Here is a 57000-nt window from a genome sequence, read left to right as displayed (position 1 = left end):
CGGGGGCGCCGACAATCGGGTCTGCGGTGCCGGTGATGGCGACCGGCGCCGCGCCGGGAACCCGGACGCCGTTGTTCTCGAACCGGCGTACGGCACTGTCGTCGGCCCGGATGATCGAGTAGTCGTGAATATCGAGGCTGGTCTTGGCAAATGTGCCGATCCGCGGTCCGGTGCCGCCGCCGGGGAGCAGCGAGAACGCCTCCGAGGCCTCCGACGTGCCGGCTGCTGCCAGGTTGGGGTCGCAGTGCCCCGCCGTGATGTTCACCGGACGGCCCGAACCGTCGCTGCCGTTGAAACCGAGCGAGCAGCGCAGCCCGACGCCGCCGCCGAGCGAGCCGTACGCGTCGCCGCCCAGCAGGGAGTCGGCGGGAAGCGGCTCGGCGATGGGGGCGAGGTCGGTGGACGGCAGCGGAGCGGCCGTTGCAGGCGACTGCACGACGCGGGCACCCTTCAGGAAGTCCGGAAGCTGCAATCCGCCCACGTTGTCGGCGCGGAGCACGAGATCGTTGTTCACGATGTCGATGGCCACACCGCGCACGAGATCCGCGACGGCGGGCGGCTGGGTGTCCAGCCAGCCGTCGAGCGACTTCACCTGCGCCTGCAGGCTGCTCTCGCTCTGCGCCACATCCTTCACCTGGAAGCCGGCCTTCTCGGCGGCGGCGACGGCGGCATCCTTGTCGGCGCCGTCGGCGAGCCCGACGATCGGGGTGCCGGCGTTGTCGAGCCAGGTTCCGGCGAACGCGTCCGGGAACTGGGTGCGGGCGATCTTCGCGAACTCGGCCAGCTTCTGGCCCAGCTCGGAGTGCTCCAGGTACTGGTCCGGGCTCAGCGACAGATCGCGCTGAATCGCGTCGATCAGTTCCGCGGGCAGCTTGGCGGCCTGGCCGGACGCTCCGGGCTCGACCGGATCAGCCTGGGCGGCGGCAGTGACCGGACCGAGGAGCAGCAGCGCGGCGGAGCCGAACACGGCGGCACGACGTGCGATGGAGCTTCGCATGGGGGCCTTTCTTCGTTTGTTTGTTCGCAGTTGCCTCGCGGGCGCATACGAATACGACCCCCCGACAGGTAAGGCCGTACACAGTCGGAGTCGACTATATGGGTTCGCCCCGCCTATTCCCACCTGTAACACTCTCGGCGGACGACGCAGCAGGACAAAGCGGACAGGAGTTCCGAAATATCGCCGACGCCACGAACACGAATGCCCGGTGTCCAAGCGAACGGACACCGGGCATTCGGGGGTCAGCGGCGGAGAACTAGTCGGAAACGGTGCGCACGCGCATCCCGGATCCGACCGTGTCGACGATGTCGGCGATCGGGACACCCAGGCTGGCCGTGCCACCCTCCGGTGCCAGCACCAGGTTCGCCTCGGTGCAGTTGGGGGCGCCACTGGCATTGGAACCACTCGTGATACCCAGCGCGAGGGTTCCGGTGACGATGGCCCCGCCGCTGTCACCCGCGAGGGTGCAGGCCGTGCCCGCGAAACCGTTGATCGTGCGGCTCGAACCGTCGGAGACGAACAACTGCGTCTCGACGTGATCGGCGGCGACCACGCCACACGTGAACGACGACGTCTGACCCGACTTGCAGATCGGGGCGCCCACGACGGGGCGGGCGGTGCCGGTGATCTCCAGCGTGGTGCCGTTCGCACCGCGGACCGCGGGACGGTCCAGGCCGGCCTTGACGCCCGCCTCGTTGAGCTTGATCACCGAGTAGTCCAGCTTGTCGGCCGGATTGCCCACCGAGGACCGCGCGAACGTTCCGATCTGCTGGCTGTCGTCGACGTTCTGATGATTCGGGAGGAAGACCGGCGACGGCTCGCCCTCGGCGGGGTTGCAGTGTCCGGCACTGATGTTGACCGCCTGGCCGCTGTCGTCCACAGCGTTGAAGCCGAGCGAGCACACGGAGATCTCCGAGATCGGCGTCTTCGCCAGCTCACCCGCGGAGGTGATGTAGGTGTCACCGGCGAGGGGGCCCTTCTCGACCGGACCGCCGCCGCCGGGGCTCAGCATGACCTTGACGTTGGCGAGCAGCGTCGGCAGGTTCAGGGCCTGACCGGCGGGGCTGTTGACGACGTCGATGACGACGCGGTTGTCGAGTACGTCGATCGACGCGGAGTTGACCTGGGAGGCCACATCCTTCGGCAGTCCCGCGATCCAGCCGTTCACGTCGGAGAGGGTCTTCTCCAGGCCGTTCGCGGACACCGGAGCGATGCGGGTGGCGTACCCGGCCTTGGCCGCGGCGTCGGCTGCCTCGCTGGTGGTGACCGCGACGACGGGCTGGCCGTCGAGGCCGATCCAGGCGCCGGCGAAATCGTCGGGATGCTGCTCCCGGAAGTCCTGTGCGTAGCTACCCAGCTCCTGTGCCTTCGCGGCGCGGTCGAGGTACTCCTGCGGGCTGATCTTCAGATCGCGGGTGATGGCCTCGACCAGCTCGGCCGGCAACTTGTCGGCGCTCAGCTGAGTGGCGTCGGTCTGCGTAACAGGTTCGGCCTGGGCGGCAGTGGAGAACGGAAAGAGAAGAAGCATTGCCGAGGCGCCTACAACAGCGGCGCGGTGCGCCAGCACGTTACGCATGAAATCCCTTCTGCACGGAATCCGTTCACGGAGGGATTCCTTCTGGGGTGGGTATCAGCGCCCCACCTTAAGCTACGACCCGGTCGGCCCGCCGAGGAGGTGTGAGAGGAGCCTCACTCACCTGGGGTTATCAGCGCGGACCGCTGCTGCGGCGGCGGCGGTGTCGTCGTCGTCTTGATGATCGCCGCCGCGGACTCCGTCTCCGTCTCCGTGCTCGTGGTCGTCTCGGGAGGGGTCGTCGTCGTGGTGGTGGTGGTCGCCGCGGTCGTCGTCGTGGTCGTCTGCGGAACCGTGGTGATCGACGGGAGAGTGATCACCGGAGTCGACGTGGGCGGGGGCGGGGGCGGAGGCACGAACGGGGTGGTCGTCTCGACCGGCGCCGGCGGGGGAGCGACCGGGACCGGAATCCGCTCCTCCGTCGTCAGCGCAACCTCCTGCGTGCTCGCAGTCGGGAAGACGACGGATCCGACCGTGGTGGGCCGGGCGCTCGACGTCGTCACCGGCGCGGTCTGAGCGTCCTGTATCGACGGGACCTCGGTGCTGCCGTGGCCGGTCAGCGCGAACGCGAGCGTCCCACCCGCCAGTACCAGCGCGGCCGCCGCGACTCCCGCGATGATCAGCGGGCGACGGTTCGTGCGTGTGACGGGCGGAGTCGGCGCGCTCGCCGGAGCGGAGGCCTCGGTCGCGGCAGGCGGGAACGCATCGGAAGCGGCGGCGACCGCGGGCACCGCCGTGACCGCAGAGTACGCGGTGTGCAACGGGGCCTCGACGACGGGAATCGACTCGGTGTCCGCGCTCGTGTCCTCGTCGGTGAGCGCCAGCCCGGCCGCCAGCAGCGCCGCACCGTGCGCGGGGGACTCCGCCGACGCCGTCAGCGCCACCGACTCCGCGATCAGAGTCGCCTCACCGAGACCCATGTAGTCGAGCGATTCGCGCAGCTTCGTGACGATCTCGGGCGCCCAGCCCGACGGGTGGGTGGCGGTGACCTTCACCGTTCCGGTCAGACCGTCCGAGGCCTCCCGGAACAGGCAGAACATCGCGGTCGCGACGAGATCCTCCGCCCGGGTCAGCGAACCCGCGTACTCGATGCCCGCGGGTTCCCCGACGCGGGCGAGGAAGTCACGGACCGCGCCCGTCGATTCCGTCCCGGGGTCGCCGAGCTGTACCGTCCCGTCCGGGGCCGTGAACAGGACGGACGGATGTTCGATCGTCCTCACGTCGGTTCCGGACGCGGTCACCACCGCCGTGGAAACCGAATCGCCGACGGTGAGTCCGACTCCGGTGGTCATGGAAGATCCTTACTGGCACGGTTCGAGGGGTGCATCATCGCACCATGTGCACAGTGTGTCGCCCGCTGGAGGCGAATGGTTACATGCGGTGCCTGTGAGTACTTGTCGACCGCCCCCGCACTCAGCCCGGTCACACTGCATCACACTCGACCACCACCACCGGGGGCGGTGGTGCGCCCGTGCCTGTGAGTACTTGTCGACCGCCCGGTTAAGAAGTACTCACAGGCGGCGGAGACGCAGTTCCGTGGCCCATCGCCCGCAGCATCGACAGCAACTCCGACCGCGACCCGGCACCGAGGCGGCGCCGGATGCGGGCCACGTGGTGCTCGATCGTCTTGGCGGAGATGTAGAGACGTGACCCGATCTCCCGGTACGTCAGGCCCTGCACGAGCAGTTCGGCGACCTCGGCCTCGCGGTCGGTGAGTGATCCCGGCGTGCCGGGGCTCGACACGACCGTCGAGTCGGAGGCGGTGCCCGCGGACGTCGGCTGACGGAGGGCCCGCGCGACCTGGAGCAGCGCGGTCGCGACCTTCGTGTCCGAGGCGCGCAGCGCCGCGTCGCCCGCGAGGCGGGCACCGTCCCACGGCAGCCCGATCCGGTCGAGGGTGCGGGCAGCGTCCTCGACGGAGGCGGCGTCGATATCGCCCTGCAGCACGCGCAGCCAAGCGCGACCCGCGGTCGCGAGCCCCGACGCGTACGTGCTGACCTTGGCGGCCTCGCCGAGTGCGCGCGCGTGCGGCATCAGGTCTGCGGGACATTCGGCGAGGATCGACGCCTGCACGCCGTACCAGTGCAGCGCCGACCCCCACATCGCCGGTTCGCCGAGCGTCCGCAGCAACGACTGCGCGTCCTCGACGAGGTGGGTGATCCGGGCGGGTTCGCCGACGCGGATCGACGTCAGCCACAGTTCGCCGAGGGGCAGGAGGCTGAGCAGGTCCACGGAGTACTCCGCGAGGACGCCCTGCGCTCCCGACCAGGCCTGGAGGAGTGCGGCGTTGTCGCCGGTGCGCCGGGCCAGGCCCACCCGCAGGCCGTGGACGAACAACAGGTCGCGCTGCTGCATCGACGCGGCGTCGAGGTCGTCGAGCCGCGACTGCGCGGCGGTCAGGTCGCCGCGGACCATGGACGTCCAGGCGGTGAGGAGCTGGTGCCGGTTCGCGGTGACACTGCCGGGTCGGTCGGTTTCCCGTGCCCGGGTGAGGACGGCGTCCGCGTGGGCGAGTTCGCCGCAGTGGAGGGCGGCGAGGGCGGTGATCGCGGCGGGGGAGTCGGGCAGGATCCGGGGCCGGGACGCGCGGCCGGGCAGCGACAGTGCCCGGGTGAGGGAGTTCAGCGCCGCGTTCGCGGACGCGGTCACCGACTGCACGAGTCCCGTCGCGACGAGGGCGGCGCCGGCGGTGGCGGCGGTGGGCGGGGCGCCCGCGCTCGTCGCGAGGACGGCCTCGGCGTCGTCGAGGCGGCCCGCGACCACCAGGACCGAGGCGGCGAGGGAGGCGTCGGCGCCGGCGCGGTCGGCGCCGAGCCACGCGTACAGTTCGGCGCTGCGGTCGATCATCCCGCAGTAGGCGGCGCCGGCGGCCGAGATTCGGACGGCCGCAGCAAGTTCCGGACCGGCGACGGATTCGGATCGTTCGAGGACCGAATCGGCGAGGCCTACGGCGGTGTCGAGGTCGCCGTTCAGTGCGCAGGCCTCGGCGTATGCGACGACGGCGGTGTCGCCGAGACTGCCGACCCGGCCGGCGTCTGCGTACAGTGCGACGGCGGCGGCCGGTTCGGCGAGTTCGGCCTGAGCACAGAGGAATTGACTCAGTTCCGCGCTGGGTGTTCCGGTCGCGGCCACCGCTCGTGCGACGGGAAGCGTGAGCGTCCCGCCGTCGACGTGATGGGTGAGCAGCCGGCGGGCCAGCGTGTGCAGCCGGTTCTCGCCGACGATGGTCCTGAGATGTTTCCCGTCGGCGCGGACGAGGGTGTCGCGTCCGTCGACCCAGCCGTCCGCCCGGAGTGAGTCGATGGCGGCACGGGCACGATCGGGTTCGACGTCGAGAACCTGGGCGATCACGGACTCGTCGAGGTCGCTACCGAGCAGAACCAGTGCCAGCGTGGACAATTGCGGGCCGTCGAGCTCCGCGAGTTCCGTGGGGGGAAGCGGTGAGGGCAGCGTGGACACCGGCGCCCTATCCGCCGTTGCCGAGGACGCCGGGGACCAGACCGGTGACGCCGCCGACGACGCCGCCGACCGTGTCGCCCACTCCGGTGACGGTGTCGCCCACTGCGCCGGCGCCGCCGACGATGGTGTTGGCGATCGCGGCGCCGCCGTCCGTCTGCGGCACGCTCGGAGCGGGCGCAGGAGCAGGGGCCGGTGCGGGGGCCGGTGCAGGAGCCGGGGCGGGTGCGGGAGCCGCGGCCGCGGGGGCAGGAGCGGTGCCCGGCGCTGCCGCCGGCGGTGCGGCGACCGCCGGTGCCACGGTGCCCGGGGGGACGGTGCCGGGTGCGGCGACCGGGGTGACGACTCCGGCCGCGGTGCCGGGTGCGCCCGTCGCGGCTGCGACGCCCGCGGCGTCGGTGCCGGGAGTCTCGCCGCCGGTCGCGGCCGCCTCGGCCGGAAGACCGGACGTCGGGGCCGTGCCCGCCGACGTGCCGGACGACTGCGAGGTGGTGGAACCGGAGCTGGACGCCGGTGCGATGTCGAAGGCGGTGCCCAGCGACAGCCCGCCGGCGGCGAGGAGAGCGATGGCCGCGGCCGACGCGGTGATGATCCCGGCCTTCTTCTTGCGCGACATCCCGGTGGGGCCGGGCTCGGCGAGGGCGGGCGCGGGAGTGCGGGCGGCGAGGACCACGGTGTCGGCGTCCGTCGCGACGTCCGGGGTGACCGCGGATGCTGCCACGGCCGGCGCCGCGGTCGGTACGACCACCGGCATGCGTGCGACCGTCGGCGCGGCGGCGTGTCCCGCGACGGTGTCGGCGGCGATCAGGGCCGCACCCAGTGCGGCCGTCTGGGCGGGACGTTCGGCTGCGACGACGGGAACCCGCAACTCTGCGGACAGCAGTTCGGCGACCAGCGGGATCGAGGCGCTGCCCCCGGTGAGGACCACCTGCGTCACGTCGCTGGATTCGAGGCCGGCGGCGTGGATGCTCTCGCGCACCAGCGTCACCGATTCCAGCAGCGGTTCGCGGATGAGGTCTTCGAGTTCCGAGCGGACCAGCCGCACGTCGGTGGAGATGCCGGGCAGTGCGATGGCGATGGTGGCTTCGGTGTCGGACGACAGCGCTTCCTTCGCCGCGGTGCAGCGGGTCCGCAGCCTGGTCAGCGCGGCGACGGTGTCGGGGGCGAACGGATCGATGTCGCCGAACTCCTCGGCGACGTTGCCGAGGACGTACTGCATGGTGGCGTGGTCGAAGTGGGCGCCGCCGAAGTCCTCGGACCGCATCGGCTTGCCGAGCACCCCCGTCTCGGTGCCGTGCGCGTCCGAACGGAACAGGGTGATGTCGAGCGAGGTGCCGCCGAGGTCGTAGATCACGGTCAGGGCGTCGCCGAGTGCGCCGCGGGTCTGCTCGAGCCACGTCATCACCGCCTGCGCCTCCGACACGAGGGTGGCGCCGGCGACGCCGGCCTGCTCGAGCGCGTCGGCGAGGACCCCGACCGTGTACGGCGGCCAGACGGTCGGGTGGGTGACGACCGTGGTCGGGAGTCCGTGCCTGCCCGACGCGGCCTCGTGCACGATGCAGCTGACGGCCGTGGCCACGAGATCTTCACCGGAATACGTCGAGCCGTCGTCGGTGAGGATCCCGACCGGGTCGCCGACGCGGTTCGCGAAATCGGACACCGTCACCGCATCCGGTTCCCCGACGTCGTCGCCGAGTACCGGCGCCCGGTCGGGGGAGAGGTGCAGCACGCTCGCGCGGGACAGCACGGTGAGGTCGGTGGCATCCGTCACGGCCGCCCCGTCCGTGTCGACGGCGGCCACCGTATTGACCGAACCGACACCGATGCCGAGCGCTGCAGCCATGTTCCACTCCTGTGGTCCGGGCGGGCGTCACGCCGCCGCCTGTGTCAAACGGTCGATGCCGCCGTCGTATGTGACGGCCGAGGCCGTCGTGGTCACTCGAATTGTCGCGTGCGGTGGCCGTTTCGTTACGCCGACGTCGCTGGTCGACGGCAGTTACGGGGCCGATCCCCTAACGGCCCCCCATCCCCTAACGGGGAGGGCCCGACCCCCGGTGGGAGATCCCCGATACCGGGGACCCCGAGTGGGGGGCGCCGCCCCGTTGGGCTGGGGGCCGACGATCCATAACGTGTATTTCACTCGCCGTCACAGCAGTTGTGGTGGCCACCCGAACTCCCCGATCCACGAGCACAGGAGAGATTGCCATGGCTACCAACGCCGTCCTCGACTTCATCCTCGGCCTTCTTCGCGACGAGCAGGCGGCCGCGGCCTACTGCGCCAACCCGACCGATGCGCTGTGCGCCGCCGGCCTGCAGGGTGTGAGTCACGCCGACATCGTCGCCGTCGCTCCCCTGGTCGCGGAGTCGGGATTGTTCGCGGGCAGCGGAGCCGATCTGGCCGCGATCGTGGGCGCCGGTGCGAATGTCGTCCATGACGTCGCCGGCGGTATCGGCGCGGGTGTCGGTGGCGGCCTGGGCGGCGGCCTGGGTGCGGGCCTCGGTCTCGGCGGTGGCCTCGGCGGGGCCGTCGGTCTCGGTGCGGGCGCCGGCCTCGGCCTCGGCGCCGGCCTGGGCGGCGACTTCGACTTCGCCGGGGAACTGGCAGCTGGTTTGAGCGCCGCTCTCGGTGCGGCCCTGGAGATCGGCGGCGAGATCGGTGCACAGCTCGGCGCAGCACTGGGTGCTGCCCTCGACGCGGCCCTCTCCCTCACCGGTGGCCTCGACCTCGGCAGCGCCCTCGACATCGGCACCGTGGTCAGCGGCGCCCTCGGCGGCGCCCTCGGACTGGGTGCCGACGTGACCGCGCAGCTCGCCACCACTCTCACCGCGGCCATCACGGCACTGCCGGTGCTCAACGTGGCCGGTGGTCTCACCGGGATCCTCGCGCCCGCACTGTCGATCGGCGGCGACCTGGGCGCCGAGCTGGGTGCGGCACTCGGTGCCGCGCTCGGCAGCGTCGTGGACCTGGGTGGCAGCCTGGACGGCGACATCCTCACCGGCGTCGCCGGCGGCCTGGATCTCGGTGCCGTTCTCGGAACGACCCTCGGGAGCGTGCTCGGTGTCGACGCCGGTCTCGGTGGCGCACTGGGTGGTGCGCTCGACGCGGCCATCGGTGCCGGTGGCGGATTGGGTGCCACCCTCGACGGCCTGCTCGGCGGTGACCTGCTCGGTGACGTCGCCGGTTCGCTCGGCGGGGTGCTCGGTACCGACCTCGGTGCGGTCCTCGGTGGCGCGCTCGGTGGTGTTCTCGGTGCCGGCGGCGACCTGAGCGCCGACCTCGGTGGGGCGCTGGGCGCGACCCTCGGTTCGATCGCGGATCTGGGCGGCGGGCTGGACCTCGACGCGATCCTCGGTGCGGGCGGCAGCCTCGGCGGGGCGCTGGGCGGTCTGCTCGGTGGTGAACTCGGAGTGGGCGGCGACCTCACGGCCGGTCTGGGTACCGCGCTGGACGCCGTGCTCGGTGCCGGCGGCGGACTCGACCTCGGCGCGGTGCTCGGTACCGACGCCGGCCTGGGTGGCGCGTTGAGCGGCATCCTCGGTGGTGTTCTCGGTGCCGGCGGCGACGTCAGCGCCGACCTCGGCGGCGCGCTGGGCGGTCTGCTCGGCGGCGCCCTGGACCTGGACGGCGGCCTGGGCGGCGCCCTGTCCGGCGCACTCGACAGCGGACTGGGACTGGACGCCGCACTCGGCACGGTCCTCGGCGGCGCACTCGGCCTGGACGGTGGCCTGGCCACCGAACTGGGCACCACCCTCGACGCCGTGCTCGGCGCCGGCGGCGTGACGGACATCGACCTCGGCGGCCTGCTGGGCGGCGGCCTGGACCTCGGCGCCGGCCTCGGGCTGGGCGGCGACCTGGGCCTGGGCGGAGAACTGACGTCGGAGCTGACGACGGCGCTGAGCGGGGCCCTCGGCCTGGGCGGCGACGCCGGCGCGAACCTCGGAACCGTCCTGGGTGGCGCGTTGGAGAGCGGGCTCGGGCTGGGCGGTGTCCTCGACACCGGTGCCGATCTGGGCACCACGATCAGCAGTGCGCTCGGTGGCGTCCTCGGAGTCGACGGTGACGCGACCGCCGGTCTGGGTGCGGCGCTCGACGCGGTCCTCGGCGCGGACGGCGGGATCGACCTCGGCGGCGCGACCGACCTCGGTGGCCTGCTGGGCGGGGCGTTCGGTGCCGGCGGCGCGGCGGGCGCGGACCTCGGTGCTGCGCTCGGCGGAGTGCTCGGCGGCGCACTGGAAACCGGCGGCGCCCTCGACCTCGACAGCGTGCTCGGCGCGGAGGGCAGCATCGGAAGCACCCTGGGCACCGCTCTCGGCGGCGTCCTGGGAGCTGACGGTGGCCTCAGCGCGACCCTCGGTTCCGCACTGGAGACGGCACTGGAGGCCGGTGGCGGACTCGATCTCGACTCCGCTCTGGACGCAGACCTGGGCCTCGATGCCGCGGCCGGCGTGGGTGGCGCCCTGGACGGTGCGCTCGACGCGGGCACCGAACTCGCGGGTGGCCTGACGGGCGGCGTCGACGGCGCGCTCGGCGGACTGCTCGACGCCGGCAGTGAGCTGACGGGCAATGTGGGCGGGGCGGTCGGCGGCGGTGTCGCGGGCGGCGCCGACGCGGCGGCCGGCATCGGTGCCGGTGTCGCGGCAGGTGTCGGCGCGGTCGCCGACGCCGGGGCGGACCTGGGCGGCAGCCTCGGAACCAACCTGGTCGGCGGACTGGACACGGCCGGTGGCCTGGGCGCCGGTCTGACCAGCGGCCTCACCGGCGGTCTGGGTGGACTCCTCGACACCGGTGCGGGCCTCGGCTCGGCACTGACGGGCAGCGTCGGCGGTGCCGTCGACGCGGTCGGCGATGTCGGTGCCTCGGTCGGCGCGGTCGCCGATGCCGGTGCGAGCCTGGACGCAAATCTGGGCGGCGCCCTCGACACGGCGGCTGACCTGGGCGGCACCGTCGGTGGCGCTCTGGACACGGCCGCGAACGTCGGCGGAAGCCTCGGCGGCACGGTGGACGCGGCTGCCGGCCTCGGCGGCGGCGTCGCCGGTGGAATCGAAGGCGGCGTGGACAGCGCAGTGAACGCCACGGCCGGCCTGACCGGTGGCCTGGACGCCACCACCGACGCGGCCGCCGACCTCGGCGCCGGACTGTCGGGTGGTGTGGGCGGACTCGGATCGCTCGGCACCTCGGTCGGAGGCGCACTCGACGGTGCCGTCGACGGAGCGGTCGACGGGGGAGCTGCCGTCGGCGGCGCTCTCGACGGCGCAGCGTCCGCCGGTGGATCGGTCGCGGGTGGCGCTTCCGCCGGCGCGGACGCCACTGCGGATGCCACCACGGGCGGTTCCGCGGACCTCGGTGCGGTCGGCGGGATCGTGACCGACACCACCGGGTCGGTCGCAGGCGGCCTGGGGTCCACCCTGGGCGGCGCCGTCGACACCGGAGCCGACACCTGGTCGTCGATCGACGCGGACAACGCGTTCGGCGCCGACTCGGGCCTGCACGGTGCCACCGATGGCTCGCTGTTCGCCGACACCGACTCCTCGGTGGACCTCTCGCACGACGTCACGGGCGTGGTCGATCACCTCGAGCCGTGACGAGACGGCGGTTCCGGCATCCCCCAGACGGGGCGGCCGGAACCGCCGTACGATGTAACGAAATCAGCCCCGGACGCGTTATGCGTACGGGGCTGTTTCACACAGTCGGGTGTCGGGGTACCGAACAGGTGCCCGCACGAGGTCGGAAGAATTGCGGGTCAACGAAACTCATGGACAGTGCAGCCGCCCAGAAGAGTCCAGCCGGGTCGCAGTCGATGACGGCGCTGCTCACGCAGGCCCTGGGCGTGGCCGAGCGGTTCGGTCGCGGTGACCTCGCGAAGCGGCTCGATTCGGCCCGGACCCGGGTCCAGGACCCGCGGATGCGGATCGTGGTGGTCGGGCCGCTCAAGCAGGGCAAGAGCCAGTTCGTGAATTCCCTCCTCAACCTCACCGTGTGTTCGGTGGGGGACGACGAGACGACTGCGATCCCCACCGTCGTCCAGAACGCCGAGACCGCGTCGGCGGAACTCGTCCTCGCCGATCCCGGCGCCGACCCCATCCGCGTGCCCCTGCCCCTCGACGAGCTGAACGGCATCACCCCCGCCTCGCCGCGAGCCGAGGGCCGGGAGGTCCTGCGGGTCGAGGTCAACGTCCCGAGCCCGCTTCTCGCCGACGGGCTGGTCCTCGTCGACACGCCCGGCGTCGGTGGCGCAGGCAACCCGCACGCCGCGAGCACACTCGGGTTGATTCCGGCGTCAGACGCCGTGTTCGTCCTCTCCGACGCCAGCCAGGAATTCACCGAACCGGAGCTCGGGTTCATCCGTCAGGTCACGAGCCTGTGCCCGTCGGTGGCGTGCCTGATCAGCAAGACCGATCTGTACCCGCACTGGCGTGACATCGTCGGAGCCGACCGTGGGCACCTCTCGCGTGCCGGTCTCGACGTTCCCCTGATCCCGATTTCGTCGGTGCTGCGTTCGCACGCGCTGCGACTGCAGGACGAGGAACTCAACACCGAATCCGGTTTCGTCGAGCTGTACGCGTTCCTGCGCGACCGGGTGGTGGCCCGGGCCGAGGCGAACACCCGCCGGGCCGTGTCGCTGGACGTGTCGTCGGCGGCCGAGCATCTCACCCTGGGAATCGGTAGTGAGCTTGCCGCCCTGCGTGATCCGGCGAAGGGTGCCGCGGCGGTGGCCGAACTGCAGAAGGCGAAGGCCGCCGCCGAGGAACTCCACAAGAAGACTTCGCTGTGGCAGCAGACGCTCGGCGACGGCATCGCCGACCTCGCCGCGGACATCGACCACGACCTGCGGGACCGGTTGCGTCGCGTCACCCGGGAGGCGGAGGAAACCGTCGACGAGGGCGACCCCGGCAAGGACTGGGATGCGCTGGGACAGTGGCTCGAGCAGGAGTTCGCCACCGCGATCGGCGACAACTTCGTCTGGGCGCACGACCGCGCCCTGTGGCTGGCCGAGGTGGTCGCGCAGCATTTCGCCGAGACGGGCGCCGTCGAACTGCCGCACCTCGACGTCGCGAACGTGGACGGGGTGCTCGAACCGGTTGCCTCGCTCGCTGACCTCGAAGCGGGCCGCATCGGCATCACCCAGAAGGTCCTCGTCGGTATGCGGGGGTCGTACGGTGGCGTGCTCATGTTCGGCCTGATCACCACCATGATGGGCATGGCCCTGGTCAATCCGATCTCGATCGGCGCCGGCGTCCTCCTCGGCACCAAGGCGTACCGGGAGGACCGGGAGAGCCGGATCCTGAAGCGGCGGGCGGAGGCGAAGGCCGCGATCCGGCGTTTCGCCGACGACGCCAGCTTCCAGGTGGGCAAGGAGTCGAAGGACCGGCTCCGTTCGATCCAGCGGCTCCTGCGCGATCATTTCACCGCGATCGCGGAGCAGGCGCTGCGCTCGATCAACGACTCGTTGCGCGCGGCGCAGGAGGCGGCGAATCTCGAGTCCACCGAGCGGACCCGGCGGATCGCCCAGCTCGAGAAGGATCTGCACGTCGCGTCCGCCCTGAAACAGCAAGCGGCGCAACTCGTCGAAGGTGACGCGGGAGCGGTCACGGCATGAGCGCCGCTCCGTTGCACGACGCCCGCGAGCTGATCGCGTCCGCCCGCCGGCTGTACGCGGGAAGTCCCGAGATCCGGGATCAGCTGACCGAATGCGCGCGTCGCCTGGAACAGCCGTTGCGGGTGGCCCTGGCCGGTTCGCTGAAGGCGGGCAAGTCCACCCTGCTCAATTCCCTGGTGGGGCAGGACATCGCGCCCACCGACGCGACGGAGTGCACCCGGGTCGTCACGTGGTACCGCAGCGGCTCGACGCCCACCGTCACGGCGTGGTACCAGGCGGACCCGGGCACCGGCGCTCAGCGTTCCGCGAACGTGCCGGTGCTGCGCCGCGACGGGCATCTCACGTTCGACCTGGGCCACCTCACCGCCGATCAGGTGGACCGCCTGGACGTGGAGTGGCCGTCGTCCGCGCTTGCGCACACGACGATTATCGACACCCCCGGCACGTCCTCGCTGTCGCGGGACGTCTCGGCCCGCACGCTCGAGATGCTGACCCCCGACAACGAGGCGTCCGGCGCCGACGCCGTGGTCTACCTGCTGCGCACGCTCAACGCGACCGACGTCCAGTTCCTCGGTCAGATCGGCGACCACGTGGGCGACGAGTCGGGGCCGCTCGGTGTCGTCGGTGTGGTGTCGCGGGCCGACGAGGTGGGGGCGGGCCGCCTGGACGCCATGATGTCCGCGAAGGAGGTGGCGTCCCGGTTCGCGGGCGAACTCGAGCGGACCGGGCTGTGTCAGGCCGTCGTCCCCGTCGCGGGTCTGCTGGCGCTCGGTGCCCGCACGATGCGGCAGGCCGAGTTCACCGCGTTCCAGCATCTGGCCGAGGTCCCGGTGGACGATCTGAACCTGGCGATGCTGTCCGCCGACCGCTTCGCGCGTGCGGACAGCCCGCTGCCCGTGGACGCGCGGATGCGGGCCCAGCTCGCGGACCGCTTCGGGCTCTTCGGGATTCGGATGGCCGTCACGCTGATCCGGTTGGGCACCAAGGACTCGCCGACGTTGGCGGCCGAGCTGGTGGAACGCAGCGGACTCGACGAGTTGCGCCAGGTGATCGACATCCAGTTCGGTCAGCGGGCCGATCAGTTGAAGACGCACTCGGCCCTTGTGGCACTCAAGCGGGTACTCACGACACATCCCGTGCCGGGCGCGAGCGAGATCCTGCTGTCGGCCGAACGACTGCTCTCCGACGTGCACGGGTTCCAGGAGCTGCGGCTGCTCGGGCGGCTGCGGTCCACCGAGGTGGGACTGCCCGCCGACGACGTGGCCGAGTTGCAGCGCCTGATCGGCGGCTTCGGGATCCAGATCTGCGAACGACTCGGCACCGACGGCGACGACTCCGTCGAGTTGCAGCGGATGCGGGCACTCGCCGCGGTCCGGAAGTGGCGCGAACGGGCCCGGCATCCGCTGCTCGACCAGTTCACGGCGCGGGCCTGCACCGTGGCGGCCCGCAGCGCGGAGGGTGTGCTCGAGGAGCTGAACACGGTCCGCCTGTAAGACCGTCCGTGTCAGGTCGCGGACACGCCGGTGATCTCACCCTCCCGGAACGCGTTCACGAACAGCTGGTGATCCCTGCGGCTCACCTCGGCATATTTGATGCCGAATTCGACGATCTCGTCGACGAATTCGTCCAGCCTGCCGTCGAGGACACTGCGGACGGCGTCCTCGGTCTGAAACGTGACCAGCGTCTGGTCACTGTCCTCGTCGGAGACGCAGTGCACCTTCGCGGTCGCCCGGCCGAGATCCTCGAGCACCGGCGTGATGTCCTCCGGCTCGGTGAGATCGGACCAGTCCAGGTCCAGTTCGTACGGGGAGAGTTCGGCGACCACGAAACCGGTGCCGTCGATCTCCGTGTAGCCGAGCAGCGGATCCGTGTGAACCTGCAGGGCCCGCTGACTCACCGCGGTGCGATGACCTTCGTGCTCGAAGTAGCCGCGGACGGCGGGTTCGTCGACGATGCGGCTCGGTGCGGCGACGTTGCCCTGTTTGAGGGAGAGCACGATGTCGTTCTCGAGGGCCTGCGTTGTCCCTTCGATGAGCACGTTGTACGCGGGCAGGCCGGCGCTGCCGATCCCGAAGCCCTTCCGCCCCACCACGTCCTTGATGCTGTAGAACACCGGGCGGGCGGACCGCTTGCTGCGCGGGACCCTCTCGACGTACGTCTCGACTGCCTCGCAGACCGTTGCACGTTCCGCCTCCTCCAGTTCGCGGACCCCGCGGCCGCGGCGGAAGTGCCGGTCGTAGTCCTCGAGCACCGTGACCGATTCGAGCAGACTCACCCGCGTGGACAGGCGCGCGCTCAGCAGGAGATCGTGAATGGCACCGCGCGAATTGTCCAGGCGCAACGCATACGCCTCGTCCGCCTCTTCCCGCGCATACTGCAGGACCTGCTCGACGTAACTGCGCAGATACGTCTCGGCCAGCGCCCGGACGTCCTTGTCGGGGAGGGCCTTCTGCCAGCCCATCAGGGCCAGACTCGCGACGAAGCGACGAAGATCCCAGCTGAAGTGCCCCACGTACGCCTCGTCGAAATCGTTGACGTCGAAGACGAGGGTGCCTTCCGAGTTCATGTACGTGCCGAAATTCTCCAGGTGAAGATCGCCGTGAATCCACACCCGGCCGGTGCGCTCGTCCGCCCACGGATCGTCGAAGTTTCGCAGATCGTCGTAGAACAGGCAGGCGCTGCCGCGGTAGAAGGCGAACGGATCGGCGGCCATCTTCCGGAATTTCGTGCGAAACGCGCTCGGGTCCGCCTCCATCAGGTCGGCGAAGGTCTCGACGAGGACCTCCACGATCCGCCTCTGCCGCGCAGCATCGGTGTCGTCCACACCCGCCTCCTTACCGCGGCAGACCAGTCACGACCGCTTTGCACCACGGTACGTCCACGCTCCAGCGGGATTCCTAGATTTCGCTCCAGTGGTACGGGACGTTCAGAGTCGGTGGGCCGAGCCCGACGGCTCGGCGGATAGGAACTGCGGTGTGGGCAGGGCGGCGGATTCGGCCCGGCGGACGACGTTCTCGGCGACGGCGTCGACCCGGTCGGCGGGCACGAGGGCGATCGCGGAGCCGCCGAAGCCGCCCCCGGTCATCCGCGCACCCCAGGCGCCTGCCGCCAGCGCCGCGTCGACGGCGGAATCGAGTTCGACGGAACTGACCTCGTAGTCGTCCCGCAACGACGCGTGCGAACGGTTCAGGGCGTCGCCGGTGTCGGCGATCCGGCCGCGGTCGAGGAGTCCGGCGACCTCGGTGACACGCCGGATCTCGGTGAGCACGTGCCGGGCCCGGGCCGCGGCGGGGGAACCCAGCGCCGCGACGGCGGTATCGGCGTCGTCGACGTCGCGCAGGGTGGCGACGCCGAGGTCGGCGCAGGCCTTCTCGATGGCGGCGCGCCGGTTGCCGTACCGGCCGTCGACCAGCCGGTGCGGTGCGTTGGTGTCGATGACCACCAGCCGCGCGCCCGCGGAGTCGAAGTCGAGCGGGACGTGCCTGCTCGCGCCGTCCCGGCAGTCGAGAAGTACCGCGTGGCCGGGGCGGGCGAGCATCGCGACCGACTGGTCCATGCCGCCGGTGGACGCGCCGGCGATCTCGTTCTCCGCGAGGATGGACGCGGTGATCAGCGGCCGGCGGCCGGACTCGTCCGTGGGCAGTCCGGCGAGGTCGGCGACGGCGAGCGCGAACGCGCACTCGAGCGCGGCCGAACTCGACAGCCCGGAGCCGACCGGGACCGTCGAATGCACTGCCACGTCGAAACCCGTTCCAGCCGTGAGATGCCCGGACCGGCGCAGCGCCCACACCACCCCGGCGACGTACGCGGCCCAGCCGGACGGATGGCCCGGGCCGACACCTGCGAGCGAACCCTGCCAGGACTCGTCCGTGTGCGTGGACACGGCGCGCAGGATCCCGTCGCCGCGCGCTCGGACGGCGACCACGGTGACGTAGGGGAGGGCGAACGGCAGCACCAGCCCGCCGGCGTAGTCGACGTGCTCGCCGATGAGGTTGACCCGGCCGGGCGCCGCCCAGACGCCGTCCGCGGCGCCACCGAACGTGCTGCGGAACAACGACTCCGCGGTGCCGCCGACGGCATGGACGTCGACGGGGGCCACCCACTGCGCCGCATTCACGACGCCACCTCCCGCAGCCGGTCGGCGATGCGCTCGGGCGTGGTGTCGTTGACCCACGCCCCCATCCCGGATTCGGAGCCGGCCAGGTACTTCATCCGGCCGGGCGATCGCATCATCGAGAACAGTTGCAGGTGCAGCCGCCCCAGCGGGCGGTCCTCGCCGACGGGCGCCTGGTGCCAGGCCGCGATGTAGGGCACGGCGTCGACACCGTCGAAGAAGCGCTCGACCCGCCGCAGCAGTTCGAGATACACCTCCGCGAGTTCGTCGCGCTCGTCGTCGGTCAGTTCGGCGAGGTCACGGGTGTCGCGGTGCGGTGCGAGATGCACCTCCAGCGGCCAGCGCGAGGCGGCCGGAACGTAGGCGGTCCAGTGTTCGCCCGCCAGGACCACCCGCCGGCCGGAGCGGCGTTCGGCGTCGAGGACGTCGGCGAGCAGCAGTCGCCCGGTGCTCTCGAAGTGCTCGCGGGACCGCCGGATCAGCGCGTCCGTGCGCGGCGGCAGATACGGGTAGGCGTAGATCTGCCCGTGCGGATGGGTGAGGGTGACACCGATTTCCTTGCCCCGGTTCTCGAAGCAGAACACCTGCCGCACCCCCGGCAACGCCGACAGTTCGGCGGTTCGGTCGGCCCAGACGTCGACGACGGTGCGGACCCGGTCGACGCTCAGGGTGGAGAATGCGGCATCCGGGTTGCTGGTGAAGCACACCACCTCGCACCGGCCCGCTCCCGGCGCCAGTGGCCACAGCGCCTCACCGTCGACGCAGTCCGGGAGGTCCTGCTCGGCGGCGGCCGTCGCGAGCGACGGGAAGCGGTTCTCGAACACCACCACGTCGTAGTCGCCGGCCGGAATCTCCGTGGGCGCCTTGCCCGGCCGGCTCGGCGCGAGCGGCGACGCGTCCGGCGGCGGCAGGAACGTGCGGTCCATCCGCTGCGCGGCGATGACCACCCACTCCCCGGTGAGCACGTCGAAACGCATCTGCGACTGCGACACCGCGGGTGGCAGCGGACGCGAATCCACCAGTTCCCGGGTGGCACCGCCCGACACGTACGGCTCGGAGTCGTCGAAGTAGAGGAGTTCGCGGCCGTCCGCGAGAGTCGTCCGAGTCTTGCGGATCCGGAGCCGGGAGACGGTCACCCGCGCAGACGATCGGTGAGGGGGTTCGTCGCCCGCGATGTTCGCTGAGTCCATATCTCATTCTGTCGACTGTCGATCGAAAGTCAACACAAGTGCGCGTCTGTGCAAATCTGCGGCCGTTGCCAAGAAATGGCGATGAAAGATCTCGTCTCGGGCGGTGGACCGTCGCCTGAGCTGATTTCTTGTCGTACTCGTATGCGACACTGCGACAGTGCATTTGCGATACAAGTTCCGGATCTATCCGACCCCCGCTCAACAGCTCTCGCTGGCGCGGGCGTTCGGATGCGCACGTGTGGTGTTCAACGATGCGTTGTGTGCCCGCATCGATGCACGGGAATCCGGCTTGCCGTATCCGACCGACGGGCAACTGTCGCGGCGGATCATCACCGAGGCGAAGAAGACACCCGAACGCGCGTGGCTGTCCGAGGTGTCCTCCGTGGTGCTGCAACAGGCATTGGCAGACTTGAATGCCGCATATCGCAATTTCTTTGCGAGTCTCAGTGGGAAGAGGAAGGGCCGAAAGTTCAAGCCGCCGAGGTTCCGGTCGCGCAAAGATAACCGGCAGTCCATCCGGTTCACGCGTAGCGCCGGATTCAAGATCTCCGACGGTCGGAAACTGTCGCTACCGAAGATCGGCAAGATCGAGATCAGGTTGTCTCGGGAGCTGCCCGCAGAGCCGTCGTCGGTGACGATCATCAAGGACGCCTCGGATCGGTACTTCGCATCCTTCGTGGTGCAGACCGTCGGTGAACCCCTGACGGCGGTGGATTCGGAAGTTGGTATCGACCTTGGATTGACCGCGTTTGCGGTGCTCTCGGACGGCACAGTCATCGAGAACCCCCGACTGCTCCGTCGCGCACAACACAGAATCGCCAAGGCCCAGCGAGCGGCGGCCAGGAAACAGAAGGGATCCAACAATCGGCGAAAGACGGTGCGTAGGGTCGCGAGGTTGCACACCAGGATTGCCGATGCACGCAGGGACTTTCGTCATCAGGCTTCAACGCGCATCATCCGCGAGAACCAAGCGGTATACGTAGAGAACCTGGCTGTGAACGGTCTCGCTCGCACGCGGTTGGCAAAATCAGTCCACGACGCCGGCTGGTCAGCATTCGTCTCGATGCTCGAGTACAAGGCGATCCGTCACGAACGCACATTCCATCGAGTCGATCGGTGGTTTCCCTCTACGAAGATGTGTTCGACGTGTGGAACGGTCGGCGAAAGTCTGCCATTGAACGTGCGCGATTGGACGTGTATACGTGGTTCTGTCCACGACCGGGACCACAATGCGGCCAAGAATATCCTCGCGGCGGGACGCGCCGAGAGTCTAAACGCTTGTGGAGCGCGGGTAAGTCCGGCAGCGATGCCGGCACAGCGCGGCGAAGCAGGAACCCGTCGAGACAGCCGACAGGCTGTGGTAGCGAATCCCGGCCCTCGGGTCGCGGAGGACGTCAAAACGACTTTTTCTGGGCAGCAGCACAGCGCGGAGACTGAGCGGAGTGCAACCGTGGTCACGTGACCGAGTTCGGCCCCGGCCCCGGGGTGGGGAACGCTCACCCTGGGGTAGGTGGCCCAGCACCCCGGTTGAGCGGCACGATAGTTCTCACCAGTCGGCGAAAGTTGAACCGCAGGAGGTACGTCAACACCCCAGACCGCCACTGCCGAGACGAGAACGTCTCACCGGAACCCGGACCCGGTGAGGCGTTCTCGTCTGTTCCGGTCAGAACTCCATGCCGGCGTCGGCGCCCATCTGCATGGTGGTGTTTCCGCCGTCGAGCGATTCCCGGATGATGTCGGCGTGACCGGAGTGGTGGCCGGTCTCCCGGATGATGTGGAGCAGGGTGCGGCGGATCGTCCACCACTGCCGCTCGGGTGCCCAGGGGGCGGTCGGCAGGGGGATCAGCACGTCGAGGTCGTCGAGGCCGGCGACGGCGGTCTCCGTCGCGCGGGCCACCTCGGCGTACTCGGCCAGCAGTCCCTCGAGAGTCTCGTCGTCGCGCATGTAGTACTTCTCCATCGCCCACTCCATGTCGAACTCCGCGTTCTCGTCGGGTTCGAGAATGGTTTCGACCCAGTGCTTTTCCGTGTGCAGAACGTGCTTGATCAGTCCGCCGAGCGTCAGGTCGCTGACGGTGGAGCGTTGCCGTGCCTGTGCGTCGTCGATGCCGCGGACGGTGATCAACAGGGTGGCGCGTTGCTCCTGCAGGATCTGGAGGATGTCGGCGCGCTCACCGGTGGCCGTGGACTGCTGTGAAGTGGTCATGAGAAGAACGATAGAAGTGATTGAGGTCAGAAACGGTCCTTATTAGAAGGCCATTCTTCAGGGTTCTCCCGGCCCGCCGCCTCGCCCGATGTGACATCCGTTCAGTCGGATTGCACCGGTGTGACATTGGGCGCCGCTAGGGCGTCGAGTCTCGGCGACTCCGGTGCAGCCACGCGGACACGCCGGGGGCGAACAGGGCGAGTACCCCCACCGCGACCAGGGCGCTGTAGGCGAGCGGCGCCCACTGCAGCACTCCCGCGGTCGCGTCGCCGGCATCGGACAGCAGGGTCCACAGGCCCACCCCGCCGGCAACGCTGAGGGCGCCGACGACGGCGAGGGTGATCTGGCCCGCCGGCTTGCGGGCACGCAGGAGCTGGATCCCGATCAGTCCGAGAAGGATCAGGACGACCGCGATGGCGCCGCAGCCGATCAACGTCAGATTCACCGTGTCGGTGATGTCCGTCGCGGAGTCGCCGGGGTTGTCCGCGGCCACCGACGCCTCGAGGGCGTCGCGCACCGCGCCGAGGTCGAGGGCGATGGCCCCCGCGATTCCGGCGAGGACGACGAACGACCCCACCCATGCGGACAGTGACACCGTGACGGCCTTCGGGGTCGTATCGGTCGGGGCGGCGCGCAGCGGGGTGACCGCGAACTCCGGACGCGGCGGTACGGGTCGCGGCGCTGCCGGCCGGCCTGGCGGCTGTTCGGGTGTCGTCACGCTGCGATCCTATCGAGCGACCGACCCCCGGCGGGCAGACCCGCTCGGGGCCGTGTCCGAAGAAAAGTTCGGGCGCCGGGAACAAATCTCCGCACCCCTCCGTTGAGCCCTACGACAAGATTGAGCGTGCAAGACTCAAGTTCGAATTGACTCGCGACGGTGTCGGAGTGCAAACTTGAGCGGAGGGCGCTCACCAAGCGCCAACATCGCAGTTCAGTCAGAAATAGCCTGCCCACAGGACTGCAAAACGAAAGTGAGGAACACTATGGCTCGTGCCGTCGGTATCGACCTCGGTACAACGAACTCGGTCGTGTCTGTGCTGGAAGGCGGCGAGCCCGTAGTGGTCGCCAACGCCGAAGGTTCACGCACCACCCCGTCGATCGTCGCCTTCGCCAAGAACGGTGAGGTGCTGGTCGGCCAGCCCGCGAAGAACCAGGCGGTCACCAACGTCGACCGCACCATCCGCTCCGTCAAGCGCCACATCGGCACCGACTGGAGCGTGGAGATCGACGGCAAGAAGTACACGCCGCAGGAGATCAGCGCGCGCACGCTCATGAAGCTGAAGCGCGACGCCGAGGCATACCTGGGTGAGGACATCACGGACGCGGTGATCACCGTCCCCGCGTACTTCGAGGACGCGCAGCGTCAGGCCACGAAGGAAGCCGGCCAGATCGCCGGCCTCAATGTCCTGCGCATCGTCAACGAGCCCACCGCGGCCGCGCTGGCCTACGGCCTCGACAAGGGCGACAAGGAACAGACCATCCTGGTCTTCGACCTCGGTGGCGGCACGTTCGACGTCTCCCTGCTGGAAATCGGCGACGGCGTCGTCGAAGTCCGGGCCACGTCCGGCGACAACCACCTCGGTGGTGACGACTGGGACGAGCGGATCGTCACGTGGCTCGTCGACAAGTTCAAGGCTCAGAACGGCATCGACCTGACCAAGGACAAGATGGCCCTCCAGCGTCTCCGTGAGGCTGCCGAGAAGGCCAAGATCGAACTGAGCTCCTCGCAGAGCACGTCGATCAACCTGCCCTACATCACCGTGGACGCGGACAAGAACCCGCTGTTCCTCGACGAGCAGTTGTCCCGCAGCGAGTTCCAGAAGATCACGTCCGATCTCCTCGACCGCACCCGCGCGCCGTTCCAGGCCGTGATCAAGGACAGCGGCATCGCCGTCAAGGACATCGACCACGTCGTGCTCGTCGGTGGTTCCACCCGCATGCCCGCCGTCTCCGATCTGGTGCGCGAGCTGACCGGTGGCCGCGAGCCCAACAAGGGCGTCAACCCGGACGAGGTCGTCGCCGTCGGCGCCGCCCTGCAGGCCGGCGTCCTCAAGGGCGAGGTCAAGGACGTGCTGCTCCTCGACGTCACCCCGCTGTCCCTCGGCATCGAGACCAAGGGTGGCGTAATGACCAAGCTCATCGAGCGCAACACCACCATCCCGACCAAGCGTTCCGAGACCTTCACCACGGCCGACGACAACCAGCCGTCGGTGCAGATCCAGGTGTTCCAGGGTGAGCGCGAGATCGCCTCGCACAACAAGCTCCTCGGCTCGTTCGAGCTGGCCGACCTGCCGCCCGCCCCGCGTGGCGTGCCGCAGATCGAGGTCACGTTCGACATCGACGCCAACGGCATCGTGCACGTGACCGCGAAGGACAAGGGCACGGGCAAGGAGAACACGATCAAGATCCAGGACGGCTCCGGTCTGTCCAAGGAAGAGATCGAGCGCATGGTCAAGGACGCCGAGGCGCACGCCGAGGAAGACAAGGCCCGCCGTGAGGAGGCCGAGGTCCGCAACCAGGCCGAGTCGCTGGTGCACCAGACCGAGAAGTTCATCAAGGACAGCGAGGACAAGGTCCCCGCTGACGTCAAGGAGAAGGTCGAGGCGGCCATCAAGGAAGCCAACGACGCTCTCGCCGGCACCGACATCGCCGCCGTCAAGGCTGCGGTCGAGAAGCTGGCCACCGAGTCGCAGGCCCTCGGCCAGGCGATCTACGAGGCCAGTGCCGCCGAAGAGGCCGCCAACACCGACGGTTCCGGCGCAAGCGGTGCCGACGACGTCGTCGACGCCGAGGTCGTGGACGAGCCGTCCGACTCGGAGAAGAAGTGACGTCCGACAACACCGAGCAGGAACCGGTCACTTTCGTGGACAAGCGGAAGATCGACCCCGAGACCGGTCAGACCCGGGACGCGGAGCCGGTAGTGGAGTCCCTCGCGGGCGCCGCTGCCGCTCCGCAGCCCGACTCGGTGGACGAAGGGGCGCAGCCGGAGACGGACGAGTTGGCGGAGCGCACCGCGGACCTGCAGCGACTGCAGGCCGAGTACGCCAACTATCGTCGCCGCGTCCAGCGCGACAAGCAGTCCGACATCGCGAACGCCAAGGCGTCCGTCGTCGGTGAGCTCATCGCGGTGCTGGACGACCTCGACCGCGCACGCAGCCACGGCGACCTCGACTCGGGGCCGCTGAAAGGTGTGGCGGACAAGCTCACCGGCACCCTCACCTCGCTTGGCCTGAGCGAGTTCGGTGCCGAGGGTGACGCATTCGATCCGGCGCTGCACGAGGCAGTGCAGCACGAGGGCGAGGGTTCCGACCCCGTTCTCGGCACGGTGATGCGAAAGGGCTACAAATTCGGTGATCGCGTCCTGCGGCATGCGATGGTAGCTGTGATCGATCGCACCGGCGACGCCGATGCGAACACCTCCGACGAGGCGGCGACGTCCGCCCGGTCGGAACAAGAGTAAGAGCGAGAGGAGGAGACGCCCAGTGAGCCAGCGGGAGTGGATCGAAAAGGACTTCTACAAGGAGCTGGGCGTCTCGTCCCACGCGTCCGCGGACGAGATCAAGAAGGCGTATCGCAAGCTCGCCCGCGACCTCCATCCCGACGCGAACCCCGGCGACACCAAGGCCGAGGAACGGTTCAAGTCCGTCAGCGAAGCCCACGCCGTGCTGTCCGATCCTGCCAAGCGCAAGGAGTACGACGAGGCGCGGCGCCTGTTTGCCAGCGGTGGGTTCGGTCAGGGCGGCGGCGGATTCAACCCCGGAGCCGGCGGTTTCGGTCAGGGCGGATTCGACATCAACGACCTGTTCGGTGGTGGCGGAGCGGCGGCCGGTGACGGCGGTATCGGCGACATCTTCGGCGGCCTGTTCAATCGCGGCGCGGCCGGCGGCGGCGCGACCCGCACCACCAACCGTCCCCGGCGAGGAAGCGACGTCGAGACGGAGACCACGCTCGAGTTCCGCGAAGCCACGCTGGGAGTCACGGTTCCGCTGCGGCTGACCAGCCCGTCACCGTGCACCACGTGCCACGGCAGCGGGGCGAAACCGGGCACCAGCCCGCGGGTGTGCCCGCGCTGCAACGGAACCGGAATCGTCAGCCGGAACCAGGGCGCGTTCGGGTTCAGTGAGCCGTGCGACGACTGCCGCGGCACCGGCTCCATCATCGACTCCCCGTGCGAGGTCTGCCACGGCAACGGGGTCACCAACCGCACCCGCACCATCACCGTCCGCGTTCCCGCGGGCGTCAGTGACGGACAGAAGATCCGGCTGGCCGGGCAGGGTGAGGCGGGTCTGCGCGGCGCGCCCTCCGGCGACCTGTTCGTGACGGTCCGGGTGAAGCCCGACAAGGTGTTCGGACGCAACGGCGACGACCTCACACTCGTGGTCCCCGTCAGTTACGGTGAGCTCGTGCTCGGAACCACCGTCTCCGTCCCCACCCTGGAAGGGCGGGTCGGCGTGAAGATTCCGGCGGGCACGGCCGACGGCCGGATCCTGCGCGTGCGCGGACGAGGTGTCCCCAAACGCGCCGGCGGCGCCGGTGACCTGCTGGTCACCGTCAAGGTCGCTGTCCCACAGAAGCTCGACGACCCGGCCTCCGAAGCACTGAAGACCTATCTGGAAGCAGAGAAGGCCAGCGGATTCGATCCCAGGGCCGGGTGGGCAGGTGCCTGATGAGCGACACGACCCAGGATCCACGCGAGACCGCCGTTGATCCGGACGCCCAGATCTTCGTGATCTCGGTGGCCGCGGAACTCGCCGGCATGCACGCGCAGACCCTGCGCAACTACGACCGGCTCGGTCTCGTCACCCCGCACCGCACGTCCGGCGGCGGGCGGCGGTACTCGCCGCGGGATGTGGCTCTGCTCCGTGAGGTGCAACGCCTCTCCCAGGACGAGGGCGTCAATCTCGCCGGGATCAAGCGGATCATCGAACTCACCAACCAGGTGGAGGCCCTGCAACATCGGGTTCGCGAGCTCGCGGAGGAGATCTCGAAGGTCCACGCCGGTTACCGGCGCGACCTCGTGCCGATCCCGCGGAGCAACGCACTCGTCGTGTGGAAGCCGCGACACCAGCGCTGACCCGCGCCGTGAACAGACGAACCGATGTCGCACTGGTCCAGACGAAATGAACCAGTGCGACATCGGGCCCCGGCCCCACCCAGGCTTATCGGTCGCGGCTGCCCCAGCGGGGCCCGCGGCGGGTGCGTGTGCGCGGAATGTCCATATCCTCGAGACGTGCCTTGATCTCTTCGGTGGTCCAGAGGGCGCGGGAGAGGGTGGGTGTGGGGGTGTCGGTGACGTTCGTGAACATGTCTTCTGTCTTTCGTCGAGGGTTCGGTGATGGTCGGGTGCGCGGATCAGGGTTGTCCGTACAGGTGGTAGCCGGCGTTCATGTTCGGGTAGCCCGAGTCGATCCAGCTGCTGATGCCGTAGCCGTGGCCGAAGTCGGCGTCCACGCGGGTGCCGTCCACGTCGGTCGTGTTGATGTAGTTGTCGGCGCGGAACACGGCCTGGGCGCCGCCGGCGAGTGAATAGGTGGCGTCGACTTCGACGCCGTTCGGGTCGGTGGAGTATGCCTTCACGATCTCGCTGCTGTGCGGGGCGAGGTAGTCGGACGGCGCCTGGATCCACTGACCGTAGGGGTTCGACCACCCTGCCAGAACCATCGGCAGATCGGTGTCGTTGCTGATCGTCATCGCGATGGTGGGTCCCGATGTCGGCATCGTGCCGGCATTGGCGACCCCGGTGGCGGCGATCGCGAATCCGGTGACGGCCACGGCGGTGGCGGGCAGGGCGATGAAGAGTGCGACGCGGCGGCGGACGTGAGTGCGCATGATGGCTTCTCCTGAGTTCGGGAACGTCGGGGTTCTGACGCTTCTGGGGGTGGAACGTCTGGGGCCGTGGGGGTTTCGGTTTCCGATCTCCCCGCTTTCCGGTATGCATCAACTATGTCGCGAATGAGCGTTGCCGTCTGTCCGCCGACAGGACCGGGACCTGGATGAATTCGCTGTCCCCCGATCGGGGGACAGGGCTCGGCGAAGTGCTCCGCGCGGGCCCGGTCTCGTGAGAAAGTGAGCAATGGACTTCGCCGGGGTCGACACGCATCGGACCGCGCCGTGAGTGCCGTGCGTGTGGTGGTGGGCGACGACCACCCGATCTTCCGGGACGGCGTCGTCCGTGCCCTCGTCGCGAGTGGCGACATCGAGGTGGTCGGCGAGGCCGACGACGGCGCGGCGGCGCTGGCCCTGATCCGCGAACTCGGTCCCGACGTCGCCCTGCTCGACTACCGGATGCCCGAACTGGACGGTTCGCAGGTCGCCGCGGCCGTGCGACAGTCCGAACTCGCCACGCGGGTACTGCTGCTGTCGGCGCACGACGAGTCCGCGATCGTCTACCACGCACTGCAGGAGGGGGCCGCGGGGTTCCTGCCGAAGGAGTCGACGCGAGCCGAGATCGTGAAGGCCGTCCTGGACTGCGCCCAGGGCAGGGACGTCCTGCCCGCCTCCCTTGCCGTCGGACTGGCGGGGGAGGTGCGCCGCCGCCGTGAACCGGCGGGCCCGGTGCTGAGCGGCCGGGAGAAGGAAGTGCTGGCGCTCATCGCGCGGGGCCAGAGCATTCCCACGATCGCCGGCGAACTGTACCTCGCCCCGTCGACGGTGAAGACCCACGTGCAGCGGCTCTACGAGAAACTCGGGGTCAGCGACCGCGCCGCAGCCGTGGCCGAGGCGATGCGCCGCGGTCTGCTGGAGTGACGTGCCCCATCCGTCCCAGAGTCGCGTAGTCCGGCGCTACACCACCGAGGCCGTCCGGGTGACGGCCATCCTGCGGCTACCGCTGATCGGACTGATGGCGCTCCTCGGGCCGGTGATCCACGTGACGCACTGGAAACCCGACGTGTTCGCCGGATTGCTGATCGGGTACGCGGCGATCGCGCTCGGCTGGCTGATCTTCGTACTTGTGCGGGAGGTCGGGCCGTGGGCGGGCTGGGTGTCCACCGCCGCGGACGTCACCGCGGTGGTGGCGTTGTGTATCGCCTCGGGCGGTGCGACTTCGGTGCTGCTGCCGGTGTTCTTCCTGTTGCCGATCTCGGTGGCGTTCCAGTATCGGCCGCGTCTGACGGCGATCGTCGGGGTGTGCACCGCGGTCGGGTATCAGGTGGTGTGGATCATCTACTCGAAACGCGACGACGCGGTGGGCTTCCCGGACGAGGTGTACCTGTACTTCGGGTTCCTGCTGTGGCTCGCGGCCGCGACCACGGCGTTGTCGTACGTGCTGGTCCGGCGCTCGGCAACGGTGATCTCGCTGATGGATGTGCGCAAGCAACTGGTTGCGGAGTCGATGGTCGCCGAGGAACGCGAGCGCAGGCAATTGGCCGAGCACCTCCACGACGGTCCGCTGCAGAATGTGCTCGCCGCCCGGCTCGACGTGGAGGAGGCACTGGAGCGGCACCCGGACGAGATGCTCGACGCCGCCGAATCCGCCCTCCGTGAGACCGCCGCGCAGCTGCGTTCCACCGTCACCACTTTGCATCCGCAGGTGCTCGCGCAACTGGGCCTCAGCGTCGCACTGCGGGAACTCGCGGATCTCTACGAGCGCCGGGGTGAGGTCGAGATGACGGTGAAGCTCGACGAGGTCGGCCACCCGGACAGCCAGGAACTGCTCTACCGGGTGGCGCGGGAACTGCTCACCAACGTGACCAGACATGCCCGCGCCACGAGGATCGAACTCGCGCTCGAGCATGCCGACGGGCGGATCACGTTGACCGTCGCGGACGACGGCGCGGGATTCGATCCGTCCGTCGTTCCGGAACGGGTGGCGCAGGGGCATATCGGACTCGCGTCGAACATCGTGCGGGTCGAGAGCCTGGGTGGCACCTTCGATGTCACGTCCTCGCCCGGTGTGGGCACCCGCGTGGTGGTGACGGTTCCGGAGTCGGGATGACGACACCGGCGGTTGACGTCTTCGCGCACGGGTAATCGGAGGCCAGTCGATCGCGAAGGAAGGGCAGAGCAATGGGTACGCGTGAGTCGTCGCGGACGCAGTCACCGGTACAGATCGCTGCTCTCGTCGTGGGCGCGGTATTCCTCCTGGTCGGGATCCTCGGGTTCGTTCCCGGCATCACGGCAGACTACGACCTGCTCGGCGGCGCCGGGCACCATTCGGGCGCGATGCTGCTGGCAGTTTTCCAGGTTTCGGTGCTGCACAACGTCGTTCACCTGATATTCGGTGTCGCCGGTATCGCGTTTGCCCGGACGGTGCACGCTGCGCGCCTGTACCTGATCGTCGGCGGTGTCATCTATCTCGTTCTGTGGATCTACGGGCTGATCGTCGACCAGGCCAGTGCGGCGAATTTCGTGCCGGTCAACACGGCTGACAATTGGCTGCATTTCGGGCTCGGCGCCGGAATGGTCGCGCTCGGGTTCTTCACGGCGCGGGTCGGGTCTACGCCCGCAACGGACCCGACCCGACCACACTCGCCGATGGACTGATCACCGCGGGTGGCGACCCTCGGCGAATTCCTCGACGATCTTCGCGCAGAACGCGGGCAGGTCGTGCGGGTTGCGGCTCGACACCAAGCCGTTGTCCACCACCACTTCCTCGTCGACGACGGTTCCGCCGGCGTTGCGGATGTCGGTGCGCACGCTGGGATACGAGGTGAGCGTGCGACCGCGGACGACGTCCGCCTCGACCAGGGTCCAGGGTCCGTGGCAGATCACTCCCACCGGTTTGCCGGCATTGACGAAGTCGCGGACGAAGCCGACCGCCGCCCCGTCCATCCGGAGGTGATCGGGGTTCGTGGTGCCGCCGGGCAGGATCAGCGCGTCGAAGTCGGCGACGGACACGTCGCCGACGACGGCATCGACAGGATACGTGCCGGCCTCGTTCACGTCCGACTTCATGGCCTGGATCCTGCCGGGGGACAACGAGATCAGCCGAACCTCCGCGCCGGCGTCCTCCACGGCCTTCCGGGGTTCGACGAGTTCGACTTCCTCGACGCCGTCGGTGGCCAGGATCGCGACCTTCCGACCGCGAAGTGTCTCGGTGGATGTCATGAGTAATTCCTCTCCAGGGATTACGGTTTCAACAGGATCTTCACCGCGCCGTCTTCCCTCTTCTGGAAGATCTCGTACGCGTGCGGGGCACGGTCCAGCGGCAGCTCGTGGGTGGCGAACGAATCGACCTGCCACGTCATGGCTTTCATCGAGCTCTCCGGTTCGTCTTCTCGATGGCCTCGACGAGTTCGTCCTTGGTCATGGTCGACCGGCCGTGAACGTCGAGCCTCTGGGCGATGTGCATCAGATGTTCTTTGCTCGCGTTGGCGTCGACGCCTTCGGCCGTTTCCCCGGAGGCGTCGGGTCCGCCGCTCTTCGCGCGATCGTCCGACGGGCCCTTCTCCTTCTTGGCCTCCCAGTGGTCGCCGACCTTCTCGTAGCTGTGCTTCAAGGCGTCGTACGCGACGCGATGCGCTCGCTCCTCGTCGTCGTACTGGTCCATGGCGGAGTCGTACACCTTGGCGAACGTGCGCTGCGCCTTCTCGGACGACTTCTTCAGAGTTTCCGGGAGTTCGCTCTTCTTCGGCTTGCCGCTGTCGGTCGTCTTCGGCACGGAAATCCTCCTCGGGTGTGACGGTGCCCTTCCGAGCGGTTACCCGACTCGCCGGAATTTACGCGCGCGGATTCACGCGGGCGGCGGAGGTACTCGACCGGGGACGGCGGCCAGCGCCTGCTCGAGCAGCGCCAGGGCGTGCTCGGTGGTGGCGGTCACCACGTCCTGCGGTTCACCTGGGAAACGGCGCATCTCGGTGTCGATCCGGCCGTGGGAGAAGAGCCCGAACCAGACGGTGCCCGGTGGTTGCCCGTCCTGTGGGTCGGGGCCGCCCGCACCGGTCACGGCGACGGCGATGTCGGCGCCGAGCAGTTCCGCGACCGCGCCCGCCATCGCGCGGGCGCTGGGCTCGCTGACGACGGGACCGTCCGGCACCTGCAGAACCCGGTGCTTCACGTCGCTGGAATAGGCGACGACGCTGCCCCGGTACCAGTCGGAGGATGCGGGTGCGGCGCCGAGGAGACACGAGATCTGGCCGCCGGTGAGTGATTCCGCCGTCGCGAGGAAGACGTGTGCGCGGCGCGCCGCCGTCGAGATCCGTTCAGCCACTTTGTCCTGCGGAGTCATGGTTGACACGGTATCGGACGTGCCCGCTCCGGGAGCGCCGATCGCCACCGGCCGTTAGTGGAACAGGTTTCAGTTTTTCCGGTTTCCGGTTAGGGTGTCGGTGACCCAGGACACAGGAAATCCAGGCCGCCGGACCACGCGCCCCGGCGTCGCAGGAGTAGAAGGATTACAGATGACCGACGAGATCGCAGATCTGCATCGACCCGCCTTCGCTGCAGACCTCCTCATCACTGCACTGGAACGCAACACCGACAAGCCGGCGCTCTACCTCGGCGACATCGTCCTCACCGGCGGTGAGATGCGCGATCAGATCAGTTGTTTTGCACAGGCACTGGCTTCGCTCGGGATCGGGAAGGGTACGAGCACCGCCATGCTGTCGAAGAACAGGCCCGAGGTGCTCATCAGTATGGGCGCCACCATGATCTCCGGGTGCCGCGCCAGCGCGCTGAACCCGATGGGCTCGTTCGACGACCACTTGTACATCGTCGGCGACGCCGAGATCCAGACGTTGATCTTCGATCCCGCCGCCTTCGAGGAGCGCGCCGCCGCGCTGGTGGCGCAGTCCCCGTCCATCGAGAACGTGTTGTCGTTGGGACCGTCCGAGGTGGGTACCGACATCCTCGCGCTCGCCGAGACGTTCACCCCGCAACGACTGCGAGCGGCGGACGTGGCCGCCGACGACGACAGCAGCATGGTCTACACCGGCGGCACCACCGGCAAGCCGAAGGGCGTCGTCGGCTCCTATCAGTCCGGTGCAACGCTCAATCAGATCCAGATGGCCGAGTGGCAGTGGCCGGACCAGCCGCGTTTCCTCATCTGCACGCCGCTCTCGCATGCCGGCGCCGCATTCTTCATTCCGACGTTGCTGCGGGGCGGCGCGCTGATCGTGCTGCCCGCGTTCGAGCCCGGCGCCGTCCTCGAGGCGATCGAGAAGCACAAGATCTCGGCCACCATGCTCGTCCCCACGATGATCTACCTGCTGATGGACCATCCCGACCTGCCGAAGCGGGACGTGTCGAGTCTGCAGACACTGTTCTACGGGGCATCGGCGATGTCGCCGGCCCGGCTGCGGGAGGGCATCGAGAAGTTCGGCCAGATCTTCTTCCAGTTCTACGGCCAGACCGAATGCGGAATGACCATCGCGGTGCTGCGGAAGGAGGAGCACGTAGCGGACGACCCCAGCCGGCTCGCGACGTGCGGGCGTCCGGTGCCGTGGCTGAACGTCGCTCTGCTCGACGACGACCTCCGTGAGGTCCCCCAGGGTGAGCTCGGTGAGATCTGCGTCCGCGGCCCGCTGGTCATGAAGGGCTACTGGAAGAAGCCGGACGAGACCGCCGAGGCGTTCCGGGGTGGGTGGCTGCACACGGGCGACGTCGCGCGCAAGGACAAGGACGGTTTCATGACGATCGTCGACCGCAAGAAGGACATGATCGTCACGGGCGGTTTCAACGTGTTCCCGCGGGAGATCGAGGACGTCATCTCGGCGCACCCGGCGGTCGCGTCGGTGGCGGTGGTCGGCGTTCCGGACGAGAAGTGGGGCGAGGCGGTCAAGGCGTGCGTGGTGTTGCGCGCCGGGCAGTCGGTGGACGCCGCGGATCTGGTCGAACGGGTGCGCGCGGCGAAAGGCTCCGTGCACGCCCCCAAATCGATCGACTTCGTCGACACGCTGCCGCTGACCCCGCTCGGAAAATTGGACAAGAAGGCGCTGCGGTCACGCTATTGGTCGAGTGCAGACCGAGCGGTCGGATAGCACGAGCGGAGCGGAAAACAAGGGACCTGGTCTGCGGCGTGGCGTCCCCGCCTATAGTCTGCCCAAGTACTTCGCGGCGGGTCCGCGTTCAGTCGGTGACGAGGATGCGCGGTGGATTCACAGGCAATATCGCTGGTCCGGTCGAGTTTCAAGGCTATCGCGGCCGTGCCGGACGGGCCGCAGACACTCTCGCGGTCCTTCTATGCCCTGTTGTTCGCGCGGTATCCCGAGGCCCGCGACTTCTTCCCCGCGGCCATGGACGAGCAACGCGACCGGCTGATCTCCGCCGTCCAGTACGTGATCGAGCGACTCGAGGAGGAGTCCGGGCAGATCCTCGAATACCTCGCCCAGCTCGGCCGGGACCACCGCAAGTACGGAATCGGCGACGCGCACTACGTCGCCGTCGGCAACTCCCTGATCGCCGCGGTCGAGCAGTTCCCGTCCACCGAACCGTGGACCGACGAACTCGAGCAGGCGTGGCGCGACGTCCTCGCCGTCGTCGCCGCCACCATGATGGATGCGGCCAACGCAGAGAGCGGCCCGCCGGCGTGGGGTGCGACCGTGATCGAGCACCTCCAGGTCCGTAAGGACATCTCGATCATCCGCCTCCAACTCGACGAACCGATGGCGTACACCGCCGGCCAGTTCGTGAGCGTGCAGGTTCCGTCCCGTCCCCGCATGTGGCGGTACCTGTCACCGGCCAACCCGGCCAACGACCAGGGCATCATCGAATTCCACGTCCGCCGCGTCTCGGGTGGCTGGGTCAGTCCCGCCATCGTCACCCAGACGCTCGTGGGTGAGCGGTGGGTGATCGGATCCCCCCTCGGCGACCTCGGGGTCCGCTACGACAACGGTCGCGACATGCTCATGATCGGGTCGGGGACGGGCATCGCCCCGCTGCGGGCGCAGATCCTCCAGATGTCGCAACGCGGCCAGGACCGCAGGGTCCATCTGTTCTTCACCGGTCGATACCCCTGCGACCTCTACGACCTGGGCACCCTGTGGGCGCTCGCGGAGCAGAATCCGTGGCTGACCGTCGTCCCCGTCACCGAGGAGGACGAGGACCCGTGGTGGTACACCGGGCCGGTCAGCTCCACGCTGCCCGGCATGCACCGCAGGCTGACCGGCAAGGTCGGGCAGGTCGTCGCCGACTTCGGAACGTGGGCCGAGCGCGACATCCAACTCGTCGGCTCCGAGGCGATGATCAACACCACCAAGTTCCGGTTGCAGGCGGCGGGAACTCCGCCGGAGAACATCCGGCACGACCCCACCTACTGACCTGGCCCGGCTCAGTACGGGTCGAATTGAATGTTCTCCGTGGGCGTACCCGTGTCGCGGAGGCGGTCGAGGGTGGCGCGGACCATCGCCGCCGAACCGCACACCAGCACCTGGTGCTCGGTGAACGCACCGTATGACGTCACGACGTCGGGCAGCGAGCCCTCGATGAGATCGTCCTCGGTGAACCCCACGTCCACTCTGGTGCGCTCGTACCATTCGTCGGTCCAGTCCGGATCCACGACGTTCTCCACGACGGGAATGACGGTAAGCCACGGCAGATTCTGCAGCAGCAGGTAGAGCATGTCGGACGCGTAGAGGTCGCGCGGCGTCCGATCTCCCGTGAACAGGAACACCCGCGGCGGATTCGGCCTGCGCGACAAGTCCAGGAGGATCGACCGGAACGGGGCCAGGCCGGTGCCGCCGGCGATCATGATGACGTCCGGTCCGTCCTCGTCGACGGTCATCGTGCCGCGGGGTTCGAGGATCTGCCACTGATCGCCGGGCGAGGTTTCCGTGACGATGTCGCCGCTGACCCAGCCGCCCGGGACGGTGCGCACATGGAATTCGAGCTTTCCGTCGCGTGACGGTGGAAGGGCAGGGGAGAGCCTGCGCAGCAGCCGCGGGTTCTGGGGCACGCTCACGTCCACGTACTGTCCCGGCGCGAACGGAACGTAGTCTCCGACCAGGCGGATCACGGCGAGGTCGTGCCGCAGTCGATGATGTTCGACGACAGTGCTGGTCCAGGTGGTCTGCGTGGCGTGCATGGGGCGATGCTCTCCCGACTGTCGAACCGGATTGCGGATGGGCGGCGGCTGGCTGTCTGCTAGATCAGGGGATCGTGCCGGATCAGTTCGAGCGGCGTGCCGCCGCCCTGCAGGGCGTACACGGTGGTCTTGATCATCGCCGGCGAACCGGAGATCTGAATCTGCCGGTCCGCCCACGACCCGAACCGGGCAACGACCCGGCCGAGTTGCCCCTGGAGCCGCTGATGCAACCCCGGCGGCGCCTCGGGGGCGGGCGCCGTGTGCCACCACGGGTCCTCGTCCTCCTCGGACACGGGAACGACGGTCAGCCACGGATTGCTCAGCGACAGATGCCACAGGGTCTCGATGTCGTACAGGTCGCACGGGTACTTGCCGCCCACGAACATGTGCACCCGCGGGTTGGTCGACCGCATCGCCATCTCCATCACCTGCGCGCGCAGCGGGGCGATGCCCGTCCCCGAACCGATCATCAGGACGTCCTGCCCGCTGTCCCGGTCGACCTCGAGCCCACCGAGCGGCGAGCTGAGCAACCAGCGGTCGCCGACCTGCGTCTCGTTCACGATGGCGGGGCTGACCCACCCGCCCGACACGCGTCGCACATGGAACTCGAGTTGTCCGTACGGGTTGGCGGGGATGGCCGGTGACAGGTACCGCCACATCCGGGGCCGCTGCGGGATCGAGGCGCTGAGGTACTGGCCCGCGCCGTAGGGGATGGGGGAGTCGGTCTCGAGCCGGACGACGGCGAGGTCGTCGAGGCGGCGTTCGTGATCGACCACGGTGGCGCCCCACGCGGCGGGCAGGTCGTCGTTGTCGGCCGCGTCGGCCATCGTGTGCAGGAGAAGGTCGAGCAGCTCCGTCCAGGCCGCGGTCAGCGACGGTGTCCAGATGGCCTGTGTGAAGGAACTCCGCACCGCGACGAGCAGCGCGTTGCCGGACGCGAAGTAGTGCCTGCCCTCGACGCCGTACTTCCGGTGGTCACGGCCGAGCTGGCTGAGGAAACCGAGGACGCGATCCGCGTCTTCGAGGTTGTCGATCACGAACTGCAGTGCCTGGAACAGACGGTGACCCTGCTGATCCAGGGCGGCCGGGAAGAGGGCTCGGAAGTGGGGGTGCTCGGCGAACAGGGTGGAATAGAACGTGGTCGTGAGCCGACTGTGTCCCTGGTCGGTGGACACGATCGACGAAAAGCTGGCGCGCAGACGCGAAATCACGAGCGGATCGAGGCAATCTCGTGTCAAGCCGTCCCCTGTTGGCGTGCGTGGTGATGCGAACTCCCGCATTCTAGCCGTCTCTCACGGGGACTTCGGGTTACGGCAACGGCCGGTGCGGGGTTCGACTCGCGCATTTCGGTGGGTCGCTATCGAGCGGTGACCACCGGCAGGGCACGATGTGCATCGAGAATCGGAGCGTGTTACCGAGGGGGGCTCGATGAGAGTTGGCGTTGCGCGGGATCGAGGTCGGTTTCGTGGGGGGATACGCAGCGCTGTTTCGGTTCGCCGGGTTGCCGCTGTCGTGACGGCGGTGGGCACCCTGATGTCGCCCGGTCTCGGAACGGTCGCGTCGGCCGAGCCCCTGGCGACCATCGAATCGATCACCGCCGACGCGGCGCCCGACGGTTCGCGGTTGGTCGGGGTCGCCGCGGTCGGCGACACGCAGATGAACCTCACCGTCCACTCGACCGCCATGGACAAGGACGTCACCGTCCGCGTCATCAGGGCCACGTCGCAGAAGCGCCCGACCGTCTACATGCTGGGCGGCGTCGAGGGCAACTCCGAACGGTTCGGCTGGGAGCAGAAGGCGGACGTCGAGAAGTTCTTCTCCGGCAAGAACGTCAACGTGGTCATCCCGTTCGGCGGGCAGTCCAGTTACTACGCCGACTGGCAGCACGACGATCCGAAGCTGGGGCGGAACAAGTGGCAGACGTTCCTGACGAGAGAACTGCCGCCCATCGTCGACTCGGCGCTGGAGACGAGCGGGAAGAACGCCATCGCCGGGCTGTCCATGTCGGCCACCAGCGTGCTCAACCTCGCGATCTCGAGGCCCGGGCTGTATCAGAGCGTCGGGGCGTACAGCGGCTGCGCGATGACGAGCGACCCGGTGGCGCGCCGGTTCGTCGAGATCACGGTGTCGGACTTCGGCGGAAACCCCGAGAACATGTGGGGTGCGGCCGACGATCCGCTGTGGGCGGCGAACGATCCGTACGTCAACGCCGACAAGCTGCGGGGAACCACCCTCTACATCTCCAACGGCAGCGGGCTGCCGGGACCGTACGACACCCTGGACGCCCGGACCGTCGGCGGCGACCGCCGCGCTCTCGCGACGCAGGTCGTGGTGGGCGGTGTGATCGAGGCCGTCACCAACGACTGCACGATGCGGCTGGCGGAGAAACTCCGTGCCCTGGACATTCCCGCGACGGTCGACCTCCGGCCGGTCGGCACGCACTCGTGGGGGTACTGGCGCGACGACCTCTCCGCGTCGTGGCCGATGATGGCGGCCGCGATCGACGCCTGACTTCTCGCCCCGCGGACCACCGTCGGGCGGGATGATGGGGTGGCGGAAAGTATTCAAAGTTGAGCGGAACAGACTCAACCCTTCGCGCGTTAAGAAGATGACAGCGTCGCCGTGTGTCGCACGGCCCCGGCGGCGAACCGCTCTACAACGCCAGAAGAGGTGACCAGTGGACTCGTTCAATCCGACCACCAAGACCCAGGCCGCGATGACCGCTGCGCTCCAGTCGGCGTCGTCGGCCGGTAATCCCGACATCAGGCCCGCACATCTGCTCGCGGCCCTGCTCGACCAGACCGACGGCATCGCCGCCCCGCTCCTCAAGGCGGTCGGCGTCGACCCCGCCGAGGTTCATCGTGAAGCGCAGAATCTCGTCGACCGGCTGCCCAAGACGACGGGCGCCACGACGACACCACAGCTCGGCCGTGAGGCGCTCGCCGCGCTCACGACCGCGCAGCATCTCGCCACCGAACTCGACGACGAATACGTGTCGACCGAGCACCTCATGGTCGGGTTGGCGACGGGTGAGTCGGACGTGGCCGGGCTCCTGCGGCGGCACGGCGCCACCCCCGAGGCGCTGCGTGACGCGTTCACCACCGTCCGCGGCAGCGCGCGCGTCACCAGCCCGGATCCCGAGGGGACCTACCAGGCCCTCGAGAAGTACTCCACCGATCTCACGGCGGCGGCCCGCAACGGCAAGCTGGACCCCGTGATCGGCAGGGACAACGAGATCCGCCGCGTCGTGCAGGTTCTCAGCCGCCGGACCAAGAACAATCCGGTGCTCATCGGTGAGCCGGGCGTCGGCAAGACCGCGATCGTCGAGGGGCTCGCTCAGCGCATCGTCGCGGGCGACGTTCCGGAATCGCTGCGCGGCAAGTCGGTGATCTCCCTCGACCTCGGTTCGATGGTCGCGGGCGCCAAATACCGCGGCGAGTTCGAGGAAAGGCTCAAGGCCGTCCTCGACGACATCAAGAACTCGGCCGGTCAAGTCATCACGTTCATCGACGAACTCCACACCATCGTCGGTGCGGGTGCGACCGGTGAGTCCGCGATGGACGCCGGCAACATGATCAAGCCGATGCTCGCCCGCGGTGAGCTGAGGCTCGTGGGCGCGACCACGCTCGAGGAGTACCGCAAGTACATCGAGAAGGACGCCGCCCTCGAACGTCGCTTCCAGCAGGTGATGGTGGGCGAACCCTCGGTCGAGGACACGGTCGGCATCCTGCGCGGGCTCAAGGAACGGTACGAGGTGCATCACGGTGTGCGCATCACCGACTCCGCGCTCGTCGCGGCCGCCACGCTCAGCGACCGCTACATCACGTCCCGGTTCCTGCCGGACAAGGCGATCGACCTCGTCGACGAGGCGGCGTCCCGGCTGCGGATGGAAATCGACTCGCGACCCGAGGAGATCGACTCCGTCGAGCGCATCGTCCGACGCCTCGAGATCGAGGAGATGGCGCTGCAGAAGGAATCCGACGCGGCGTCGAAGGACCGGCTCGAGAAACTGCGTCAGGAACTGGCCGACGAACGGGAGAAGCTGAATCAGCTGACCACCCGCTGGCAGAACGAGAAGCAGGCCATCGACTCCGTACGCGGGGTCAAGGAGCAGCTCGAAACCCTGCGAGGCGAGGAGGAACGCGCCGAACGCGACGGCGACCTCGGGCGTGCCGCAGAGCTGCGCTACGGGCGCATCCCGCAGCTCGAGAAGGAACTCGAGCAGGCGGCCCGCGATTCCGGAGCCGCAGCCGACGGCGACGTCATGCTCAAGGAGGAAGTGGGTCCCGACGACGTCGCCGACGTGGTCGCGGCATGGACCGGCATTCCCGCCGGCCGCATGATGGAAGGCGAGACGGCCAAACTGCTGCGGATGGAGTCCGAGCTCGGCAAGCGGGTCGTCGGTCAGGAAGAGGCCGTCGTCGCGGTGTCGGATGCGGTCCGCCGCGCCCGCGCCGGAGTCGCCGACCCCAACCGGCCCACCGGTTCGTTCCTGTTCCTCGGACCCACCGGCGTGGGTAAGACGGAGCTCGCGAAGTCCCTCGCGGACTTCCTGTTCGACGACGAACGCGCCATGGTCCGCATCGACATGTCCGAGTACAGCGAGAAGCACTCGGTGGCCCGGCTCGTCGGCGCCCCGCCCGGATACGTCGGGTACGAGGCGGGCGGTCAGCTCACCGAAGCCGTGCGGCGGCGTCCGTACACCGTGGTGCTGTTCGACGAGGTGGAGAAGGCGCACCCCGACGTCTTCGACATCCTGCTCGCCGTCCTCGACGAGGGTCGCCTGACGGACGGGCAGGGACGCACCGTCGACTTCCGCAACACGATCCTGATCCTCACGTCCAACCTCGGTGCGGGTGGTTCGCGTGAGCAGGTGATGGACGCGGTGCGGCACGCGTTCAAGCCGGAGTTCATCAACCGGCTCGACGACGTCGTGATCTTCGAACCGCTGTCGGAGGAGCAGCTCGAGTCCATCGTGGACATCCAGCTCGCGCAACTGTCGAAGCGGCTGGAGGCGCGCCGACTGACGCTGGACGTGTCCGATTCGGCCCGGTTCTGGCTGGCCGTGCGCGGCTACGACCCCATGTACGGGGCCCGGCCGTTGCGTCGGCTGATCCAGCAGGCCATCGGCGACCAGCTCGCGAAGCTGCTGCTCGCCGGTGAGGTCCAGGACGGCGACACCGTTCCGGTGAAGGTGTCGGAGACCGGGGACGCGCTCGTTCTCGGCTGACACCAACGTGAGTGGCACGGTGTGCTCCGCGCACCGTGCCACTCACCTGTGTTTTCACAGCGATGTCTTAAGTTTCGCCGTTACCCTGGACCGTCCATAACCGCTGGACACCGGCCACACGAACCCGAGGGAGGGGCCGATCATGACGAACCCCGACGACCCGCGCACCCCACAGGAACGCGCGTACGACGGCACCGAGCCGTGGACACCCGACGGTACCGAGTCGTGGACACCCGACGGCACCCAGCCGGATCCCGCCACCCGGGCCTGGTCGAGGCAGGACCAGCGGACCGAGCACCTCGGGTCGCCCGAGCAGCGAACCGAGCACATGGGCCCGGCCGACGAGCGCACCCAGCAGTTCTACACGTCCGACCCGACCGCGGCGTACGGGCAGAACCAGCCGCACCCGACACAGGCTTACCCGACCTACGACCCGCGATACGACCAGCAGGCTCCGCCGCCGAACGCCACGCAGGCGTACCCGACGTACGGCGCCCAGCAATACCCGGGCGGCTACGCGACGGGGCAGTATCCGAACACCGAGTATCCCGGCTATCAGAATCAGCCGGCCGCCGAGACCAGCGTGGAGAAGAAGCCTCGCCGCATCGGCACGTGGATCGCCGCCGCGGCTGCTGCGCTGCTGCTGATCGCCGTCATCGGTTTCGGCGTCGCCCTCTTCACGTCCGCGCCGACCAACTCCTCGAGCACGACGGCAGCGGGCCCCACCACGTCCCGTCCGCCCGCCACCACCGCGCCGCCGAAGACGACGACACCGCCGCCGCCGACCACGTCGGAGTCGCCGCTCGACCAACTACCCGGCGGCATCGGTGAGGCCATCGGTGCGGCGGGCGCCGCGTTCGGAACGATCAGCGCCAACGACGGCTCCACGCTCACCCTCGACGTCATCGGCGGTTCCCAGGTGAGGGTCCAGACGAATGCGCAGACGAATGTGATCGCACTCGACGGCGCCACGGTCGCCGACCTGAAGCCCGGTTTCACCGTCATGGTTCAGGGAACGAAGGTCGAGAACGGCACGATGACGGCCGAGACGATCATCAGCACGGAGCTCCCCAAGCTCGGTGGCAACTGACGATCATGAGTCCGGCGAAAACCGACACGGGGTGTCCGGGTACCGCTTACCCTCGTTACGCCTTCGACTCGCTAGGCTGAACATCGATGACCGGAATGTGGTTTTTGCTGGCGTTGATCGCACTCGCAGGCGCGTGCGCGCTGCTCTATTTCGATCGGTCGCGTCGTGATCAGACGGGCCGGGTGCGGCAGATCTGGGCCAAGGCCCAGGGCTACACGTACGACAACGTCGAAGACCGGCTGCCGGCCCAGTTCCACCGCGCCGCACTGGCCAAGCAGGAGTACCTCAGTGCCATCGACGTCGTGAAGGGCGAACGCCGGGGCGAGGAGTTCATCCTGTTCGACCTCGAGGAGACCGCGACCATCGTCGCGGTGCGCCGCCGGGTGGGTTCGGACGTCGACATCGACCTGCGTCTCAAGTCGACCCCGCCGCCGAAGGATTCGGACCTCGAACTCCTCGGTGCCATCGGTCCGCGCGTGGTGTTCGCCACCGACCTCGAGATCGCCCGCAGGGTCTGCGATCAGCGCATGGTGGCGTTCACCGAGTCGGTGCCGCCGCACGTGAACATGCTGTGGAGCGAACGCGAATGGACTCTCGGTTCGCTGCCCATCGGCAGCAGCGGCCGGGAGTGGGATTCGGCCATCGAGGCCGTCGCCCGGCTGTCCGGCATCCTGCACGTCCTGCCTCCGGTCACGGAGCCGGGCGGACTCGACCGCGGGCATCACGACCCGAGCCGACCGCGACCGGGCGCTCCGCGCCCGTGAGCGACTGACGAGTCCGGAGACTCGCCAACCGCGCACGAGCGCGCAGCGCCTTGCTACCGTCACCGGTATGTCGACGCCCTCCAGTTCCGCCCGACCCGTTGCCCTCGTCACCGGCCCGACTTCGGGGCTGGGTGCCGGTTTCGCGAAAAAGTTCGCTTCTCTCGGTTACGACCTCGTCCTCGTCGCCCGCGACGAGACCCGGCTCCGCGACCTCGCCGACGAGATGAAGGCGTTGTTCGACACCGAATCCGAGATCCTGCAGGCCGATCTGGCGACCGCGGCCGGACGCGAGGAAGTGGCGCAGCGTCTCGGCAAGGGCGTCGAGGTGCTCGTCAACAACGCAGGATTCGGGACCTCGGGTGAATTCTGGACCGCGACGCCGGAACTGTTGCAGTCGCAGTTGGACGTCAACGTCACTGCCGTCATGCAGTTGACCCGCGCGGCGCTGCCCGCCATGATCGCGGCCGCCAACGGCACCGTGCTCAACGTGGCCAGTGTCGCCGGCCTGCTGTCCGGGCGGGGATCCACCTATTCGGCGAGCAAGGCGTACGTCATCTCGTTCTCCGAGGGATTGGCGAACGGGCTGGGCGGCACGGGGGTGCGGATCCAGGCACTGTGCCCGGGATTCATCCGCACCGAGTTCCACGAGCGCGCGGGAATCGAGATGAGCTCGATTCCGAAGCCGATGTGGCTGAGTGTCGACCAGGTGGTCGCGGCCTCGCTGGCGGATCTGGAGAACGGCAAGGTCGTCAGCATTCCCGGACTCCAGTACAAGGTGCTCACGACCGTCGGTCGGCTCGTCCCGAAGAGTCTGGTCCGGAGGTTGACCAACGTGTTCGGCCGGGGGCGTGCCCGCACGTAGGACTGGGTAGGGTTTCGGGCATGAGTGATCGCGAGGATCTGGCCGCGTTGGTGCGTGAGCTGGCTGTTGTGCACGGCAAAGTGACGTTGTCTTCGGGCAAGGAAGCCGACTACTACGTGGATCTGCGCCGCGCCACACTGCATCACGAGGCGGGCCCGCTGATCGGGAAGCTGCTGCGTGAACTGGTGGCGGACTGGGACTTCGATGCCGTCGGCGGGCTGACGATGGGTGCCGACCCGGTTGCGATGGCCGTGATGCACGCACCGGGCAGGCCGATCGATTCGTTCGTGGTGCGCAAGGCGGCCAAGGCGCACGGTATGCAGCGGCAGATCGAGGGCCCGGACGTCGTCGGCAAGCGCGTGCTGGTGGTCGAGGACACGACCACCACGGGCAATTCCCCGCTCACCGCGGTGAAGGCGCTGCGCGACGTCGGGGCGATCGTCGTGGGTGTCGCGACTGTCGTGGACCGGGCGACCGGGGCCGACGAGGTGATCGCGGCCGAGGGTCTCGAGTACCGTTCGCTTCTCGGTCTTCCCGACCTGAACCTCTGACCGCACAGTTGAGTGGCGAAGCGTGCCGGGGCACACTTCGCCACTCACCTGGGGTTGTCAGTCGGCGTCGCCGGCCGTAACGGCCAGCGCTTCCTCGACGCTGTGCGGTTCGGGATCGTGGTCGTCGACGTGTGCGAGGACCGTGCGTCCCGTTGCCAGCACGACGATCGCGGCGGCCGTGCAGGCGGCGCCGACCCAGAACGGCAGATGGATGTTGCTCTCACCGAGCTTGCCCGCGACCCACGGTGCGGCGGCGCCGCCGACGAAGCGGACGAAGCTGTAGGCCGCGGACGCAGTCGACCGCTCGACGGGAGCGGAGATCATCACGGTTTCCGTGATGAGGGTGTTGTTGACACCGAGGAAGAGTCCGGCGAGAACGACCCCGACGATCAGCACGGTCTTGTTGTCGGTGAAGGCGGCCATCATGGCGAGGTCGAGGGCGAACAATGCCAGGGCCACCATCATCATCGGCAGCGTGCCGAAGCGTCGCTGCAGTCGCGGGGCGAGGAACACCGATGCGAGGGCCAGCGCGAGACCCCATCCGAAGAAGATGAATCCGATCGAGTACGTGCCCATGTCCAGCGGGAACGGCGTGTACGCGAGCAGTGTGAAGAAGCCGTAGTTGTAGAGCAGTGCGGTGATCGCGACGGTGAGCAGGCCGCGGTGACGCAGGGCGAGGAACGGTGCGGCGATCGACGTGCGGTGCTCCGGCTTGGGCGCGGACGGCAGCATTACGACGATGAGGATGAACGCGACGGCCATCAGGGCGGCGACGCCGAAGAACGGTGCGCGCCAGCTGATGTTGCCGAGGACCCCGCCGACCAGCGGGCCGACGGCGATGCCGATTCCCAGTGCGGCCTCGTACAGGATGATGGCCCGCGCGACGCCGCCGCTGGCGGCACCGACGATGGCCGCGAGCGCGGTGGCGATGAAGAGGGCATTACCCAGTCCCCATCCGGCGCGGAAGCCGACGATCTGGCCGATGGTGCCGGAGCTGCCGGCCAGTGCCGCGAACACGACGATGACGGCGAGACCGGTGAGAAGGGTCTTCTTGGCGCCGATCCGGCTCGACACCACTCCGGTGATGAGCATCGCGACACCGGTGACCAGCATGTAGCTGGTGAACAGCAGCGACACCTGCGACGGCGTGGCGTCCAGTTGTTCGCCGATGGGCTTGAGGATGGGGTCGACGAGGCCGATGCCCATGAAGGCGATGACGCTGGCGAACGCGACTGCCCACACCGATTTCGGCTGGTGGAGGAGGCTTGGCGGTGCCTCGCTGGATGTGCTGTTCGTGACGGTCGTGGTGCTCACGGCCACCTCCTTCGGGTTACGTCGTGCGGTGGTGTGGTGTGGGTTTTCAGGTGGGGTCCGACGACCGGACGATCGACCGCAGTTCCGACAGGCCCTGCGTCAGTCGTTCGAGTTGCTCGGCTTCGAGGTCCGCGAAGTGCGGGGCGAGTGCGCCCGCGATCTCGTGGCGGGCCACGGTCAGCCAGTTGCGTCCCGAGTCGGTGATGGACACCCGGACTGCCCGGGCGTCGTCGGGGTCGGGCCTGCGGGCTACGTAGCCGCGGTCGGCCAGCTTCTGGAGCAGGGCGGTGGCGGACGGCTGCGAGCATCGGTCGATGCGGGCGAATTCGCTGATGCGAAGTTCGCCGTGGTCGTCGAGCAGGGCGAGGGCCCGTGTCCACGGCCGGGGGTGGTCCTCGGATCCGAAGGAGCTCGCGAGCCTGGTGAATCGGTGAGAATTCGTGACCAGGTCGACGAGCAGGCTCTGCAGCCGGGTGTCGTCGTCCATGGGAAATATATTACATAGGCTAACTAACTATGTATAGAGGCGCCTGTTGTTCCGGTCGTCACAACGAGCAAGAGCCTCGAGCAACGGACAGCCGGGCCGCGGGTCAGGCCGACCGGCCCGCGCCTTCCTCAACCTGACGCCGCAGTGTGGCCTCGGTGTGGCGGATCGCCTGCGCGACGAACGGCTCGATGATCCTGCCGAGCGCCTTGCCTGCGAGGCCGCCGGGGAGGTCGTACCGGAAATCGACCGTCAGGCGGGTCTCGGACGCGCCGACAGCCTCGAACTGCCACCGCGACTGCGTGTGCAGGCCGTCGACCGATTCGAGCTCGATCAGCGCATTCCGTTCCCACCCGGTGACCTTCACGACCGAACCGAGGGTCTTGGGCCCGATCTTCATGGCAGCGTCGTACACGGCTCCGAGCCCGCGGTCGAGGTCACCGATCGGATCGAACCGGGTGATCCCGAACAGCCAGGACGGAACGTGGTGGTAGTCGTCGACGTAGTCGAAGGCGGCTGCGACCGGTGCGCCGGCGACGGCGCAGTGATGGATCTCGACCATGACTTCTTCCCTGGGTTGGCGGCGGAACCGGCGACTCGGCGAATGTAACTGAGACGTTGTGTCACATTAAAAGGAACGTAACGCGATGGCAAGGGGGCCGCACCCGACGCGCGCCCTGGAAGAATGGTGTCCGTGACCGAGCGCAAACCTCCCGGGGTGAGCTTCGAGAGCTGGATCGACAAGCAGATCCGGCTGGCTCAGGAGCGCGGCGACTTCGACGACCTGCCCGGCGCGGGCAAACCGATTCCCGCCGGCGACGTCGACGACGAACTGTGGTGGGTGAAGAACTACCTCCGTCGCGAGAATCTGCCCACCGACGCGCTGCTCCCCACCCCGCTGCAGCTGCGCAAGGAGATCGAACGATTGCCCGAGACGATCCGGGGGCTGCCGTCCGAGCAGTCGGTGCGGGACGTGGTCGCCCAGCTCAACCTGCAGATCATCGACTGGGTGCGGGCGCCCTCCGGTCCCCGGATCCCGGTGAGCCCGGTCGACGCGGACGACGTCGTCGCGACCTGGCGGCAGCAGCGTGAGTCGGTACGTACGCGGTCGGTAGCGGAGCGCCCGGCCCCGGATTCGGATTCGGATCCGCCCCGGGCCGGTAGGTGGTGGCGACGGAAACGGTGACGGCTCACTCTCTCCGGAAGTCGCCCGATTCCATCACCCGGGACACGAGCAGTCCGGCGAGAAGCCCCCAGAATGCGGCCCCGATGTTCAGGAACTGCACGTTGGAGATGGTCACGAGGAAGGTGACGAGTGCGCCGAGCGTGTAGCGGGAACTGAACGCGGCGACGAACGAACCCTGTAGTGCCCTGAGCATCGCCACACCGCCGAGCGTCGCGACGAACGCGACCGGGGTGGCCAGCATCAGCTGCACGAACAGCGGTGCGAACAAGCCGACGACCATGGCGAGCAGCCCGCAGACGACACCCGCCGCGTAATGCCTGGTGCGCTGCCCCGACGCGGCCAGCAGGGCGTTGGTCGGCCCCGTCAGGCACGTCGAGACGGCTCCGACGGCGGAGGCGGCGAGAGACCAGACCCCGCATGCGACGGTGGCGACGTTCATCGGTGCAGCGTGACCGGCCGACTTCAGCACGGCCGTACCCTGGCCGTTCTGCACGACGATGACCGTGATCGTCAGGGGGATCACCAGTTCGGCGAGCGCCTGCCAAGTGAATTGCGGGGCCTGGATCATCGGTGCCGCGAGCCAGTGCGCACTCGAACCGTCCAGGTGAAATCGGCCGGTCACCGCGATCGCCGCCGCGCCGGCGAGCAGGGCCCCGAGGATCGGCGGCATCCACCGCCCGAACGCGGCCCGGGACCCGAGGACGACGAACGCGACAACCATCGGAACGGCCACGGCCGCATCGGTTCCCACGGCGCGGACCAGGTCGGTGCCGAACTTCAGGAAGACTCCGGCCACCATCGCCATGACGATCGGCATCGGGAGCATCGCAATCACCTGCCGCACCCGCCCGGTCAGGCCGAGGGCGACGATGAGAAGTCCGCTGACGACGAACGCGCCGAGCACCTCCGGCCACGACAAGTGGGTGAGGGAACCGCCGACGATGATCGTGCCGGGAATCGTCCAGAAGAACGCGAGCGGCTGACGGTACAGCCAGCTGGCGAGTGCGGTGAGGATGCCGTTGAGGAAGAAGACGCCGAAGATCCACGACGCCATCTGTGCGGGTGACAGTCCGCCCGCGGAACCGGCGGCCAGGATCACGGCGACGGGTCCCGTCGCGGAGAAGATCAACCCGATCAGCCCATTGGCGACGGAGGTGCCGCCGAGGTCGCCGATCAGGCGGCGCGGGCCGGCCGGCGGCCACGGCGGTCGTTCGAAGCGAGCGGTACGGGTGTGCACGTCTTCGCTGCGAGTCGGATCCTCGGTGGTCGTCATGCGAGGCCTTCCTGCTCCGGCAATTCTCACGATGTACGCAAAGCGGACAGAAATATCGCATTGCGTACATCGTCGTATGGTCCGGAGTGTAATCCCCGCTCGACCCGCGGTTTCACGCGGGCCGCCGAACCCCTGGGTGGCGCGGTTTCCATCCCTTGGGGGTACGGACACCCGGGCGCCGCCACGACACACTCGAACCGTCGGCCGACAACATCCGCAACGACGAATCAGGCGAAGAAGAGCCCACATGGTTGAACTCACTCGAATGCCCCGCGAAACCCGGACCGTCTATGTGCGCCGCGCCACCACGGTGCCGGAAGGTGAATCCAAATCGGCGGTCGAACGGACGTCGACGTACCTGGCCTACGGACTGCTGGCGTTGTTCGGAGGCCTCGGCATCTTCGGAACGGTCTGCTCCGTGAACGCACCGCCGGAGGTTCCGCGCATTGCCGTCGTCCAGACGACGCCGACACAGTCGCAACCGCTCGACCTCCCGCAGGCCGCGCCCCAATCCCCGGATCCGACCCCGCCCGGAGTCTGAGCGCGGGTCAGGAGGCGACGTCGTCGCGGAATGCGGCGAGTTCGAGCAGGCGGGGCAGCATATCGGCCGACGCGATCGAGGGCAGCAGCAGTGCCCACATGTCGGCCAGGCGCTCGTACAGATCGGCGCGCCCGCTCAGCGCCTCGGACACCAATTGCATTCCCGTGAACGAACTGACGAGGAACCGGGCGAGTGCCGCTGGATCGACGGACTCGCGCAGTTCGCCCGCCTCTCTGGCCTTGCCCGCCAGGGCGACGAGGGTATCGGTCCAGTCGATGTACGGGTCGGTGGCCGGGCCGCGGGACGTGCCGAGTTCCAGGGTGAGTCGCACCCCGGCGCGCACGATGGGTTCGGTCAGCAACTGGCGCGCCATCTCCTTGGCGCACAACAGGATCGCTTCCATCGGTGACTGCGCCGTCGCGAGCACCCGCTGCGCCGCCAGCATCGCCATGGCGTGCTGCTCCTTGATCACCGCCCAGGCCAGAGCTTCCTTGGACTCGAAGTGAAAGTACAAGGCGCCCTTGGTGACATCGGCATAGGAGAGGATCCCGCTCAGGCTCGCACCGCCGTATCCCAGCTTCTCGAAGCTCAGTGCCGCGCCCTCGAGCACCTGATGGCGGGTGGCTGCCGCGCGCGCCTGTTTTGCCATCACCTGTGCCTCACAATCGCGGATTCTCCGTCGCGTTCACTCTCCAGTCAACCACTGTTCGTGCCGGTAACCTCGGCACGAACGGCAAGTGTGGGAGGAAGACGTGATGTCGAAGTACAACTGGGGTGTCGAGCACGTGGTGTTCGCCGGGGCGACACTGGCAACCGTCGTCGGAGCGGTCACCGGGCGCGAACGGGTGCAGCGGATCGCGAAGCCCGTGATGGCACCCGCGCTCGCCGCGCGGGTGGTGCGGGGTCGGTCGGACACGCACCCCGCCGACGCCGCGCTGCTGCTCGGCGCTCTGGCGGCCGCGACCGTGGGTGACGTCTTCATGATCGACCCGGACGACGACGCCCGCCTCGTGCGCGGCGCGTCCGCGTTCGCCGTCATGCAGGCCGGCTATTCCGCGCTGTTGCTGCGTCGAGGCGCCCGGCCCACCGCGCCCGCGTTGTTTTCCCGGCTCGCGGGTTGGGCAGGTGCCGCGGGCCTGCTCCGCAGCCGGGCGACGGACGTCGCCACACCGCTGTCCGCGTACGGGGCGCTGCTCGGTGCCACGTCGACGCTGTCGGCCGACCCGTCCCTCGCGCCCGGCGCGCACGTCGTCGCGAACATGGCGGTGCCGGGACCGGACCGGCGCAGCTGGCTCGGCGCGGGCGGCCTGCTGTTCACCGCCTCGGACGGCCTGATCGTGGTGCGGCGCTTGTTCATTCGCGGCGAGCGGGGCCGGGCGGCGGCCGAAGGGGTGGTTCTCGCCACCTATGCGGCGGCTCAGCTGTTGCTCGTCGAGGGGATGCTCGCCCTCGGGCGCCGCCGGGTCACGGGCAGAGCATGATGTGGTCCCGGTCCTTCGGGTCCACGAGGATGGTGATGGTTTCGCCGGGCACGAAGCGCGTGGCGTTTTCGCGCCGCACCTCGTAGACCACGCGCCCGATGTAGCTCTCCGAACCGGGAACCGTCAGCCGGAGATCCAGCTCGGTGAGCTCCCCGTTGCCCGGAGTGGGGCGGATCGGGGTGACGTGCTCGATGCGGGCCCAGCCCTCGAGTCCGTGCCGTTCGAGTTTGCGATCGGCTCGGGACGGCCGCTCGGCGGCCATCATGCCGAACCCCAGCGCCGAACCGAAGGCGGCGACCAATCCCATGATCTGGTACGGGATGGTGGCCGGCGGGGTGTGCTCGATCAACCATCCCAGCCAGACGGCGAGGACGATGACATAGCCGACCGTGATGAAGCAGACGGTCCGCACGATGCGCTGATGGTTCATCGAGTGCCTCCACCTCCAGGTTAACCCGTCCCGACCTCGCCGAGGCGGCCCCGTCGGCGCACTGCCGTTAGAGTGCAGTGTCGGCAGCAGGTAAGCGTGTGTGGAGGTGGCCGTATGGCGTGGCGTCGGGTGTCGTTGGTGTGTCTGAGCATTGGCTCGGCCATGATGCTCGCAGGGTGTGGTGGGTCCTCGGACGCGGTGGCTCCGCCGGCGTCCACGACGACCACCGTGGCCGCCCCTGTGACCACCACCACGACCACGGTTCCGCCGACCACCACGACCACCACGATCGCGCCGCCGACCACGACGACGGACGCGCCGACCACGACGCTCGTCGACGTCCCGTACGAGCACAACGAGTCGTATTTCTTCACGTCCCCGGACGGCGGATTCCAGTGCGGCATCATCAAGCTGCCGAACCGCACCGAGGCCGGGTGTCAGGGCTCGACGAGCCCGGTGCCGCCGCGACCGGCGGACTGCATGGTCGACTGGGGCCACGGCATTCGCGTCGAGAACGACGGCGAGGCCTCGTTCATGTGCGCAGGCGGACTCGTGTACACCTCGGGTGGCGACGACCCGGACGCCGCGTTGCCCGCCGGGGCGAAACTCACGAAGCTCGGCTACACGTGCAGCACCACTGCCACGGCCGTCACCTGCACCAACGACGAGACCTCCCACGGGTTCACCGTCGCCCCCGATTCGAACAAGACGTTCTGACGCCGTGAGCGGAGTCGAGGCAGGTCCGGTGGAGCCGGCGCAGGTCGAGCAGGACGAATCGGGTCCCACCGAATGGGGCGAGAACCCGAACGGCGTCGGCCCGTGGTCCGACGAACACGACGCCCCCGTCCCCACCGACCCGCGGTACGACCCCGAACTGCTGGCCGGGGGTGATCGCCGCAACGTGGTCGACGCCTACCGGTACTGGACGCGTGAGGCGATCGTCGCGGACATCGACCGCCGCCGGCACCCGCTGCACGTGGCCATCGAGAACTTCGGTCACGACGCCAACATCGGCACGGTGGTGCGCACCGCCAACGCGTTCGCCGCCGCTGCCGTCCACATCGTGGGACGCCGCCGCTGGAACCGGCGCGGCGCCATGGTCACCGATCGGTACCAGCACGTCCTCCACCACCCGGACGTCGAGGGTCTCGTCGAGTTCGCGCGCGAGCGGAGTCTCACCATCGTGGCCGTCGACAACACGCCCGGGTCGGTACCGCTGGAGACGGCGCGACTCCCGCGCGACTGTGTTCTCCTGTTCGGGCAGGAGGGTCCGGGAGTCACCGATCACGCGAAAGAGGTTGCGGCGATGACGGTGTCGATCGCCCAATTCGGTTCCACCCGCAGCATCAATGCGGGTGTCGCCGCGGGAATTGCCATGCATGCGTGGGTGCGTCAGCACGCCGACCTCGACCGCGCCTGGTAGCGGAACCCCTGGCGAATAGGCAAGATCAACTCTTATGCAGGACACGTGGTCGGCGCGCGCGGACGCCGCTGAAGAAGCGGTGGTGACCAGGCATCTTCGCCGGTTGTGGGCCCTCCCGGGCACGACCCTCGGCGTCGTCGCCTGGCCACCGGTGCGGCGCGAGCGGCTGTTCTTCAGCTGGCACTACTGGTGGCAGGCCCATCTGCTCGACTGCGCCGTCGACGCCCTCGAACGGGACCCGACGCCGCGGCGTCGGCGTCGCATCGTCAAACTGGCGCGCAGCCACCGCATGCGGAACCTGTCGGGCTGGACCAACAACTACTACGACGACATGGCCTGGCTCGGGATCGCGCTCGAGCGCGCCCAGCGGATGCACTTCATAGACAACAGGAATGCGGTGCAGGCGCTGGAGTCGCAGCTGTTCGACGCGTGGGCGCCCGAGGCGGGCGGCGGTATCCCGTGGCGCAAGGGTTCGGACTTCTACAACGCGCCGGCCAACGGACCCGCGGGAATCATGCTGGCGCGCACCGGGAAGTTGTGGCGGGCCCAGGCCACGGCGGACTGGATCGACGACACGCTGCGCGATCGCCACACCAATCTGATCGTCGACGGCATCCACCCCGGCGGCGACATCGAAACGAACGTCTACTCGTACTGCCAGGGCGTCGTCCTCGGACTCGAGACCGAACTCGCCGTCCGTCTCGGTTCGCCGCGGCACCGCAACCGGACCCACCGGCTCGTCGACGCCATCGACGAGCACCTCGCACCCCATGGGGTCATCGACGGCGGCGGTGGGGGAGACGGCGGACTGTTCAACGGGATCCTCGCGCGATATCTGGCGCTGACCGCGGTGATGCTGCCGTGGGAGTCGCCCGCCGACATCCGGGCGCGGGAGATCGCCGCCCAGCTCGTGCTGTCGTCGGCGGAGGCGGCGTGGGCGAACCGGCTGCAGATCGAGGGGCAGCCGCTGTTCGGCCACGACTGGACCGCGCAGGCGCAGCTGCCCGGGCTGAACGGGGGCATCGCGACGTTCACCGGCGGCACCGTCCGGTCGTCGGGCATCCCGGAACGCGACCTGTCCGTCCAGCTCGGAGGCTGGATGCTGATGGAGGCCGCGCACATGGTGTCGGCGGCGGGTTATCCGCGTCGGTAGGCGACCGTTCGAATCACGCGAAACCTAACCGTGTCGCCGCGGTGCCGCCGCTGTTAAACAGATCGTCATGTCAGATCAACAGCGGCAGCTGAGTCTCAATGCGTTCATCTACCCGGCCGGACACCACGAATCGGCGTGGCGTCACCCGCTCACCACACCCGAACGGTTGTACGACGTCTCCTATTTCCAGGACATCGCGAGGACCGCGGAGGCCGCGAAGCTGGACGCGATCTTCTTCGCCGACGGACCGGCCCTGCGCAGCGACGTCGAACACGGTGCCGCCGGAGCGCTCGAGCCCATCACGCTGCTGACCGCCATCGCGACCGCCACCGAACGGATCGGGCTGATCGCGACCGCGTCCACGACGTACTTCGAGCCCTACAACCTGGCGCGACTCTTCGCCTCCCTCGACCACATCTCCCGCGGCCGGGCCGGCTGGAACATCGTGACCACCGGCACCGACCTGGCGGCCGCCAATTTCGGTCTGCCCAGCCACCCCGACCACGCCGACCGCTACGCGCGGGCGCGGGAATTCGTCGACGCGACGGTCAAGCTGTGGGACAGCTGGGAAGACGACGCCGTCCTGATCGACAAGGCCGCAGGAATCTACGCGGATCCGTCGAAGATCCACGAGATCAACTACGTCGGCAGGCACCTGCGGGTGCGCGGACCGTTCAATGCACCCCGCTCGCCGCAGGGACATCCGGTACTGGTGCAGGCGGGTGCGTCCAACGAGGGCCGCGCGTTCGCGGGCCAATACGCGGAGGCCATCTTCACCGCACACCAGCGACTGTCGGACGGACAGGCGTTCTACGCGGACGTCAAGGCGCGTGCGACGCAGTACGGCCGCAACCCGGACCACGTGAAGGTCCTGCCCGGCATCAGCCCGTTCCTCGGCGACACCGAGGCGGAGGCCCGCGAACTGGAGCGGGAGTTCAACGAACTCACGTCACCCGAGTACGGGCTCGCCCAACTCGAGAGCCTCACGGGTTCGAGCGTGCGGCACCTCGATCTCGACGCACCTGTGCCTGCCGGACTGTTCGGGGACGCCGGTGACGTCACGGACAACCAGCAGAGCCGCCTGCAGGTTATTGCCGGGATCGTCGAGCGAGAGAACCCGACCCTGCGCGGACTGCTGCACCGTCTGGCCGGCGCGCGCGGGCACCGGGTGGTCGTCGGGACGCCGGTGCAGGTGGCCGACACCATCGAGGAGTGGTTCACCCAGGGCGCCGCCGACGGGTTCAACGTCATGCCGCCGTACTACCCGGGCGGGCTCGAGGTGTTCGCGGCGAAGGTCGTCCCGATCCTGCAGGAGCGCGGACTGTTCCGCACCGAGTACTCGGGCACCACCCTGCGCGATCATTTCGGACTGCCACGCCCCGACAGTCAGTACGCGGAGGTGTCGGGCGCCGTCGCGCAGTAGCGGTATTTCTCGCGCCCGGTTGTCGCGCCCCGGTTTTCGCGCCCGGTGTTGCATTCGTTTCGTTCGAGTAGACGGATGTGACATCGGGCGCCTGCGAGGGCGCCCGACGCACGCCGGGGGAGTACTCGGTACTAGTCGAGGACTTCCTCGACGGCCACGTCTTCGGGTGGCCGCGCCATCTCCTGCCGGTAGTGCCACACCCCGAGGGCGGTGCCGATCACGAGCAGCACGATCATCCCGGCGAGCACCGCCGGCATCAGCCACGACACCCGGTCGAGGAACGAGCCGAAGTAGAAACCGATGAGCAGCAGGACGGGCGCCCAGAAGATGGCGCCGATGGTGCTGGCGATCGTGTACTTGGTGTGGTTCATCTTGGCGGCACCGGCGACCAGCGGGCACAGGGTGCGGATCCACGGAATCCAGCGGGCGACGAGCACCGCCCAGAATCCGTGCTTCTCCAGCAGGACGTTGACCTTGTGCAGGTTGGTGTAGTTGAGATACTTCCCGCCCTTGCGGGCGTGGATGCGGTTGCCGGTGCGGTGACCGATGACGTATCCCACCTGGTTACCGCAGATGGCGGCGATCATCGCTCCGACCGACAGCGCCCACACGTGGCCGGCGCCGGTCGCGTGGTTGGCCAGCACGATTCCGGCGGTGATCAGCATGGAGTCGCCGGGCAGGAACAGACCCAGGATCACGGCGCATTCGATGAACACGAACGCGAGGACGACGACCCAGACCAGCGCTGGACCGGCCGAGACGAGAGGCCCGAAGCTGCCTGATGCCGTGATGACCATCGTCGGTGCGTTACCCCGATCGGTTTCAGGAGGTGGGATCGGTGGGGGTGGTGACGGGCTGCGCGTTCGCCGCCGGGGCGTCGTCCCCGCTCCGGCGGGCCTTCAGGATGCGCTTGCCCACCTCGATGATGATCGGGAGAACGGACACGAGGACGATCAGCAGGAAGATGACGTCCACGTGGTCGCGGATGAACTCGATCTGCCCGAGCAGGTAGCCCAGCATCGTCACGCCGGCTCCCCACAGGATGCCGCCGACGATGTTGTACGTGAGGAACAGCGAGTACTTCATCCGCGACGCACCCGCGACGACCGGCGCGAACGTGCGCACGATCGGAACGAACCGGGCCAGGATGATCGTGATCGGGCCGTGCTTCTCGAAGAAGGCATGGGACTCGTCGATGTACTTCTTCTTGAAGAAGCGTGCGTCGTTGCTCTTGAACAGGGCGGTGCCGCCCTTACTGCCGATGAAGAAGCCCACCTGGTCGCCGAGGATGGCGGCGATCGGGATCAGGACCAGCAGCACCCCGATGGGGGCGAACGGTTCGATCTCCGTCGACTTCGAGGCCGCGATGAGACCGGCGGTGAAGAGGAGCGAGTCGCCGGGGAGCAGGGGGAACAACAATCCCGACTCGATGAAGACGACCGCGAGGAGTCCGACGAGCACCCAGGTGCCGAAGGAGTTGAGGAGGTTCACCGGGTCGAGGAATCCCGGCAACAACGCGAGGTTGGTCACGGAATCCGATGCTGCCTGCACAATCACGGCCCTCAGCGTACCGGCGGATTCCCCGTCTGTCGGAATACTGCAGGTCATGGAGTTTCCGTCGTGTCGCGGACGCGCCGGAACGGGGTGCCGCGACAGCCACCGGGAGACGTACGCTACCGGTATTGCCATACTGCTAGGACCACATCGCGCGCTGCGCTGATCGCGCGCGCCGAAATCGACTCTTTATGGAGGACTGCCGCCGTGCCAATCGCGACTCCCGAGGTCTACGCCGAGATGCTTGGTCGGGCCAAGGAGCACTCCTTTGCCTTCCCCGCCATCAACTGCACTTCTTCCGAAACCATCAACGCCGCCATCAAGGGCTTCGCGGATGCCGGCAGCGACGGCATCATCCAGTTCTCGACGGGTGGCGCCGAGTTCGGTTCGGGCCTGGGCGTCAAGGACATGGTGACCGGCGCGGTCGCACTCGCCGAATTCGCTCACGTGATCGCCGCGAAGTACGACGTCACGATCGCCCTGCACACCGATCACTGTCCCAAGGACAAGCTCGACACGTTCGTCCGGCCGCTGCTGGAGATCTCCCGCCAGCGCGTCGAGGCCGGCCGCAACCCGCTGTTCCAGTCCCACATGTGGGACGGCTCGGCAGTGCCGATCGACGAGAACCTGGAGATCGCCCAGGAACTCCTCGCGAAGGCGAAGGCCGCGAACATCATCCTCGAGGTCGAGATCGGTGTCGTCGGTGGTGAAGAGGACGGCGTGGAAGCCGAGATCAACGACAAGCTGTACACGTCGCCCGAGGACTTCGAGAAGACCGTCGACGCGCTCGGCACCGGCGAGAAGGGCAAGTACCTGCTTGCCGCCACGTTCGGCAACGTGCACGGCGTCTACAAGCCGGGCAACGTGAAGCTGCGTCCCGAGGTGCTCGAGACCGGCCAGAAGGTCGCCGCCGCCAAGCTGGGGCTGCCCGAGAGCTCGAAGCCGTTCGACTTCGTCTTCCACGGCGGCTCGGGTTCGCTGAAGTCGGAGATCGAGGCTGCGCTGAACTACGGCGTCGTCAAGATGAACGTCGACACCGACACTCAGTACGCGTTCACCCGTCCGATCGTGGGCCACATGTTCGTCAACTACGACGGCGTCCTGAAGGTCGACGGCGAGGTGGGCGACAAGAAGGTCTACGACCCCC

General features: G+C 68.6%; 53 protein-coding genes (2 of these 53 running past the window's edge). 27 read left to right on the top strand and 26 right to left on the bottom strand.

Annotated elements, in window-relative coordinates; all coding sequences use genetic code 11:
• From H0B43_RS09135 to H0B43_RS09115, 5 genes are all read right to left on the bottom strand, one after another.
• Positions 1 to 997, bottom strand: partial view of a S1 family peptidase gene (locus tag H0B43_RS09135; protein ID WP_185728207.1) — the 5' portion only. Its footprint begins 317 nt before the window's first position; only the first 997 of its 1314 coding nucleotides appear in the window; the start codon lies at positions 995 to 997; the stop codon falls past the left edge of the window.
• Positions 998 to 1253: 256 nt separating this feature from the next.
• Positions 1254 to 2573, bottom strand: coding sequence for a S1 family peptidase (locus H0B43_RS09130; protein ID WP_185728208.1), 1320 nt, complete (start codon positions 2571 to 2573; stop codon positions 1254 to 1256).
• A gap of 113 nt (positions 2574 to 2686) precedes the next feature.
• Positions 2687 to 3862: a hypothetical protein gene (locus H0B43_RS09125; RefSeq protein WP_185728209.1), complete on the bottom strand. Its 1176-nt coding sequence runs from the start codon at positions 3860 to 3862 to the stop codon at positions 2687 to 2689.
• Between the two features lie 208 nt (positions 3863 to 4070).
• Entirely contained in the window at positions 4071 to 6029 is a 1959-nt protein-coding gene (locus tag H0B43_RS09120; protein WP_185728210.1) for a LuxR C-terminal-related transcriptional regulator, read from the bottom strand.
• Between the two features lie 7 nt (positions 6030 to 6036).
• Positions 6037 to 7869, bottom strand: coding sequence for an Hsp70 family protein (locus tag H0B43_RS09115; RefSeq protein ID WP_185728211.1), 1833 nt, complete (start codon positions 7867 to 7869; stop codon positions 6037 to 6039).
• A 362-nt stretch (positions 7870 to 8231) separates the two neighbouring features.
• Here H0B43_RS09115 and H0B43_RS09110 point away from each other — a divergent pair, with 362 nt between their 5' ends.
• The 3 genes from H0B43_RS09110 (at position 8232) to H0B43_RS09100 (ending at position 15117) form a co-directional block, all read left to right on the top strand.
• Complete coding sequence (locus tag H0B43_RS09110) at positions 8232 to 11609, top strand: IniB N-terminal domain-containing protein (RefSeq protein WP_185728212.1); 3378 nt, start codon at positions 8232 to 8234, stop codon at positions 11607 to 11609.
• 170 nt (positions 11610 to 11779) lie between these two features.
• Entirely contained in the window at positions 11780 to 13624 is a 1845-nt protein-coding gene (locus tag H0B43_RS09105; protein WP_185728213.1) for a dynamin family protein, read from the top strand.
• Positions 13621 to 15117: a dynamin family protein gene (locus H0B43_RS09100; RefSeq protein ID WP_185728214.1), complete on the top strand. Its 1497-nt coding sequence runs from the start codon at positions 13621 to 13623 to the stop codon at positions 15115 to 15117. The genes H0B43_RS09105 and H0B43_RS09100 overlap by 4 nt, the downstream gene beginning before the upstream one ends.
• A gap of 11 nt (positions 15118 to 15128) precedes the next feature.
• Here the strand turns inward: H0B43_RS09100 and H0B43_RS09095 are convergent, their stop codons facing one another.
• The 3 genes from H0B43_RS09095 to galT all read right to left on the bottom strand — a co-directional run bounded on the left by H0B43_RS09095 (position 15129) and on the right by galT (position 18928).
• Positions 15129 to 16379 (bottom strand): DUF2252 domain-containing protein, encoded by a 1251-nt coding sequence (locus tag H0B43_RS09095; protein ID WP_252190226.1) that lies wholly within the window; start codon positions 16377 to 16379, stop codon positions 15129 to 15131.
• A gap of 171 nt (positions 16380 to 16550) precedes the next feature.
• Entirely contained in the window at positions 16551 to 17741 is a 1191-nt protein-coding gene (gene galK, locus H0B43_RS09090) for a galactokinase (protein ID WP_185728216.1), read from the bottom strand.
• Entirely contained in the window at positions 17738 to 18928 is a 1191-nt protein-coding gene (gene galT, locus H0B43_RS09085) for a galactose-1-phosphate uridylyltransferase (protein ID WP_252189841.1), read from the bottom strand. Before galT ends, galK begins: the two co-directional genes overlap by 4 nt.
• 157 nt (positions 18929 to 19085) lie before the next feature.
• Here galT and H0B43_RS09080 point away from each other — a divergent pair, with 157 nt between their 5' ends.
• The gene (locus tag H0B43_RS09080) at positions 19086 to 20390 is read left to right on the top strand and encodes an RNA-guided endonuclease TnpB family protein (RefSeq protein ID WP_312033856.1); all 1305 of its coding nucleotides are present in this window, start codon (positions 19086 to 19088) and stop codon (positions 20388 to 20390) included.
• A 201-nt stretch (positions 20391 to 20591) separates the two neighbouring features.
• Here the strand turns inward: H0B43_RS09080 and H0B43_RS09075 are convergent, their stop codons facing one another.
• On the bottom strand, positions 20592 to 21134 hold the full coding sequence (locus H0B43_RS09075) for a DinB family protein (protein WP_185728217.1): 543 nt from the start codon (positions 21132 to 21134) through the stop codon (positions 20592 to 20594).
• A 136-nt stretch (positions 21135 to 21270) separates the two neighbouring features.
• Complete coding sequence (locus H0B43_RS09070; protein WP_185728218.1) at positions 21271 to 21852, bottom strand: hypothetical protein; 582 nt, start codon at positions 21850 to 21852, stop codon at positions 21271 to 21273.
• Between the two features lie 265 nt (positions 21853 to 22117).
• On the opposite strand from H0B43_RS09070, the gene dnaK reads away from it, so the two are divergent.
• The 4 genes from dnaK to H0B43_RS09050 are packed head-to-tail and all read left to right on the top strand — an operon-like array spanning position 22118 to position 26208.
• Positions 22118 to 23962, top strand: coding sequence for a molecular chaperone DnaK (gene dnaK, locus H0B43_RS09065; RefSeq protein ID WP_185728219.1), 1845 nt, complete (start codon positions 22118 to 22120; stop codon positions 23960 to 23962).
• Positions 23959 to 24594, top strand: a complete 636-nt coding sequence (gene grpE, locus H0B43_RS09060) for a nucleotide exchange factor GrpE (protein WP_185728220.1) — start codon at positions 23959 to 23961, stop codon at positions 24592 to 24594. Before dnaK ends, grpE begins: the two co-directional genes overlap by 4 nt.
• Before the next feature lie 22 nt (positions 24595 to 24616).
• Positions 24617 to 25801 (top strand): molecular chaperone DnaJ, encoded by a 1185-nt coding sequence (dnaJ, locus tag H0B43_RS09055; protein ID WP_185728221.1) that lies wholly within the window; start codon positions 24617 to 24619, stop codon positions 25799 to 25801.
• Positions 25801 to 26208: a heat shock protein transcriptional repressor HspR gene (locus H0B43_RS09050; RefSeq protein WP_185728222.1), complete on the top strand. Its 408-nt coding sequence runs from the start codon at positions 25801 to 25803 to the stop codon at positions 26206 to 26208. Before dnaJ ends, H0B43_RS09050 begins: the two co-directional genes overlap by 1 nt.
• 85 nt (positions 26209 to 26293) lie before the next feature.
• Here the strand turns inward: H0B43_RS09050 and H0B43_RS09045 are convergent, their stop codons facing one another.
• Together H0B43_RS09045 and H0B43_RS09040 are read right to left on the bottom strand one after the other, a co-directional pair.
• Positions 26294 to 26440, bottom strand: a complete 147-nt coding sequence (locus H0B43_RS09045) for a hypothetical protein (protein WP_185950058.1) — start codon at positions 26438 to 26440, stop codon at positions 26294 to 26296.
• A 46-nt stretch (positions 26441 to 26486) separates the two neighbouring features.
• On the bottom strand, positions 26487 to 26963 hold the full coding sequence (locus H0B43_RS09040) for a hypothetical protein (RefSeq protein WP_185728224.1): 477 nt from the start codon (positions 26961 to 26963) through the stop codon (positions 26487 to 26489).
• A 282-nt stretch (positions 26964 to 27245) separates the two neighbouring features.
• On the opposite strand from H0B43_RS09040, the gene H0B43_RS09035 reads away from it, so the two are divergent.
• The 3 genes from H0B43_RS09035 (at position 27246) to H0B43_RS09025 (ending at position 29618) form a co-directional block, all read left to right on the top strand.
• Positions 27246 to 27881, top strand: coding sequence for a response regulator transcription factor (locus H0B43_RS09035; RefSeq protein ID WP_185728225.1), 636 nt, complete (start codon positions 27246 to 27248; stop codon positions 27879 to 27881).
• 1 nt (position 27882) lies between these two features.
• Positions 27883 to 29070 carry a sensor histidine kinase gene (locus H0B43_RS09030; protein WP_185728226.1) on the top strand — a complete coding sequence of 396 codons (1188 nt, stop codon included), beginning with the start codon at positions 27883 to 27885 and terminating at the stop codon, positions 29068 to 29070.
• Positions 29071 to 29141: 71 nt separating this feature from the next.
• Positions 29142 to 29618 (top strand): DUF4383 domain-containing protein, encoded by a 477-nt coding sequence (locus H0B43_RS09025; RefSeq protein WP_185728227.1) that lies wholly within the window; start codon positions 29142 to 29144, stop codon positions 29616 to 29618.
• On the opposite strand, the gene H0B43_RS09020 is transcribed toward H0B43_RS09025, so the two are convergent.
• The 4 genes from H0B43_RS09020 to H0B43_RS09010 form a co-directional block, all read right to left on the bottom strand.
• A complete protein-coding gene (locus H0B43_RS09020; protein ID WP_185728228.1) occupies positions 29619 to 30182 on the bottom strand; it encodes a type 1 glutamine amidotransferase domain-containing protein in 564 nt (187 codons plus the stop codon).
• A 20-nt stretch (positions 30183 to 30202) separates the two neighbouring features.
• Positions 30203 to 30331 (bottom strand): hypothetical protein, encoded by a 129-nt coding sequence (locus H0B43_RS42460; protein WP_282555515.1) that lies wholly within the window; start codon positions 30329 to 30331, stop codon positions 30203 to 30205.
• Complete coding sequence (locus H0B43_RS09015) at positions 30328 to 30735, bottom strand: ChaB family protein (RefSeq protein WP_185728229.1); 408 nt, start codon at positions 30733 to 30735, stop codon at positions 30328 to 30330. The genes H0B43_RS42460 and H0B43_RS09015 overlap by 4 nt, the downstream gene beginning before the upstream one ends.
• A 72-nt stretch (positions 30736 to 30807) precedes the next feature.
• On the bottom strand, positions 30808 to 31302 hold the full coding sequence (locus H0B43_RS09010) for a CinA family protein (RefSeq protein WP_185728230.1): 495 nt from the start codon (positions 31300 to 31302) through the stop codon (positions 30808 to 30810).
• A 172-nt stretch (positions 31303 to 31474) separates the two neighbouring features.
• Here H0B43_RS09010 and H0B43_RS09005 point away from each other — a divergent pair, with 172 nt between their 5' ends.
• Positions 31475 to 33052, top strand: coding sequence for an AMP-binding protein (locus H0B43_RS09005; protein WP_185728231.1), 1578 nt, complete (start codon positions 31475 to 31477; stop codon positions 33050 to 33052).
• Positions 33053 to 33163: 111 nt separating this feature from the next.
• Entirely contained in the window at positions 33164 to 34330 is a 1167-nt protein-coding gene (locus tag H0B43_RS09000) for an FAD-binding oxidoreductase (protein ID WP_185728232.1), read from the top strand.
• A gap of 11 nt (positions 34331 to 34341) precedes the next feature.
• Here H0B43_RS09000 and H0B43_RS08995 read toward each other — a convergent pair whose 3' ends face one another.
• Both H0B43_RS08995 and H0B43_RS08990 read right to left on the bottom strand, forming a co-directional pair.
• Positions 34342 to 35094, bottom strand: a complete 753-nt coding sequence (locus tag H0B43_RS08995; protein WP_185728233.1) for an FAD-binding oxidoreductase — start codon at positions 35092 to 35094, stop codon at positions 34342 to 34344.
• Positions 35095 to 35153: 59 nt separating this feature from the next.
• On the bottom strand, positions 35154 to 36374 hold the full coding sequence (locus H0B43_RS08990; protein ID WP_213015109.1) for a globin domain-containing protein: 1221 nt from the start codon (positions 36372 to 36374) through the stop codon (positions 35154 to 35156).
• Positions 36375 to 36522: 148 nt separating this feature from the next.
• Here H0B43_RS08990 and H0B43_RS08985 point away from each other — a divergent pair, with 148 nt between their 5' ends.
• From H0B43_RS08985 to pyrE, 6 genes are all read left to right on the top strand, one after another.
• Positions 36523 to 37605 (top strand): alpha/beta hydrolase family protein, encoded by a 1083-nt coding sequence (locus H0B43_RS08985; RefSeq protein ID WP_185728235.1) that lies wholly within the window; start codon positions 36523 to 36525, stop codon positions 37603 to 37605.
• A gap of 166 nt (positions 37606 to 37771) precedes the next feature.
• Positions 37772 to 40324 (top strand): ATP-dependent chaperone ClpB, encoded by a 2553-nt coding sequence (gene clpB, locus H0B43_RS08980; RefSeq protein WP_185728236.1) that lies wholly within the window; start codon positions 37772 to 37774, stop codon positions 40322 to 40324.
• Positions 40325 to 40466: 142 nt separating this feature from the next.
• Entirely contained in the window at positions 40467 to 41414 is a 948-nt protein-coding gene (locus H0B43_RS08975; RefSeq protein ID WP_185728237.1) for a DUF5666 domain-containing protein, read from the top strand.
• Positions 41415 to 41509: 95 nt separating this feature from the next.
• Positions 41510 to 42178, top strand: coding sequence for a hypothetical protein (locus tag H0B43_RS08970; protein WP_252190228.1), 669 nt, complete (start codon positions 41510 to 41512; stop codon positions 42176 to 42178).
• A gap of 67 nt (positions 42179 to 42245) precedes the next feature.
• Positions 42246 to 43040, top strand: a complete 795-nt coding sequence (locus H0B43_RS08965; protein WP_185728239.1) for an SDR family oxidoreductase — start codon at positions 42246 to 42248, stop codon at positions 43038 to 43040.
• A 20-nt stretch (positions 43041 to 43060) separates the two neighbouring features.
• Positions 43061 to 43591: an orotate phosphoribosyltransferase gene (pyrE, locus tag H0B43_RS08960; RefSeq protein ID WP_005238397.1), complete on the top strand. Its 531-nt coding sequence runs from the start codon at positions 43061 to 43063 to the stop codon at positions 43589 to 43591.
• A 57-nt stretch (positions 43592 to 43648) separates the two neighbouring features.
• On the opposite strand, the gene H0B43_RS08955 is transcribed toward pyrE, so the two are convergent.
• From H0B43_RS08955 to H0B43_RS08945, 3 genes are all read right to left on the bottom strand, one after another.
• Positions 43649 to 44911: an MFS transporter gene (locus H0B43_RS08955; RefSeq protein ID WP_185728240.1), complete on the bottom strand. Its 1263-nt coding sequence runs from the start codon at positions 44909 to 44911 to the stop codon at positions 43649 to 43651.
• Between the two features lie 40 nt (positions 44912 to 44951).
• Positions 44952 to 45392: a MarR family winged helix-turn-helix transcriptional regulator gene (locus H0B43_RS08950; protein ID WP_185728241.1), complete on the bottom strand. Its 441-nt coding sequence runs from the start codon at positions 45390 to 45392 to the stop codon at positions 44952 to 44954.
• 103 nt (positions 45393 to 45495) lie between these two features.
• Positions 45496 to 45951, bottom strand: coding sequence for an SRPBCC family protein (locus H0B43_RS08945; protein ID WP_185728242.1), 456 nt, complete (start codon positions 45949 to 45951; stop codon positions 45496 to 45498).
• Between the two features lie 123 nt (positions 45952 to 46074).
• On the opposite strand from H0B43_RS08945, the gene H0B43_RS08940 reads away from it, so the two are divergent.
• A complete protein-coding gene (locus tag H0B43_RS08940) occupies positions 46075 to 46575 on the top strand; it encodes a DUF1992 domain-containing protein (protein ID WP_185728243.1) in 501 nt (166 codons plus the stop codon).
• Between the two features lie 4 nt (positions 46576 to 46579).
• Here H0B43_RS08940 and H0B43_RS08935 read toward each other — a convergent pair whose 3' ends face one another.
• Positions 46580 to 47848: a benzoate/H(+) symporter BenE family transporter gene (locus H0B43_RS08935; RefSeq protein ID WP_185728244.1), complete on the bottom strand. Its 1269-nt coding sequence runs from the start codon at positions 47846 to 47848 to the stop codon at positions 46580 to 46582.
• Positions 47849 to 48095: 247 nt separating this feature from the next.
• On the opposite strand from H0B43_RS08935, the gene H0B43_RS08930 reads away from it, so the two are divergent.
• Entirely contained in the window at positions 48096 to 48389 is a 294-nt protein-coding gene (locus H0B43_RS08930; RefSeq protein WP_185728245.1) for a hypothetical protein, read from the top strand.
• Positions 48390 to 48396: 7 nt separating this feature from the next.
• On the opposite strand, the gene H0B43_RS08925 is transcribed toward H0B43_RS08930, so the two are convergent.
• Positions 48397 to 49038: a ScbR family autoregulator-binding transcription factor gene (locus H0B43_RS08925; RefSeq protein WP_185728246.1), complete on the bottom strand. Its 642-nt coding sequence runs from the start codon at positions 49036 to 49038 to the stop codon at positions 48397 to 48399.
• A gap of 106 nt (positions 49039 to 49144) precedes the next feature.
• Between H0B43_RS08925 and H0B43_RS08920 the strand changes: the two genes are divergently transcribed.
• Positions 49145 to 49870 carry a lysoplasmalogenase gene (locus H0B43_RS08920; RefSeq protein WP_185728247.1) on the top strand — a complete coding sequence of 242 codons (726 nt, stop codon included), beginning with the start codon at positions 49145 to 49147 and terminating at the stop codon, positions 49868 to 49870.
• Here H0B43_RS08920 and H0B43_RS08915 read toward each other — a convergent pair.
• Positions 49854 to 50300 (bottom strand): hypothetical protein, encoded by a 447-nt coding sequence (locus tag H0B43_RS08915; RefSeq protein WP_185728248.1) that lies wholly within the window; start codon positions 50298 to 50300, stop codon positions 49854 to 49856. The genes H0B43_RS08920 and H0B43_RS08915 overlap by 17 nt on opposite strands.
• 114 nt (positions 50301 to 50414) lie before the next feature.
• Here H0B43_RS08915 and H0B43_RS08910 point away from each other — a divergent pair, with 114 nt between their 5' ends.
• From H0B43_RS08910 to H0B43_RS08895, 4 genes are all read left to right on the top strand, one after another.
• The gene (locus H0B43_RS08910; protein WP_185728249.1) at positions 50415 to 51017 is read left to right on the top strand and encodes a hypothetical protein; all 603 of its coding nucleotides are present in this window, start codon (positions 50415 to 50417) and stop codon (positions 51015 to 51017) included.
• Positions 51018 to 51021: 4 nt separating this feature from the next.
• On the top strand, positions 51022 to 51723 hold the full coding sequence (locus H0B43_RS08905; protein ID WP_185728250.1) for a TrmH family RNA methyltransferase: 702 nt from the start codon (positions 51022 to 51024) through the stop codon (positions 51721 to 51723).
• 34 nt (positions 51724 to 51757) lie between these two features.
• Positions 51758 to 52876 carry a glycoside hydrolase family 76 protein gene (locus H0B43_RS08900; protein ID WP_185728251.1) on the top strand — a complete coding sequence of 373 codons (1119 nt, stop codon included), beginning with the start codon at positions 51758 to 51760 and terminating at the stop codon, positions 52874 to 52876.
• 67 nt (positions 52877 to 52943) lie between these two features.
• Entirely contained in the window at positions 52944 to 54299 is a 1356-nt protein-coding gene (locus tag H0B43_RS08895) for an LLM class flavin-dependent oxidoreductase (RefSeq protein WP_185728252.1), read from the top strand.
• Positions 54300 to 54430: 131 nt separating this feature from the next.
• Here the strand turns inward: H0B43_RS08895 and H0B43_RS08890 are convergent, their stop codons facing one another.
• A complete protein-coding gene (locus H0B43_RS08890) occupies positions 54431 to 55096 on the bottom strand; it encodes a DedA family protein (protein WP_185728253.1) in 666 nt (221 codons plus the stop codon).
• Positions 55097 to 55121: 25 nt separating this feature from the next.
• Positions 55122 to 55856 carry a VTT domain-containing protein gene (locus H0B43_RS08885; protein WP_312033858.1) on the bottom strand — a complete coding sequence of 245 codons (735 nt, stop codon included), beginning with the start codon at positions 55854 to 55856 and terminating at the stop codon, positions 55122 to 55124.
• 204 nt (positions 55857 to 56060) lie between these two features.
• Between H0B43_RS08885 and fbaA the strand changes: the two genes are divergently transcribed.
• Positions 56061 to 57000: the 5' portion of a class II fructose-bisphosphate aldolase gene (gene fbaA, locus H0B43_RS08880; protein ID WP_185728255.1), read on the top strand. Its footprint extends 95 nt past the window's final position; only the first 940 of its 1035 coding nucleotides appear in the window; it begins with the start codon at positions 56061 to 56063; its stop codon lies off the right edge, out of view.

The sequence above is a fragment of the Rhodococcus sp. 4CII genome (genome assembly GCF_014256275.1).
GTDB classification, from domain to species: Bacteria; Actinomycetota; Actinomycetes; order Mycobacteriales; family Mycobacteriaceae; genus Rhodococcus_F; species Rhodococcus_F wratislaviensis_A.
Note: the sequence above shows the minus strand (reverse complement) of the source record. Positions and strands in the feature narration are given on the sequence as shown.

What these genes read in the sequence shown, in the direction of transcription:
- H0B43_RS09130 (WP_185728208.1), bottom strand. Translation starts at nt 2,573, where the DNA reads ATGCGTAACGTGCTGGCGCACCGCGCCGCTGTTGTAGGCGCCTCGGCA.
- H0B43_RS09125 (WP_185728209.1), bottom strand. Translation starts at nt 3,862, where the DNA reads ATGACCACCGGAGTCGGACTCACCGTCGGCGATTCGGTTTCCACGGCG.
- H0B43_RS09115 (WP_185728211.1), bottom strand. Translation starts at nt 7,869, where the DNA reads ATGGCTGCAGCGCTCGGCATCGGTGTCGGTTCGGTCAATACGGTGGCC.
- H0B43_RS09110 (WP_185728212.1), top strand. Translation starts at nt 8,232, where the DNA reads ATGGCTACCAACGCCGTCCTCGACTTCATCCTCGGCCTTCTTCGCGAC.
- H0B43_RS09105 (WP_185728213.1), top strand. Translation starts at nt 11,780, where the DNA reads ATGGACAGTGCAGCCGCCCAGAAGAGTCCAGCCGGGTCGCAGTCGATG.
- H0B43_RS09100 (WP_185728214.1), top strand. Translation starts at nt 13,621, where the DNA reads ATGAGCGCCGCTCCGTTGCACGACGCCCGCGAGCTGATCGCGTCCGCC.
- H0B43_RS09095 (WP_252190226.1), bottom strand. Translation starts at nt 16,379, where the DNA reads ATGGAGGCGGACCCGAGCGCGTTTCGCACGAAATTCCGGAAGATGGCC.
- galT (WP_252189841.1), bottom strand. Translation starts at nt 18,928, where the DNA reads ATGGACTCAGCGAACATCGCGGGCGACGAACCCCCTCACCGATCGTCT.
- H0B43_RS09075 (WP_185728217.1), bottom strand. Translation starts at nt 21,134, where the DNA reads ATGACCACTTCACAGCAGTCCACGGCCACCGGTGAGCGCGCCGACATC.
- dnaK (WP_185728219.1), top strand. Translation starts at nt 22,118, where the DNA reads ATGGCTCGTGCCGTCGGTATCGACCTCGGTACAACGAACTCGGTCGTG.
- H0B43_RS09050 (WP_185728222.1), top strand. Translation starts at nt 25,801, where the DNA reads ATGAGCGACACGACCCAGGATCCACGCGAGACCGCCGTTGATCCGGAC.
- H0B43_RS09045 (WP_185950058.1), bottom strand. Translation starts at nt 26,440, where the DNA reads ATGTTCACGAACGTCACCGACACCCCCACACCCACCCTCTCCCGCGCC.
- H0B43_RS09040 (WP_185728224.1), bottom strand. Translation starts at nt 26,963, where the DNA reads ATGCGCACTCACGTCCGCCGCCGCGTCGCACTCTTCATCGCCCTGCCC.
- H0B43_RS09025 (WP_185728227.1), top strand. Translation starts at nt 29,142, where the DNA reads ATGGGTACGCGTGAGTCGTCGCGGACGCAGTCACCGGTACAGATCGCT.
- H0B43_RS09020 (WP_185728228.1), bottom strand. Translation starts at nt 30,182, where the DNA reads ATGACATCCACCGAGACACTTCGCGGTCGGAAGGTCGCGATCCTGGCC.
- H0B43_RS42460 (WP_282555515.1), bottom strand. Translation starts at nt 30,331, where the DNA reads ATGAAAGCCATGACGTGGCAGGTCGATTCGTTCGCCACCCACGAGCTG.
- H0B43_RS09010 (WP_185728230.1), bottom strand. Translation starts at nt 31,302, where the DNA reads ATGACTCCGCAGGACAAAGTGGCTGAACGGATCTCGACGGCGGCGCGC.
- H0B43_RS09005 (WP_185728231.1), top strand. Translation starts at nt 31,475, where the DNA reads ATGACCGACGAGATCGCAGATCTGCATCGACCCGCCTTCGCTGCAGAC.
- H0B43_RS08995 (WP_185728233.1), bottom strand. Translation starts at nt 35,094, where the DNA reads ATGCACGCCACGCAGACCACCTGGACCAGCACTGTCGTCGAACATCAT.
- H0B43_RS08990 (WP_213015109.1), bottom strand. Translation starts at nt 36,374, where the DNA reads ATGCGGGAGTTCGCATCACCACGCACGCCAACAGGGGACGGCTTGACA.
- H0B43_RS08985 (WP_185728235.1), top strand. Translation starts at nt 36,523, where the DNA reads ATGAGAGTTGGCGTTGCGCGGGATCGAGGTCGGTTTCGTGGGGGGATA.
- H0B43_RS08975 (WP_185728237.1), top strand. Translation starts at nt 40,467, where the DNA reads ATGACGAACCCCGACGACCCGCGCACCCCACAGGAACGCGCGTACGAC.
- H0B43_RS08970 (WP_252190228.1), top strand. Translation starts at nt 41,510, where the DNA reads ATGTGGTTTTTGCTGGCGTTGATCGCACTCGCAGGCGCGTGCGCGCTG.
- H0B43_RS08965 (WP_185728239.1), top strand. Translation starts at nt 42,246, where the DNA reads ATGTCGACGCCCTCCAGTTCCGCCCGACCCGTTGCCCTCGTCACCGGC.
- pyrE (WP_005238397.1), top strand. Translation starts at nt 43,061, where the DNA reads ATGAGTGATCGCGAGGATCTGGCCGCGTTGGTGCGTGAGCTGGCTGTT.
- H0B43_RS08950 (WP_185728241.1), bottom strand. Translation starts at nt 45,392, where the DNA reads ATGGACGACGACACCCGGCTGCAGAGCCTGCTCGTCGACCTGGTCACG.
- H0B43_RS08945 (WP_185728242.1), bottom strand. Translation starts at nt 45,951, where the DNA reads ATGGTCGAGATCCATCACTGCGCCGTCGCCGGCGCACCGGTCGCAGCC.
- H0B43_RS08940 (WP_185728243.1), top strand. Translation starts at nt 46,075, where the DNA reads ATGGTGTCCGTGACCGAGCGCAAACCTCCCGGGGTGAGCTTCGAGAGC.
- H0B43_RS08935 (WP_185728244.1), bottom strand. Translation starts at nt 47,848, where the DNA reads ATGACGACCACCGAGGATCCGACTCGCAGCGAAGACGTGCACACCCGT.
- H0B43_RS08930 (WP_185728245.1), top strand. Translation starts at nt 48,096, where the DNA reads ATGGTTGAACTCACTCGAATGCCCCGCGAAACCCGGACCGTCTATGTG.
- H0B43_RS08925 (WP_185728246.1), bottom strand. Translation starts at nt 49,038, where the DNA reads ATGGCAAAACAGGCGCGCGCGGCAGCCACCCGCCATCAGGTGCTCGAG.
- H0B43_RS08920 (WP_185728247.1), top strand. Translation starts at nt 49,145, where the DNA reads ATGTCGAAGTACAACTGGGGTGTCGAGCACGTGGTGTTCGCCGGGGCG.
- H0B43_RS08915 (WP_185728248.1), bottom strand. Translation starts at nt 50,300, where the DNA reads ATGAACCATCAGCGCATCGTGCGGACCGTCTGCTTCATCACGGTCGGC.
- H0B43_RS08910 (WP_185728249.1), top strand. Translation starts at nt 50,415, where the DNA reads ATGGCGTGGCGTCGGGTGTCGTTGGTGTGTCTGAGCATTGGCTCGGCC.
- H0B43_RS08900 (WP_185728251.1), top strand. Translation starts at nt 51,758, where the DNA reads ATGCAGGACACGTGGTCGGCGCGCGCGGACGCCGCTGAAGAAGCGGTG.
- H0B43_RS08895 (WP_185728252.1), top strand. Translation starts at nt 52,944, where the DNA reads ATGTCAGATCAACAGCGGCAGCTGAGTCTCAATGCGTTCATCTACCCG.
- H0B43_RS08890 (WP_185728253.1), bottom strand. Translation starts at nt 55,096, where the DNA reads ATGGTCATCACGGCATCAGGCAGCTTCGGGCCTCTCGTCTCGGCCGGT.